Annotated in this window: 65 protein-coding genes, 1 other RNA gene and 1 pseudogene (1 of these 67 running past the window's edge); 40 read left to right on the top strand and 27 right to left on the bottom strand. The window is 46.9% G+C overall.

Annotated features, from left to right (window positions below; translation table 11 throughout):
• Window positions 1-470, top strand: the 3' portion of a protein-coding gene (locus ACQ4M5_RS34710; protein ID WP_430680356.1) for a phosphoribosyltransferase. 52 nt of this gene lie to the left of the window's left edge; 470 of the gene's 522 nt are visible here — the last part of the coding sequence; its start codon lies beyond the left edge, outside the window; it ends in the stop codon at window positions 468-470.
• Window positions 471-505: 35 nt separating this feature from the next.
• Entirely contained in the window at window positions 506-982 is a 477-nt protein-coding gene (locus ACQ4M5_RS34705) for an AAC(3)-I family aminoglycoside N-acetyltransferase (RefSeq protein WP_430680355.1), read from the top strand.
• Between the two features lie 102 nt (window positions 983-1084).
• On the opposite strand, the gene ACQ4M5_RS34700 is transcribed toward ACQ4M5_RS34705, so the two are convergent.
• From ACQ4M5_RS34700 to ACQ4M5_RS34690, 3 genes are all read right to left on the bottom strand, one after another.
• Window positions 1085-1438, bottom strand: coding sequence for a DUF1257 domain-containing protein (locus tag ACQ4M5_RS34700; protein WP_059000258.1), 354 nt, complete (start codon window positions 1436-1438; stop codon window positions 1085-1087).
• Between the two features lie 156 nt (window positions 1439-1594).
• On the bottom strand, window positions 1595-3103 hold the full coding sequence (locus ACQ4M5_RS34695; RefSeq protein ID WP_430680354.1) for a stress-responsive protein Ycf46: 1509 nt from the start codon (window positions 3101-3103) through the stop codon (window positions 1595-1597).
• Between the two features lie 73 nt (window positions 3104-3176).
• The gene (locus tag ACQ4M5_RS34690; protein ID WP_068382504.1) at window positions 3177-3494 is read right to left on the bottom strand and encodes a hypothetical protein; all 318 of its coding nucleotides are present in this window, start codon (window positions 3492-3494) and stop codon (window positions 3177-3179) included.
• 109 nt (window positions 3495-3603) lie between these two features.
• Here ACQ4M5_RS34690 and ACQ4M5_RS34685 point away from each other — a divergent pair, with 109 nt between their 5' ends.
• The 11 genes from ACQ4M5_RS34685 (at window position 3604) to ACQ4M5_RS34635 (ending at window position 10561) form a co-directional block, all read left to right on the top strand.
• Entirely contained in the window at window positions 3604-4089 is a 486-nt protein-coding gene (locus ACQ4M5_RS34685; RefSeq protein ID WP_430680353.1) for a hypothetical protein, read from the top strand.
• Window positions 4090-4865: 776 nt separating this feature from the next.
• Entirely contained in the window at window positions 4866-5237 is a 372-nt protein-coding gene (locus tag ACQ4M5_RS34680) for a type II toxin-antitoxin system RelE/ParE family toxin (protein WP_430680352.1), read from the top strand.
• A 5-nt stretch (window positions 5238-5242) separates the two neighbouring features.
• Window positions 5243-5566: a DNA-binding protein gene (locus ACQ4M5_RS34675; RefSeq protein ID WP_430680351.1), complete on the top strand. Its 324-nt coding sequence runs from the start codon at window positions 5243-5245 to the stop codon at window positions 5564-5566.
• Between the two features lie 99 nt (window positions 5567-5665).
• Window positions 5666-5995, top strand: coding sequence for a hypothetical protein (locus ACQ4M5_RS34670; protein WP_430680350.1), 330 nt, complete (start codon window positions 5666-5668; stop codon window positions 5993-5995).
• A gap of 367 nt (window positions 5996-6362) precedes the next feature.
• Window positions 6363-6866, top strand: a complete 504-nt coding sequence (locus tag ACQ4M5_RS34665) for a cupin domain-containing protein (protein ID WP_430680349.1) — start codon at window positions 6363-6365, stop codon at window positions 6864-6866.
• Window positions 6867-7064: 198 nt separating this feature from the next.
• Complete coding sequence (gene hisF / locus ACQ4M5_RS34660; RefSeq protein ID WP_430680348.1) at window positions 7065-7835, top strand: imidazole glycerol phosphate synthase subunit HisF; 771 nt, start codon at window positions 7065-7067, stop codon at window positions 7833-7835.
• A 137-nt stretch (window positions 7836-7972) separates the two neighbouring features.
• Complete coding sequence (locus tag ACQ4M5_RS34655) at window positions 7973-8293, top strand: hypothetical protein (RefSeq protein ID WP_430680347.1); 321 nt, start codon at window positions 7973-7975, stop codon at window positions 8291-8293.
• A gap of 76 nt (window positions 8294-8369) precedes the next feature.
• Window positions 8370-9647, top strand: a complete 1278-nt coding sequence (locus tag ACQ4M5_RS34650) for an AAA family ATPase (protein WP_430680346.1) — start codon at window positions 8370-8372, stop codon at window positions 9645-9647.
• 136 nt (window positions 9648-9783) lie between these two features.
• Window positions 9784-9954 carry a hypothetical protein gene (locus ACQ4M5_RS34645; protein ID WP_430680345.1) on the top strand — a complete coding sequence of 57 codons (171 nt, stop codon included), beginning with the start codon at window positions 9784-9786 and terminating at the stop codon, window positions 9952-9954.
• A 150-nt stretch (window positions 9955-10104) separates the two neighbouring features.
• Complete coding sequence (locus ACQ4M5_RS34640; RefSeq protein WP_430680344.1) at window positions 10105-10326, top strand: hypothetical protein; 222 nt, start codon at window positions 10105-10107, stop codon at window positions 10324-10326.
• The gene (locus tag ACQ4M5_RS34635; RefSeq protein WP_430680343.1) at window positions 10304-10561 is read left to right on the top strand and encodes a hypothetical protein; all 258 of its coding nucleotides are present in this window, start codon (window positions 10304-10306) and stop codon (window positions 10559-10561) included. Before ACQ4M5_RS34640 ends, ACQ4M5_RS34635 begins: the two co-directional genes overlap by 23 nt.
• Here the strand turns inward: ACQ4M5_RS34635 and ACQ4M5_RS34630 are convergent.
• Window positions 10558-11430: an alpha/beta fold hydrolase gene (locus ACQ4M5_RS34630; RefSeq protein ID WP_430680342.1), complete on the bottom strand. Its 873-nt coding sequence runs from the start codon at window positions 11428-11430 to the stop codon at window positions 10558-10560. The two genes, ACQ4M5_RS34635 and ACQ4M5_RS34630, sit on opposite strands and share 4 nt — an antisense overlap.
• Window positions 11427-11984 (bottom strand): 2'-5' RNA ligase family protein, encoded by a 558-nt coding sequence (locus ACQ4M5_RS34625; RefSeq protein WP_430680341.1) that lies wholly within the window; start codon window positions 11982-11984, stop codon window positions 11427-11429. The genes ACQ4M5_RS34630 and ACQ4M5_RS34625 overlap by 4 nt, the downstream gene beginning before the upstream one ends.
• A gap of 133 nt (window positions 11985-12117) precedes the next feature.
• Between ACQ4M5_RS34625 and ACQ4M5_RS34620 the strand changes: the two genes are divergently transcribed.
• From ACQ4M5_RS34620 to ACQ4M5_RS34610, 3 genes are all read left to right on the top strand, one after another.
• The gene (locus ACQ4M5_RS34620) at window positions 12118-12384 is read left to right on the top strand and encodes a YciI family protein (protein ID WP_430680340.1); all 267 of its coding nucleotides are present in this window, start codon (window positions 12118-12120) and stop codon (window positions 12382-12384) included.
• Window positions 12385-12433: 49 nt separating this feature from the next.
• Window positions 12434-12530, top strand: an RNA gene (ffs, locus tag ACQ4M5_RS34615) — signal recognition particle sRNA small type.
• Window positions 12531-12637: 107 nt separating this feature from the next.
• Window positions 12638-13000, top strand: coding sequence for a phasin family protein (locus tag ACQ4M5_RS34610; RefSeq protein ID WP_430680339.1), 363 nt, complete (start codon window positions 12638-12640; stop codon window positions 12998-13000).
• 37 nt (window positions 13001-13037) lie between these two features.
• On the opposite strand, the gene corA is transcribed toward ACQ4M5_RS34610, so the two are convergent.
• On the bottom strand, window positions 13038-14195 hold the full coding sequence (gene corA, locus ACQ4M5_RS34605; protein WP_430680338.1) for a magnesium/cobalt transporter CorA: 1158 nt from the start codon (window positions 14193-14195) through the stop codon (window positions 13038-13040).
• Window positions 14196-14290: 95 nt separating this feature from the next.
• On the opposite strand from corA, the gene ACQ4M5_RS34600 reads away from it, so the two are divergent.
• Window positions 14291-15094, top strand: a complete 804-nt coding sequence (locus ACQ4M5_RS34600; RefSeq protein WP_430680337.1) for an MlaE family lipid ABC transporter permease subunit — start codon at window positions 14291-14293, stop codon at window positions 15092-15094.
• A 36-nt stretch (window positions 15095-15130) separates the two neighbouring features.
• On the opposite strand, the gene ACQ4M5_RS34595 is transcribed toward ACQ4M5_RS34600, so the two are convergent.
• On the bottom strand, window positions 15131-15277 hold the full coding sequence (locus ACQ4M5_RS34595; RefSeq protein ID WP_430680336.1) for a hypothetical protein: 147 nt from the start codon (window positions 15275-15277) through the stop codon (window positions 15131-15133).
• Window positions 15278-15554: 277 nt separating this feature from the next.
• Between ACQ4M5_RS34595 and ACQ4M5_RS34590 the strand changes: the two genes are divergently transcribed.
• Window positions 15555-15863, top strand: coding sequence for a XisI protein (locus ACQ4M5_RS34590; protein WP_430680335.1), 309 nt, complete (start codon window positions 15555-15557; stop codon window positions 15861-15863).
• Window positions 15864-15922: 59 nt separating this feature from the next.
• Here ACQ4M5_RS34590 and ACQ4M5_RS34585 read toward each other — a convergent pair whose 3' ends face one another.
• A complete protein-coding gene (locus ACQ4M5_RS34585; RefSeq protein WP_430680334.1) occupies window positions 15923-16474 on the bottom strand; it encodes an adenylate kinase in 552 nt (183 codons plus the stop codon).
• The gene (gene secY / locus ACQ4M5_RS34580) at window positions 16474-17778 is read right to left on the bottom strand and encodes a preprotein translocase subunit SecY (protein WP_430680333.1); all 1305 of its coding nucleotides are present in this window, start codon (window positions 17776-17778) and stop codon (window positions 16474-16476) included. Before secY ends, ACQ4M5_RS34585 begins: the two co-directional genes overlap by 1 nt.
• Window positions 17779-17993: 215 nt before the next feature.
• On the opposite strand from secY, the gene ACQ4M5_RS34575 reads away from it, so the two are divergent.
• The 3 genes from ACQ4M5_RS34575 (at window position 17994) to ACQ4M5_RS34565 (ending at window position 19913) form a co-directional block, all read left to right on the top strand.
• Window positions 17994-18266, top strand: coding sequence for a DUF1778 domain-containing protein (locus ACQ4M5_RS34575; protein WP_430680332.1), 273 nt, complete (start codon window positions 17994-17996; stop codon window positions 18264-18266).
• 181 nt (window positions 18267-18447) lie between these two features.
• Window positions 18448-18984, top strand: a complete 537-nt coding sequence (locus ACQ4M5_RS34570) for a hypothetical protein (RefSeq protein ID WP_430680331.1) — start codon at window positions 18448-18450, stop codon at window positions 18982-18984.
• Window positions 18985-19016: 32 nt separating this feature from the next.
• The gene (locus ACQ4M5_RS34565) at window positions 19017-19913 is read left to right on the top strand and encodes an Rpn family recombination-promoting nuclease/putative transposase (RefSeq protein WP_430680330.1); all 897 of its coding nucleotides are present in this window, start codon (window positions 19017-19019) and stop codon (window positions 19911-19913) included.
• A 9-nt stretch (window positions 19914-19922) separates the two neighbouring features.
• Here the strand turns inward: ACQ4M5_RS34565 and ACQ4M5_RS34560 are convergent, their stop codons facing one another.
• The 5 genes from ACQ4M5_RS34560 to ACQ4M5_RS34540 are packed head-to-tail and all read right to left on the bottom strand — an operon-like array spanning window position 19923 to window position 23750.
• The gene (locus tag ACQ4M5_RS34560) at window positions 19923-20171 is read right to left on the bottom strand and encodes a hypothetical protein (protein ID WP_430680329.1); all 249 of its coding nucleotides are present in this window, start codon (window positions 20169-20171) and stop codon (window positions 19923-19925) included.
• The gene (locus ACQ4M5_RS34555; RefSeq protein ID WP_430680328.1) at window positions 20162-20407 is read right to left on the bottom strand and encodes a UPF0175 family protein; all 246 of its coding nucleotides are present in this window, start codon (window positions 20405-20407) and stop codon (window positions 20162-20164) included. Before ACQ4M5_RS34555 ends, ACQ4M5_RS34560 begins: the two co-directional genes overlap by 10 nt.
• 28 nt (window positions 20408-20435) lie before the next feature.
• Entirely contained in the window at window positions 20436-21050 is a 615-nt protein-coding gene (locus ACQ4M5_RS34550) for a flavin prenyltransferase UbiX (RefSeq protein ID WP_430680327.1), read from the bottom strand.
• 46 nt (window positions 21051-21096) lie between these two features.
• On the bottom strand, window positions 21097-23451 hold the full coding sequence (locus ACQ4M5_RS34545; protein WP_430680326.1) for a ribonuclease R family protein: 2355 nt from the start codon (window positions 23449-23451) through the stop codon (window positions 21097-21099).
• Complete coding sequence (locus ACQ4M5_RS34540; RefSeq protein ID WP_430680325.1) at window positions 23412-23750, bottom strand: hypothetical protein; 339 nt, start codon at window positions 23748-23750, stop codon at window positions 23412-23414. The genes ACQ4M5_RS34545 and ACQ4M5_RS34540 overlap by 40 nt, the downstream gene beginning before the upstream one ends.
• A 170-nt stretch (window positions 23751-23920) precedes the next feature.
• Between ACQ4M5_RS34540 and ACQ4M5_RS34535 the strand changes: the two genes are divergently transcribed.
• The 3 genes from ACQ4M5_RS34535 to ACQ4M5_RS34525 all read left to right on the top strand — a co-directional run bounded on the left by ACQ4M5_RS34535 (window position 23921) and on the right by ACQ4M5_RS34525 (window position 25498).
• On the top strand, window positions 23921-24211 hold the full coding sequence (locus tag ACQ4M5_RS34535; RefSeq protein ID WP_430680324.1) for a hypothetical protein: 291 nt from the start codon (window positions 23921-23923) through the stop codon (window positions 24209-24211).
• A gap of 125 nt (window positions 24212-24336) precedes the next feature.
• A complete protein-coding gene (locus ACQ4M5_RS34530; protein ID WP_430680323.1) occupies window positions 24337-25041 on the top strand; it encodes a DsbA family protein in 705 nt (234 codons plus the stop codon).
• A 19-nt stretch (window positions 25042-25060) separates the two neighbouring features.
• Window positions 25061-25498, top strand: coding sequence for a PPC domain-containing protein (locus tag ACQ4M5_RS34525; RefSeq protein ID WP_430680322.1), 438 nt, complete (start codon window positions 25061-25063; stop codon window positions 25496-25498).
• Between the two features lie 261 nt (window positions 25499-25759).
• Here ACQ4M5_RS34525 and ACQ4M5_RS34520 read toward each other — a convergent pair whose 3' ends face one another.
• Window positions 25760-26098, bottom strand: coding sequence for a P-II family nitrogen regulator (locus tag ACQ4M5_RS34520; RefSeq protein ID WP_059000501.1), 339 nt, complete (start codon window positions 26096-26098; stop codon window positions 25760-25762).
• A gap of 200 nt (window positions 26099-26298) precedes the next feature.
• Entirely contained in the window at window positions 26299-26877 is a 579-nt protein-coding gene (locus tag ACQ4M5_RS34515; RefSeq protein ID WP_430680321.1) for a hypothetical protein, read from the bottom strand.
• 223 nt (window positions 26878-27100) lie between these two features.
• Between ACQ4M5_RS34515 and queF the strand changes: the two genes are divergently transcribed.
• Window positions 27101-27499, top strand: a complete 399-nt coding sequence (queF, locus tag ACQ4M5_RS34510; protein ID WP_430680320.1) for a preQ(1) synthase — start codon at window positions 27101-27103, stop codon at window positions 27497-27499.
• Window positions 27500-27659: 160 nt separating this feature from the next.
• On the opposite strand, the gene ACQ4M5_RS34505 is transcribed toward queF, so the two are convergent.
• Genes ACQ4M5_RS34505 through ACQ4M5_RS34470 form a run of 8 tightly spaced genes read right to left on the bottom strand, consistent with a single transcriptional unit; the run spans window position 27660 to window position 34872 of the window.
• On the bottom strand, window positions 27660-28073 hold the full coding sequence (locus ACQ4M5_RS34505) for a DUF2809 domain-containing protein (RefSeq protein ID WP_430680319.1): 414 nt from the start codon (window positions 28071-28073) through the stop codon (window positions 27660-27662).
• A 3-nt stretch (window positions 28074-28076) separates the two neighbouring features.
• Window positions 28077-29450 carry a cytochrome c biogenesis protein gene (locus tag ACQ4M5_RS34500; RefSeq protein WP_430680318.1) on the bottom strand — a complete coding sequence of 458 codons (1374 nt, stop codon included), beginning with the start codon at window positions 29448-29450 and terminating at the stop codon, window positions 28077-28079.
• Window positions 29451-29453: 3 nt separating this feature from the next.
• Window positions 29454-30185, bottom strand: coding sequence for a cytochrome c biogenesis protein CcdA (locus ACQ4M5_RS34495; protein ID WP_430680317.1), 732 nt, complete (start codon window positions 30183-30185; stop codon window positions 29454-29456).
• 53 nt (window positions 30186-30238) lie between these two features.
• Complete coding sequence (locus ACQ4M5_RS34490) at window positions 30239-31444, bottom strand: FtsW/RodA/SpoVE family cell cycle protein (RefSeq protein ID WP_430680316.1); 1206 nt, start codon at window positions 31442-31444, stop codon at window positions 30239-30241.
• Complete coding sequence (locus ACQ4M5_RS34485) at window positions 31441-32019, bottom strand: hypothetical protein (protein WP_430680315.1); 579 nt, start codon at window positions 32017-32019, stop codon at window positions 31441-31443. Before ACQ4M5_RS34485 ends, ACQ4M5_RS34490 begins: the two co-directional genes overlap by 4 nt.
• Before the next feature lie 31 nt (window positions 32020-32050).
• Entirely contained in the window at window positions 32051-33073 is a 1023-nt protein-coding gene (locus tag ACQ4M5_RS34480) for a zinc-dependent alcohol dehydrogenase (protein WP_430680314.1), read from the bottom strand.
• A 21-nt stretch (window positions 33074-33094) separates the two neighbouring features.
• On the bottom strand, window positions 33095-33460 hold the full coding sequence (folB, locus tag ACQ4M5_RS34475) for a dihydroneopterin aldolase (RefSeq protein ID WP_430680313.1): 366 nt from the start codon (window positions 33458-33460) through the stop codon (window positions 33095-33097).
• Complete coding sequence (locus tag ACQ4M5_RS34470) at window positions 33460-34872, bottom strand: ArnT family glycosyltransferase (protein ID WP_430680312.1); 1413 nt, start codon at window positions 34870-34872, stop codon at window positions 33460-33462. The genes folB and ACQ4M5_RS34470 overlap by 1 nt, the downstream gene beginning before the upstream one ends.
• 101 nt (window positions 34873-34973) lie before the next feature.
• Here ACQ4M5_RS34470 and ACQ4M5_RS34465 point away from each other — a divergent pair, with 101 nt between their 5' ends.
• The 4 genes from ACQ4M5_RS34465 to ACQ4M5_RS34450 all read left to right on the top strand — a co-directional run bounded on the left by ACQ4M5_RS34465 (window position 34974) and on the right by ACQ4M5_RS34450 (window position 39735).
• Window positions 34974-36716: an Rqc2 family fibronectin-binding protein gene (locus tag ACQ4M5_RS34465; protein WP_430680311.1), complete on the top strand. Its 1743-nt coding sequence runs from the start codon at window positions 34974-34976 to the stop codon at window positions 36714-36716.
• 433 nt (window positions 36717-37149) lie between these two features.
• Window positions 37150-38166 carry a metal ABC transporter substrate-binding protein gene (locus ACQ4M5_RS34460; protein WP_430680310.1) on the top strand — a complete coding sequence of 339 codons (1017 nt, stop codon included), beginning with the start codon at window positions 37150-37152 and terminating at the stop codon, window positions 38164-38166.
• On the top strand, window positions 38163-38885 hold the full coding sequence (locus ACQ4M5_RS34455) for a metal ABC transporter ATP-binding protein (protein WP_430680309.1): 723 nt from the start codon (window positions 38163-38165) through the stop codon (window positions 38883-38885). The genes ACQ4M5_RS34460 and ACQ4M5_RS34455 overlap by 4 nt, the downstream gene beginning before the upstream one ends.
• Window positions 38848-39735 carry a metal ABC transporter permease gene (locus ACQ4M5_RS34450; protein WP_430680308.1) on the top strand — a complete coding sequence of 296 codons (888 nt, stop codon included), beginning with the start codon at window positions 38848-38850 and terminating at the stop codon, window positions 39733-39735. The genes ACQ4M5_RS34455 and ACQ4M5_RS34450 overlap by 38 nt, the downstream gene beginning before the upstream one ends.
• Here ACQ4M5_RS34450 and ACQ4M5_RS34445 read toward each other — a convergent pair.
• Window positions 39721-40308, bottom strand: coding sequence for a hypothetical protein (locus ACQ4M5_RS34445; RefSeq protein WP_430680307.1), 588 nt, complete (start codon window positions 40306-40308; stop codon window positions 39721-39723). The genes ACQ4M5_RS34450 and ACQ4M5_RS34445 overlap by 15 nt on opposite strands.
• 108 nt (window positions 40309-40416) lie before the next feature.
• Here ACQ4M5_RS34445 and ACQ4M5_RS34440 point away from each other — a divergent pair, with 108 nt between their 5' ends.
• The 5 genes from ACQ4M5_RS34440 (at window position 40417) to ACQ4M5_RS34420 (ending at window position 44786) form a co-directional block, all read left to right on the top strand.
• On the top strand, window positions 40417-41562 hold the full coding sequence (locus ACQ4M5_RS34440) for a glycosyltransferase (RefSeq protein ID WP_430680306.1): 1146 nt from the start codon (window positions 40417-40419) through the stop codon (window positions 41560-41562).
• A gap of 112 nt (window positions 41563-41674) precedes the next feature.
• Window positions 41675-42385: a sugar transferase gene (locus ACQ4M5_RS34435; RefSeq protein WP_430680305.1), complete on the top strand. Its 711-nt coding sequence runs from the start codon at window positions 41675-41677 to the stop codon at window positions 42383-42385.
• A gap of 102 nt (window positions 42386-42487) precedes the next feature.
• Window positions 42488-42739, top strand: coding sequence for a hypothetical protein (locus tag ACQ4M5_RS34430; RefSeq protein ID WP_430680304.1), 252 nt, complete (start codon window positions 42488-42490; stop codon window positions 42737-42739).
• On the top strand, window positions 42736-43812 hold the full coding sequence (gene gmd / locus ACQ4M5_RS34425; protein ID WP_430680303.1) for a GDP-mannose 4,6-dehydratase: 1077 nt from the start codon (window positions 42736-42738) through the stop codon (window positions 43810-43812). The genes ACQ4M5_RS34430 and gmd overlap by 4 nt, the downstream gene beginning before the upstream one ends.
• Window positions 43813-43835: 23 nt before the next feature.
• Window positions 43836-44786 (top strand): GDP-L-fucose synthase family protein, encoded by a 951-nt coding sequence (locus tag ACQ4M5_RS34420; protein WP_430680302.1) that lies wholly within the window; start codon window positions 43836-43838, stop codon window positions 44784-44786.
• A 45-nt stretch (window positions 44787-44831) separates the two neighbouring features.
• Here ACQ4M5_RS34420 and ACQ4M5_RS34415 read toward each other — a convergent pair whose 3' ends face one another.
• A complete protein-coding gene (locus ACQ4M5_RS34415; protein ID WP_430680301.1) occupies window positions 44832-46256 on the bottom strand; it encodes a thioredoxin-like domain-containing protein in 1425 nt (474 codons plus the stop codon).
• A gap of 9 nt (window positions 46257-46265) precedes the next feature.
• Window positions 46266-48584, bottom strand: coding sequence for a hypothetical protein (locus ACQ4M5_RS34410; protein WP_430680300.1), 2319 nt, complete (start codon window positions 48582-48584; stop codon window positions 46266-46268).
• A 27-nt stretch (window positions 48585-48611) separates the two neighbouring features.
• Between ACQ4M5_RS34410 and ACQ4M5_RS34405 the strand changes: the two genes are divergently transcribed.
• The 6 genes and pseudogenes from ACQ4M5_RS34405 to ACQ4M5_RS34380 all read left to right on the top strand — a co-directional run.
• Window positions 48612-49070, top strand: coding sequence for a GNAT family N-acetyltransferase (locus ACQ4M5_RS34405; protein WP_430680299.1), 459 nt, complete (start codon window positions 48612-48614; stop codon window positions 49068-49070).
• A 506-nt stretch (window positions 49071-49576) separates the two neighbouring features.
• Complete coding sequence (psaA, locus tag ACQ4M5_RS34400) at window positions 49577-51832, top strand: photosystem I core protein PsaA (RefSeq protein WP_430680298.1); 2256 nt, start codon at window positions 49577-49579, stop codon at window positions 51830-51832.
• A gap of 20 nt (window positions 51833-51852) precedes the next feature.
• On the top strand, window positions 51853-54054 hold the full coding sequence (gene psaB / locus ACQ4M5_RS34395; RefSeq protein WP_430680297.1) for a photosystem I core protein PsaB: 2202 nt from the start codon (window positions 51853-51855) through the stop codon (window positions 54052-54054).
• Window positions 54055-54167: 113 nt separating this feature from the next.
• Entirely contained in the window at window positions 54168-54392 is a 225-nt protein-coding gene (locus tag ACQ4M5_RS34390) for a hypothetical protein (RefSeq protein ID WP_430680296.1), read from the top strand.
• Window positions 54385-54801, top strand: a complete 417-nt coding sequence (locus ACQ4M5_RS34385) for a hypothetical protein (protein ID WP_430680295.1) — start codon at window positions 54385-54387, stop codon at window positions 54799-54801. Before ACQ4M5_RS34390 ends, ACQ4M5_RS34385 begins: the two co-directional genes overlap by 8 nt.
• Before the next feature lie 40 nt (window positions 54802-54841).
• Window positions 54842-54955: pseudogene (locus ACQ4M5_RS34380) on the top strand (hypothetical protein); the annotation flags it as partial.
• Between the last annotated feature and the right edge of the window lie 349 nt (window positions 54956-55304).

Genomic DNA, 55304 nt, shown 5'->3' with positions numbered 1-55304 from the left:
AACTCATCGAAAAACTCGCAGCCCAAATTTATCGATCGGACTGGCAGTTTAATCAAATCGTCTGTTTAGCAAAGGGCGGCTTGCGGGTCGGTGATGTGCTTGCCCGAATTTACGATGTGCCGCTCGCAATTTTATCGACTTCTTCGTATCGAGGCAGTAGCCAGTCGAGAAGTTCCTTGGTGTTTTCAAAAGATCTGACGATGACTTCGCTCGCTTTGGGAAGTCATATCTTGTTAGTGGATGATCTAGTCGATTCGGGAGTAACTTTGCAAAAAACGATTCCTTGGCTCGATCGACATTACGGTTTCTATATCGAAGAAGTCCGCACCGCCGTTCTCTGGTACAAAGCCTGTTCTGTGATCAAGCCTGATTACTATGTAGATTACCTAGAGCATAATCCCTGGATTCATCAGCCGTTCGAGAAATACGAGAAGATGGAACCTGCGGAACTTCTGAATCTTGCTGAATAAACCAATTCTTCATTGAAATTCATTGGGGTTAGTCCATGTCATCTTCACTTCCATTCAGTATTCACCTGCTTACATCTGAAGACTTAGCGCTGATGGAATCCATGATGACAACCTTCGGTAAAGCGTTTGATGAGATAGAAACCTATACAGCAGCACGTCCAAGTAAAACTTATCTTGAGCGTTTACTCGCCAGTGATTATTTCATCGCCCTTGCAGCGTTGAAGAATGGCATGGTCGTGGGCGGAATCGCCGCATACGAACTTCACAAGTTTGAGCAGGAGCGCAGCGAAATTTATATCTATGATTTGGCTGTCACGGAAGCACACCGACGCGAGGGGATCGCTACGGCATTGATTCAAGAACTCAAGCGGATTGCAGTAATGCGGGCAGCCTATGTCATATTCGTGCAGGCGGACATCGGAGATGCACCTGCGATCGCACTTTATACAAAGTTAGGAGTCCGCGAGGAGGTGCTGCACTTCGACATTACAGTCGATGATAGTAATGAATGACAACCTGCAACTTTATTTGCTGCTCTTAATCAAATATCCGTACACAAAAAAACGGGTTAACTGTGAGAAGTTAACCCGCCAGCTTGGGAACGCGCAGAGAAACTATTTTTGGACAACCAATTTCACGTTTGCATTGTTCAAGCCAGGACGCTTGACTTCAGCCAAGGTCTTGTTGACCGCATACTTTTGGTTGATCGAGTTGATCAGTTCGGTTTGGTTGTGCTTCTTCGCCACACCCCAAAGGTCAGCGATCAAGTCAAACGAACCATCCGCATTGCGCGACCAGCCCAAATCATACTCGCCATCGAGAACTGCAACGATGTCCGAGCGAACCCGCTGTCCGTTGTAGCCACGAACATCAGCTTCAGTCTTAACCGAAATGCCCAGATCGCGGAGCGAGGACTTGAGGATTTCTGCGTCGGTGATCTTGGTACGAAGAGTGCTAAAGTGAGACATGTTGGGTTTCCTCCGTGGAAAAGTTGATAACAACGACAACGTTTAGGTGTTTAAGACGTTTTGAACCCAGAGCGTAACTCAAGCATTCAAAACGATTCAGACTGCTAGCTGATGATGCTAGCCCTTCATCCTGTTGGGAAGACAGGAGAAAGCTTGTTAGAACTCAAGCCGCTGATATTCAGCAACTGAGGCTGCCGCAGGTCGCGCTCGCTGCCTAGCCCAATCCCGAAGGGCTGTGACCTGCTCAGTCATTGTCTTGGACAACGGCATGGTTGCTCTGGAAGCCGCAATGATGTCCAATTGGGTAAACTCTCGATCTTGAGCGAATGCCTCGTACATGGCTGCAACTAATGCTTGCTCAATTTCCGCTCCTGAGAAACCGTCGCAAACGCTTGCGAGTTGGTCGAGGTCGAATCGTTCGATCTCTCGACGGCGTTTCGTCAGGTGGATTCTGAAAATCTCTTTACGCTCTTCAGGAGTGGGGAGATCGACGAAGAAGATTTCATCAAATCGACCTTTTCTAAGGAATTCTCCTGGAAGCCGCTCGACTCGGTTCGCAGTTGCCATCACGAACACTGGAGAGGTTTTCTCCTGCATCCAGGTCAGGAAGGAACCGAAAATCCGGCTCGAAGTTCCACCGTCGGAATCGGCTGATCCGGTTGTTCCAGCGAATGCCTTATCCATTTCATCAATGAACAGGATCGCGGGTGAAATTGATTCTGCGGTCTTCAAAGCGCTCCGAAGATTCGCTTCCGATCGACCAACCATCGAACCGTCATAAACCCGACCCATATCCAATCGTAGGAGTGGCAATCCCCACAGTCGCGAAGTCGTTTTCGCAATCAACGACTTTCCGCAACCCGGAACCCCTAGAATGAGCATTCCTTTCGGTTGGGGCAATCCATACTCTCTTGCACGTTCGGTGAAAGCGTTCGATCGCTGTTTCAACCAGTGCTTCAATTCTTCAAGTCCACCGACCGAATCGATCGTTTCGTCTTCTTCGATGTACTCCAAAATTCCGTTCCGTCGAATCAGTTGCTTCTTCTCAGATAGAACAATGTCAACTTCTTCTTCGGTTAAACGTCCGGCGGTCACTTGCGCCTTTCGATAAACTTTTTCCGCTTCATCGCGGGTTAGACCTAACGCAGCTTTGAGGAGCTTTTCGCGGGTTTCGGTCGTAATCCGGCGAGTGCGAATCTGATCTAATTGAGTAGTAAGAACTTGATTCAACTCGGTCATGTTGGGAAGCGGGAAGTCCATGACGACCACCTCTTTCTCCAACTCGATCGGGATGTTTTGCACCGGAGACATGAGCACAATCGCCTTCTGCGTTCCTTTGAAACTAGCAATTGCATCACGCAACCACCGAGTTACCGCAGGCGAATCAATGAACGGGTGCAAATCCTTGAAAACAAAGATACCCGGTTCCCGCTGACGCATTACCCATTCGATCGCAGCTTCAGGGGAAACTGTGTTGTGCTGAGTCACGCTACGGGGTTGACCATATTCAACGATCCCGTGGGTCACTGTCCACAAATACAACCGCTTGGGGGGCTTTGTTTGAGCAAGAATCGAGATCGCTTGCTCTGCCCGCTCTTCTTCCGATGTCACAAGATAAATTAAAGGATATTGAGCCTGTAACAGGATATTTAGCTCTTCTTGCATAACCGCGACCCACTAAAAACGGTGCAGATGTGTAAAGCGAACCAGGTTGACGAACTCTGAATTGGGGATGACCCTAGCAGGGAACGACGACCTTTTCTTCGATCGAGACGGTCGATAGCTCATCTTGGAGGATGGAGCCTTGCTGACCCAGAGGAGTCAACTCGCCGTTACGTAATACAACCGGAGTGGTACAACTGGGACAGTCGTAGATCCGATGCGTTTGTCCATGAGCTTCTTCTTGCTGCTCAACTACCTCCGGGTAAGTGAGGTAAAAATTGAGCGCCCTCTCTGCGAGGATTGACATCGCCTCGGAACTCATCGCCGCTTGGATTTTTAGCTTGCGGTGCAATTCGGGCGGGAGATACAGCGTAACTTTCTGCTTGTCTTGCATAGAACTTTCAGTCGTTTTACCCGGGTATGCAAATACAATATCTGCCAGATTGGAAGCTGTCAAGACGGTATGCCTGCATGACAGCATTATTGTTACAATCGTTTACATTATGAAGTACGGTTTGAGTTGGGTTTTAGTTGGATTAGTTGGGCTAACAGGCTGTGACAGCTTGCCTTGGGAGCGTTCAGAACCTCAGCAGAATCGCCTTCCTGATCGTTGGCAAACGTATCGGAATCCGCGATTTGGATTCGAGTTTTTGTATCCAGAGGGCTGGGTCGATTCGATTCCACCTGAGAATCAAGACGGCATTGCGTTTAGCGATCCGAGAAATAATGGGCTTGAAATTCGGAGTTGGGCGAAACTGAAGCGACCGGATCAACCGAAACAACCGAAAGCGACTCCGAACTTTACAACGGAGCAGGGAATTTCTGGACGATTGGAGGTGAAAGTCGAGGCGCAGACTAGCACGATGATGTTAACGATCGACCAAAAAGATGTGGAATATCATTGGCGCGGTACGGCTCCCAGTTCACAGTTTGGCAACTATTACCGATTTTTCTCGTTTATTGCGAGTCGATATCGAGTGCCGAAATAGGAGGGTGTCGCCGATCGAGTCGAATCAGTCTTTATATTTAGGGCGGAAAATATTTATTTGGAAGGCTTCAGCGGACGCTCGCTGTAAACTAAGGCAGTTAACTTCCCAACTTCTTCATGAGTGAGACCGTCTACATAGAAACGAGTATTGTTGGTTACTTAACAGCCAGGTGGAACTGTAAACATATTGCAAATGCTCAAATTCAGAAAAAGCTAGTCCAGATTAGTTGTGATGCTGGGTACGAGTTACCCACAATTTGTACACCTTACGAACTAATGGGAGCTCAGAAATGTGGAGAGATGAGATTGTAGAGGAAATTCATAAAATCCGAGAGGAATACGCAAAAGCATTCAATTACGATTTGAAAGCGATTTGTGATGACTTGCGGAAACAGCAAGCAGCAAGTGGTAAAAAAATTATTTCAGAACCTCTTCGTCAACCTCGCCGATTGTGTGACAAGCCGTTGCATCCCCTTGTTTAACGCTTGTTAGGTGCGGAAGATTGGGTGAGTTTGTTCAGCTTACGATCGCTCTTACGCTCCTCGCCAAAGCGCGATCGTAAATGCAGGAAAGTTTCTGCTCATACAACCGTAGGACGTACTATACAGAAAGATTTTCGTATATCATCCCGAAGTGGTGGAATACGCTGAAGGCGTTATGGTACGCCGATTTAGGATGATGTGCAGAAAACTCCAGTGTAATAAGAGCCAGATACACATTCCCCACCCAAGGATTGCTCTTGATGGTCAGTAACGTATAAGTTACCATTAATCTAGTATGAAAGTCCAAGAATATATTAGAGAAGATGGTTCAAATCCTTATCAGGAATGGTTTGATAGTCTGGATGCCATAGCAGCAGCAAAGGTGACGGTTGCTAAGTCTCGTCTAGAGCTAGGTAACACCTCCAGCGTCAAATGGTTCGATGGAATCGGCGAATATAGGATTGATTGGGGTCCAGGGTATCGGATTTACCTGGCTCAGGATGGAAAACAGTTCGTTGTCTTGTTTGGGGGTGGTACTAAGAAAGGTCAGCAGTCAGACGTTAACCAAGCTAAGGAACTGTATCAGGAATATAAGGAACGAAAGAAGAAGGCTATCGAAGCACCCGCACAGGAAGGAAACGAAAAAAAGAAGAGAAAAAAGAGGTAAGAGTCATGGTTTTAACAAGAGACTTCAAAGAAACAGTTAATGCGCGAATCCAGAGAGATCCTGAATTTGCAGTAGCTTTACTTGATGAAGCTGCTTCTCTTTTCCTCAACGGTGAACCGGAAACTGCAAGACTTATATTAAGAGATCTTGTCAATGCAACCGTAGGTTTTGAAGAACTAGCAATTGCAACATCTAAACCAAGCAAGAGCCTTCACCGAATGCTATCTGCAAAAGGTAATCCTACGATGGATAATCTAACTACTATTTTCAATGTCCTTCGTAAAGAACTGCGTGTAGATATCAAGGTTCAGGCTGTCTCTTACGTCTAAGAGGGTGTTTGAGAAGTAATCGTTCATCGCATTCACCCGCCCGGAAATGAATCTCCGGGCTAATCAGGGAAACCCACTAAACTGGGCTAAGAACTCCGAATGATTCTCCCAGCCCGCTTCAGCGGGGTTTCTTCCATTAGCCCGGAGATTCATTTCCGGGCAGACTGGCAACGCAGCAAAACCGCTTTTTATACTTTTCAAACACTCTCTAAGAGCATGTTTGAAAAGTATAGGAAGATGCTTCACTTCGATGCCATTTCGCCCGTGATTGGAAATCACGGTCTATCGGAACAAAGTCCACTGAAGGGGACTGAAAGCCAGTTACAGCAAACTCTTCAGTCTGTTTCAACAGACTTCGTTCCGATAGCCCCGAATTCTATTCGAGGGACGATTGATGCGATGAACGACTACTTTTCAAACACCCTCTAAGACTGATGTTTGTGATGAAGCTCTCAGTATGTGATGACGCAGTACCTAACCAGCACTTGCACAGGACGGTAATACACACTAATGCCAGATTTTATTTGCCGCTTGTGAAGCGCTAGTCGTTAGTTCAGGCTACGATCGCTCTTACGCTCCTCGCCAAAGCGCGATCGTAAATCCAGGAAAGTCTCTGCACATACAGCCATAGGAGCGCACTATGCAGAAGATTTCAGTGTGGTAAGAGTTAGGCATCTTGATACAGCAGCTCTCAATCTAGTGAGATACAGCTTCAAGGCTGAAAGCCTTATTTTGCAGGAATTTGAATGTAATACACTTAACAAGAAGCTGATGGAAGTTAGAAGAAGGTATTATCATGTCTGAGAAAGCAAGTTTGCTGGCTTCTATTCTCATTAGGAACATTCACGAGGTTCCTCTTAAGAAGTTCATTCGCACTCCTCTATACGAATCAGATCGCTTCAGAATCTCGAACGATACGGCAGCAAAGAAATTTGGAGTATGCTTTGATGTACTAGCACCCAGCAAGCGGGTTTGTCCGTACCATCTCCATCACGCGCAGGAAGAGATGTTCGTTGTCATAGAGGGAAATGGAACGCTCCGTGTAGCGGATGAAATGATTCCAATCAAAACTGGCGACGTTATCTTCATTCCCGCAGGTCCAGAGTACCCTCACCAAATAATCAATACCTCTGATGCTCCTTTGAAATATTTGTCTATCAGCACGATGGAAGAGCCTGAGATCTGCGAATATCCGGACTCTGGCAAGTTCATGGCTGAAGGCAGCATGGATCGAGAACAGCCATTCGAGATTATCGGACGGATTGGAGCAAACCTCAGCTACTGGGATGCGGAACCGTGAGGCTGATGCTTAGCATCTCATTGCACACCGACCGTATCAAGACGATTGAGTGATCCAGAAGATCACTAGCGGCAGGTGAACGGGGTCGTTAGCTTAGTTTACGATCGCTCTTCCACTCCCCACCAAATCCCAGCACATCCCTATGGACTCTGTTGCAAGATAGCGGTAGGATGCTTTCCCATCTGAAAATAACTGGCTATGTTGGCAAAACGAATTCTACCTTGCTTGGATGTCAAAGCGGGGCGTGTAGTAAAAGGGATTAACTTCGTGGATTTGCGGGATGCAGGCGATCCGGTGGAACTCGCGCAGGCTTACAACGAGGCGGGGGCGGATGAGCTTGTGTTTTTGGACATTACCGCAACGCATGAAGATCGAGACATTATTTACGATGTGGTGTATCGGACGGCGGAACAAGTGTTTATTCCGTTGACGGTTGGGGGCGGGATTCAGAATTTGGACACGATTAAGAAATTGCTGAGAGCGGGAGCCGATAAGGTCAGTATTAATTCGGCGGCAGTGCGTGATCCGGATTTGATTAATCGAGCCAGCGATCGATTCGGCGTTCAATGTATCGTGGTGGCGATCGATGCTCGCAGACGAGAAGATCCGACGAATCCGGGTTGGGATGTGTATGTGCGGGGCGGTCGGGAAAATACGGGAATGGATGCGATCGCTTGGGCGAAAGAAGTTGCAGAACGCGGAGCCGGGGAATTACTGATTACCAGCATGGATGCGGATGGGACTCAGGCGGGATATGACTTGGATTTGACGAGTACGATCGCGAATCAAGTCGAAATTCCGGTGATTGCCTCTGGCGGAGCAGGAAATTGTGAACATATTTATCAAGCCTTAACGGAAGGTAAAGCGGAAGCGGCGTTGCTTGCGTCTTTGTTACATTACGGTCAGTTAAGCGTCGATCAGATAAAGACATACTTAAGCGATCGACAAATCCCGATCAGACGCACATAGAATGGCGAGACTCGGATAAATCGGACAGTCTCAGCCGATTGATAAGAATTTGATACCACCGAAATTAGAGAATCTATTTCTCGATCGCGCTCTTACCGAGGTCTACTTTTCTGAGCGTCTGTTACAATACGTTAACTATGGTGATAACAATCTTATTTATTATTGTTGCTCTTGTGGCTTGGGCGCTTCACCTCATGCAGGAAGCGATCGAGCAAAAAGAGTTTTCCCTGATGCTGGCTGGCACATTGGTTTCGATGGCAGCGACAGCACTTGTTGGCGTTTACTTTGTGATGGGCAATTACATGGGCTACATCAGTCACATGACCGCTCAAGAAGCAGCAATGAATCAAGAGGCTTATGAATCGGTGGCGCGGTATCTCGAAGAACAAGACCAACTTTATATGAGTGCTTCGTCAAGTCGATCGATTTCTCAAGTCGTGCGAAACATTTCGCCATAAATTCGATTACGATCTTTGATATCAAGTTTTAACAGATGGGGTGAGGTAAACTTGCCCCATTTTTTAGTGAGCCGCAATGAGTTACTACATTTCTCCGCGTTTTCTCGATAAATTAGCTGTCCATATCACCAAGAATTTTCTATCTTTGCCGAACGTGAAAGCGCCGCTGATTCTGGGAGTTCACGGACGGAAAGGGGAAGGGAAATCGTTTCAGTGCGATCTGGTGTTTGAACGGATGGGAATTGAAGCGGTTTATATGTCGGCGGGAGAGTTAGAAAGTCCTGATGCGGGAGATCCGGCGCGATTGATTCGACTGCGGTATCGAGAGGCGGCGGAATTTGTCAAAGTGCGCGGCAAAATGGCGGTTTTGCTGATTAATGATTTTGATGCGGGTGCGGGACGGGTGGATCAGTTCACTCAGTACACCGTGAATACGCAGTTGGTACACGGAACGCTGATGAATATTGCGGATAATCCGACAAATGTTCAGCTTCCAGGAAGTTATGATTCTGAGCCGACGCAGCGGATTCCGATTATTTTGACCGGGAATGATTTCTCGACGTTGTATGCTCCGTTGACTCGTGATGGACGGATGGATAAGTTTTTCTGGGAACCCGATCGAGCAGACCGAATCGGTATCGTTGGCGGAATCTTTGAGATCGATCAGGTTCCAAAGAGCGATGTCGAGAAATTAGTCGAGCAGTTTCCGAATCAAGCGATCGATTTCTTTGGCGCATTGCGATCGCGTCTTTACGATGAGCAAATTCGCCGCTTGATTGATGATGTGGGACTCGATCGTATTTCTCAACGAGTCGTGAACAGTACTGAACGACCACCAGAATTCCGCAGACCCGATTTCAGCTTGTCGCATTTAATCGAAGTCGGAACTGCGATCGAACAAGAGCAGAAACGACTTCAAGAATTGCGATTAGTTGAGGAATATAATCAGACCGTTCGCAACCGTGGGTTGGGCGAAATTAGGATGACACCGCAACCTATTCACAATGGTGCAAGCGTTCAAGAACCAGTTCGATCGCCGATCTCGGTGCAAGTAACAAGCAGCTATAACGGACAGCCTTCAAGCACTCGCTTAACGCCTGAGATTATGAGCGAAGTCAATCAAATCTTGGGACAGGGACAGCGATTAGGAATTGAAGTGGTCGATTCCCGACGCTTTAGAACGAATTCTTGGAACTGTTATGGAATGTTTGAAGGAGATGGAGCGGCGGCAATTTCGGCTTTGGAATCTTGTTTAGATGAGCATCAGAGAGATTACGTGCGGATTGTGGGAATTCGCGATCGACAACGGGTAATTGAATCGATCGTGCATCGCCCGAACCATAACAACGCATAACAGCAATTAAAATGTAGCTGTTCATAATCTCACTATAGAGCGGCGATTTTCGCTGTTATCCTTGACGTTGAAAGGGGCACATTAGCGATGTTCTTAGAGAAGCTCTTAAGAACGTTGTTCTATTACCTTCAAGGATATGAAGATTAACGTTAAACAAGTTCCCATGCTCTTGAGTTGTGTAGTCGCAGTGCTTATTGTCGGAAAGTTGATCTATGACCGTATTGCACCCGCTCCCATGAGCCAAGAGCTTAACGAATCAGCAGACCGAATCAATAGTAAGCTTGATGCAATCAAGAAAGCGAAGTAAGGCTTGTTTGATTGTGTTTGATCATGCAATATGAGATTAAATCGATCAAATAAAATCCACAATACTTTCCACAAGTTTCTTTGTCGCTGCGTAGGGCAGTAGGTTCCGCGAGCGATAATACAATTATGGTTCTTGAAACGAGTGTGTTTTATGAATACTAGATTAGAAGTTGAATCAGCGATCAAGCAATTGCCAGAAAGTGAAGTGCGCGACCTTGCAAGATGGCTACAAGAGTATCTTGATGAGCGATGGGACGAACAAATTGAAGCTGATTTTGCATCAGGAAAATTAGATCGTCTGATCGCTAAAGCAGAGTCAGATATTGCAGCTAAAAATGTGAGAAATTTGGATGAAGTCCTTCGCGACGGCTGACTTTTGGGAAGCTTATGCTGAATTGTCGCCTGAGATGAAGGAGCAAGCACGAAAAGCGTACAAGCTTTGGAAGGAAAACTCACTCCATCCCTCTCTACATTTCAAGAAAGTGGGTAAAAAGCTTTGGTCTGCTCGGATCAGTGGTGGATATCGGGCATTAGCCCTGAAAGAAGGCGACGATTATTATTGGTTCTGGATTGGTGAGCATGACGAGTACGAAAGTCTTTTGAGTTAAGAGTTCGATCGAACAAATTCCCCAATACTTTCCACAAATTCCTTTGTCGATTCGTAAGGCAGTACATTTCGACCCGGAATAATCACACCTTCAGAATTCGGGAATCTTTGCAAGTAATCGTTTAAGCGATCGCTAACCTCTTCCCCTTTCCCCTCGCGGCTAATACTCGAAGCTCGATCGCCAAACACCGCCAAAACAGGCTGATGAATCTTCGCCATTCTTTCGGTGTAATCTTGTCGCCAATAACCTGATAAAAAGGCGAATACCGCGTGACGACTTCCTAAATTCTCTGATCCCTGTTTCAATGTCGATAACCATTCAGAATCAACCTGAGCTCCATTCGCAAAGAGTTGTCGAATCGAAAAATTTCTCAGAAACTCGGTGCGACGAGCATAGCGATAGAATCCGTTCCCAAATGGAGAATCGAAAATATTCCAGGCAATTCGATGCGATCGCTCTGAAGTGTCTCGACTCAACAGCGACATTGCAGGAGAACCGCTGAACACGATCGCTTTAACCAGATTCGGCTCGATGTTAGCAAGCTCGATCGCGATTGGAGATGATGCGCCTTGAGCAATGACGATCGCAGGTGTTTTAATCACCGTTTGCAGAAAGAATTGCAGTTGTCGTGCCCAATCGATCGGAGCATAAGCGATTCGCGGCATATCACATTCACCACAGCCGAGTAAATCGGGGTTGTAAATCGGATTTGGTTGCCAGGAATTGACGAATCGCTGCCAAAATTGACGCGAAAGACCAACCCCGATCGGGTGAATTAACAGTAATGGAACGCCTTGACCTTCGTGAAAGTCATACGCGCACCGATACTGATTCCATTGATAAAACTGAGTTTTGTTTAGTTGCTTCATGATTCCATTTTAAAAGGAAACTCAGCATGAATTTGCCAGCGTTGCCCGTCGTGTTTCAACAACGTTAGGTGAGACGCAACGAACTCGAAATGCAGCGATCGATCCTTGAATTCTTCCCACGCAAGCTTGAAATTCTGCTTGGTCAGATCTCGAAACGCAACTGTCATGTGAGGCGCATAAGGACGAGATTTTTCTTTTGGGTCAATTAGCCCGATCGACTGCTCTAAGTGTTCAATTAAACGCTGGTGGAGTGTTAGAAGTGGCTCTGTGCGATCGACATTGATATAAATCACTCGCGGAGGGAACGCACCGAAACCATCGAGTGTAATCGAGATTGGAGATTGGAACAGTGCGAAAGTTTCGATAGACTTTTTCAGTACCGCAAAGCGATCGTGTTTCCATTGAAACGGCGGCTGTAGCGTGATATGCGGAGGTGATTTGAATGCGTGACGACTGGCATAGTACTGATCAAAATGGGATTTAACTTCGGTAGCATATTGTTGAATTGCTGGAGAGGGAAGCAGCGCGATAAAGAAAAGTGGCTCTGTGTTCATAAGTTGCTTCAGGTACGAAAAAATCGGATTTGCGCCCCTTAAGTCCTGTAAAACTTTACTCCAATGCTGTGGTGATCCGTTTTAAGCTACAGCATGGGTTCCCGTTGATAAAAATGATAGAGGAAATGGGTCAATGCCTTGGTTCGTCAAAATTGAAGAAGGGATCGTAGATAAAGCGACGTTTGATCAATACGTTCCAGCCCATAAAGCATTTGTCAAAGACCTAATCGATAAAGGTTACGAGGCAAAAACTGGATATTGGGGCTGTTTTGGCGGCGGCATGTTGATGTTCAAAGCGCAATCGATGGATGAAGCCGAAAAAATCATCAAGCAAGATCCGCTGGTTCGTAATCACTGTGTGGATTACAAGCTTTACGAATGGAAAGTCGTGGTGGAATGACTTGAGAAATTGTCATCACTCGATCGACAAGAGTGCTATGCTAGAGAGCGACTCGGATCTATGCGATCGTAACGCCCAAACTTTGTCAGGACCGGAAGGTAGCAGCAATACGGGATGCTTATGATAGGCGTAGTCTCCGGGTCACCTTTGTTTTAAAGGTCGGTTTTCCATACCGAATCACGGAGATTTTACACTGGGCAACTCGTAGATTTCTGCATATCTTGGAGGAAACAGTACCAGGAGCGCGATTTTTATGGGTTTGGGAGATTTGGTTCAAAAAGCAATGTATCTGGGGATCGGTGTCGCTTCCTATGCGGGGGAGAAGGCAGGAGAGAAATTGACCGAACTGCGGGCACAGGTGCAGAAGGTTGCAGATGAAATGGTCGATCGGGGCGAGATGAACGCAGAGGAAGCCCGCAAGTTTGTGGACGATATGATGCGGCGGGCACAGCAGGCGAATCCGAATGTGACCGGAACCGAAGAACGCCCGACTGAGCCACGCAAGATCGAGATTTTAGACGAAGAAGAGCCGACCCCGACGCAAACTACTGTTGATCAAATGCGGCAACAGGTGGCAGATTTGCAGGAAGAATTGCGACGATTGAAAAACAATTAATCAAACTAAAGCCTCGACGATCGCAATCCGTCGGGGTTTATTTTTTGATTGTGGTGGAGAAATCTTCAAACCAGCCTTTGCGCTTAAAGAAAAAGATTAGGCTAAGCGCGATCGCAATCATTACTGCCCAACACATCACATATCCCCAATACCAATTCAATTCGGGCATATTCAAAGGGGACGCATCCGGATTAAAGTTCATCCCATAAATTCCAGCCACAAAAGTCAGAGGAATAAAAATGGTTGAAATCACGGTTAGAACCTTCATGATTTCATTCATGCGATTGCTAACAGAAGACAGATACACATCCATCAAACTCGCCGCCAATTCTCGATAAGTCTCCACCATATCCAGAACTTGAACCGTGTGATCGTAACAATCGCGCAGATAGATTCGGACATCATCGTTTACTAGATCTGAGCTACTGTCGCGAACTAAAGAATTGATTGCATCTCGAAGGGGCCAAATCGATCGACGTAACGTTAATAGTTCTCGCTTGATTGCGTGAATCTTCTCTAACGTCTGCCGTGTCGGACTTGCGACCACTTCATCTTCAAGCTCTTCGATGTTTTCACCATAAACTTCGAGAATTGGAAAAAAGCCATCAATAATCGCATCTAACAGCGCATACGCTAGATAATCGGCTCCACGTTTACAGATCGTGCCTTTTGCAGTGCGAATACGATCGCGGACTATCTCAAAACAATCATGTTCCGGTTCTTCTTGTACCGTCAGCAGATAGTGTTTACCCAGAATAAAACTCACCTGCTCTGAGTAAAATCCTGAACCCGATTCTTTCAGCACCACCATCCGAGCAATAATTAAGATCTGATCCCCGTACTCTTCAACTTTCGGGCGTTGGGGCACATTCACGACATCTTCTAAAACGAGTGGATGCAAGCCAAAAACGCGCCCCAACCGGAGTAGGATATCTTCGCTGCCCAAGCCTTTCACATCCACCCAAGACACCGATTCAGTATCGAGATAAGGGGTGCATTCTTCAGGTTCTTCAATTTGCAGGCGAACGGCTTTTCCATTGTTGTAATCGATCAGCACAATCACGGGCGGTTCGGCATCTTTGGGGATTGTGAGAGTGCCAGGAATTGTACCGGGAGCATCGTAGTGATAATCGATCGAAGAATCATCGTTGGGCTGAGCGATGAAACTAGAAGGCTGAAGACGCTTTCCGACCATGAGAAGTCCCCTTACAATTTACGGTGAGTCAGTCACAATTAGTTATAGACGAAATTTGATATGCTCTTATCGAGTTTGAAACAGGTAGTGTCCCTTTGACTGAATCGCCCCAGCCTTCTCCCTCTGCACTCGGAAATTGGAGTCGTCGTTTAATTGCCGCCATTTTGTTAGGAGGGCAAGTCATTGTGCATTTGCTGTCGGGTAGGATTCATCGCCGAAATACGATCGAGCAAATGGCAACCGCAGGACCCGAATCGCTCTTGATTGCCTTAGTCACGGCGATGTTTGTGGGTGCGGTGTTCACGATTCAAGTCTCGCGTGAGTTTATCAATTTGGGGGCAGGAACAGCGGTTGGGGGAGTGTTGGCGATTTCTCTATCGCGTGAATTGGCTCCGGTGCTCACAGCGGTCGTACTGGCAGGACGAGTTGGATCAGCGTTTGCAGCGGAAATTGGGACGATGAAGGTGACAGAGCAGATTGATGCGCTCTATATGTTGCGGACTGATCCGATCGATTTTCTCGTAATTCCGCGTGTCGTCGCTTGCTGTGTGATGTTGCCAATTCTAACGCTGCTTGCACTGGTAACTGGAATGGCAGGCGGAATGGTCGTTGCAGACTTGCTATATGGCATCTCGAATACAGTCTTTCTCAACTCAGCCAAAAACTTTCTCAGCGTTTGGGATCTCTGTAGTTCACCAATCAAAGGATTCGTATTTGGATCAATGATTGCGGTGATCGGATCGAGTTGGGGACTGACGACGACAGGGGGGGCGAAAGGGGTTGGACAATCGACTACGACAGCGGTTGTAACTTCGCTGCTGGCGATTTTTATTGTGAATTTCTTTTTGTCCTGGCTAATGTTCCAGGGTCCAGGAAGCGCTCTGGGTCGGGGACTATAGCAATTTAGAGCGCGATCGCGATGCAAAAGTCGTAATTCAGCCAGGACGAACAATCCGAATTAATTTACCCTGTAAAGATATTTCTTGTGCGATCGCTGCATCAATTCGCTGTGCCAGTGCTTCCCAATCCCGATCGTTAGTGCAGGCGATGATCTCAGCATGATCCGCGTAGAGGCGAGCCATCCGCTTACGGTTCCTCTTCCATGACGGCATTGTTCGCCTGGATTTCTGCTTCGATCTCGCTACGGGCGACGGCAGCATAAGCGCAGGCATGAGCCAGATCAGTGGCAGTAAAATAGATTCATACAAGCGAACTTAATAACGATTACGACGAATGACCTCCCTGAAGCTCTAAGTAATACTGCTAGAACTTCAACGAACTAATAGACCTGCTTTGAAAATAGATTTTCATCCGTAGTTGTGAAATCGCGATCGCGGACTACGATCGTATCTGATCTCCATGAAGCAATCGCCACAACGGAAATCCAGTAACCGTCATTCTGATCCAAACGTTGAGACATTTTTGGTTGTAGATGAGGCGAAAGCTCACTATATTTGGATGAATCTGGGCTGGCAGAATGGCGATCGCATTACGGGCATCACGGTCTATGTTCGGATTCGAGATGGGAAATTTTGGATCGAAGAAGATTGGACAGAAAATGGAATCGCCACAGATCTCGTTCGTGCTGGCGTTCCAAAGGAAGATATTATGCTGGCGTTTCATGCACCTGAAATGAGACAGTACACAGAATTTGCAGCAACATCGTAATAAAAAACTGACCAGACTGAGATTGAGCCTCAAATCTGGTCAGTTCAACAAATTGAAAGTTAAGCGCAAACTTGATTTAATGCCGCTGCGACTTCTTCCATCGATCGATCACCATCGATCGTGACTAACTTCTCACGCGATTCGTAGTAGTGAATCAATGGAGCCGTTTGCTCTCGGTAGACTTCGAGACGGCGGCGAATCGTATCTTCGTTGTCGTCTTTGCGTCCCCGGCTCAACATTCGGACAACCAGCACTTCATCTGGTACATCGAAATTGATCACGCGATCGCAGCCTTGATTGAGTTCATCCAGCAGCACATCGAGGAATTCTGCCTGTGCCACATTGCGCGGGAAGCCATCAAGAATCCAACCCGATTGGGCATCCGATTTCCCTAACCGTTCGCGAATCAAATCAATCACCAGTTGATCGGGCACGAGTTCGCCGCGATCCATGTATCCTTGAGCCTTCACACCGAGCGGCGTTTGAGCAGCCACAGACTCCCGAAGAATGTCTCCGGTGGAGATATGCGGAATATGATGGGAGTCAGCCAAAAACTTGGATTGAGTCCCTTTCCCGGCTCCGGGAGGTCCGACAAAAATCAATCGCGCCACTATTGTTTCACCATTCCTTCGTATCGTTGAGAGATCACATAAGTTTGGATCTGTTTCGCCGTGTCGATCGCAACACCTACCAGAATCAACAAGGATGTTGCTCCGAAGCCTTGGAAGACTTTCACCGGAGTGGCATTCTCGATAATCGACGGCACGATCGCGACGATAGCTAAGAAGATAGCACCTAAGAAGGTCAAACGATTCAAAACGCGCTCAACATACTCGGTGGTCGCCTTTCCAGGACGAATCCCCGGAATGCTCGATCCCATTTTTTTCAAGTTCTTCGACATATCATCGGGCTGCATAATCAGCGACGCATAGAAGAAGCTGAAGAATAGAATCAGCACAAAATAGAGTAAATTGTGCCAGATTGAAGTTGGACCGAGATAGGTACTGATGAAGTTCGCCACGTTTGCATTGTTAAACGTTTGAGCGATGATCACGGGAATCGTTAAGACCGTAGATGCAAAAATGATCGGCATCACACCGCCTTGATTGAGGCGTAGAGGCAGATAGCTACTTCTTTCAAGCATCATCCGTTTTCCAACTTGCCGACGAGCGGAAATGATTGGAATTCGGCGCGTTCCTTCTTGTACGAAGACAATTCCGACGACCATTGCCAAGAAGACAAGCAAGAGAATGACAACGCTGCTCACGACTGCTCGATCGCCTGTTTGCGCCAAGTCAAATGCTTGCCCTAATGTATTCGGCAAAGTCGCCACAATGTTGAGGAAAATCAACAGCGATGCACCGTTACCAACTCCGCGTTCTGTGATCAGTTCTCCTGCCCACATCACGAACATTGATCCAGCAGTGAGGGCAAGAACCGTTTGCACGACAAAGAACGGACTCCAAGATTCAGCAAACGGGCGCAGCAAGCCGATCGTTAACAAAGTACTTTGAACAACCGCCCAACCTGCGGCAGCATAGCGCGTATACTGCGAAATCTTGCGTCTTCCCGCTTCGCCTTCATTCTTCTGCAAATCTTCGAGCTTGGGTATCGCCGCTGTCAGCAGTTGAATAATAATCGAAGCGTTAATAAACGGCAGAATTCCAAGGGCAAATAGACCTAGCGTTCTCAAACCGCCGCCCGCGAATAAGTCTACGAAGCTTAACGCGCTATTGCCTTGAATTGCTTGTGAAAAAGCGGCTCGATCGATGCCCGGAATTGGGATAAAAATCCCTAATCGGACGAAGATCAAAATCCCGATCGTTAAAAGTAATCGTCCCCGCAATCCAGCCGCCTGTGCCATTTGGACAAAGGTTTCCTGAGCGGTGGGCGTTCTATCTCGACTTTCGACCATAGAAGGAATTCCTCGTGAACGCAATGCGGATGTGCGATCGCACAAATCCGATTGAAATAAAGTGGGTTTTAAGCGTTCTTACAGCACAAAATAGAGCCAAAGAACGACGAACATCCTATATTTTAGCGGGTCGTGGGGGAAGGCTGACAGAATTCCACGTCTAGAAATTCTGGTGACATTGCGTATACAATTCACTGATTCAGATTTGAGCAGGAATGATGGAGCAAATTCGCGATGTCACCATTAACATCCACGCCACGCAGAGCCAGGGAGATTTGATTGATTATGCGGCTGCGATTCATGGCAAGAGTGGCTCGGAGTTTATATTGGAAGCGGCATATCAGAAAGCGCAGGATGTTTTATTCGATCGTCGTTTTTTCGCGTTAGATAAACAGAAATTTGAGCAATTTGCAGCCCTTCTAGATTCTCTACCTGCTCCAAACGACAAACTACATGAACTGCTTAAAACAAAAGCTCCGTGGGAATAGATCGCCTTCATTTGTTCAGAAGCAATAATTCATCGATTTGATGATTCGGGTGCAGGATGCGATCGCTTCTCTCAGCTAACCAAGCTTCCCAAAACAAATCATTGAAGTAAAAAATATACATTCTCCGGAATACAGCCTCTCAGTATGAAGAGTTGAAGGTATCAGATAGAACTCAGCCCCGATGAAATTTAGCAAAACTGAAGGACAGAACGATTTTCTGGAAGCGGCAGCCCTACAAAAGCTAATTATTGCCGCTATGAAAGAAGCGACCGCAACGAATCCTCAAGAATTAGCAGCGTTATTAAAACAGATTTCTCAGCGTCATCGTTCTGCGAATTCTTATGTTCGATCTGAAGTAGTGCTATTGATGCAGGAGCTTAAAGAGTTGGTTGGAGATTTCGAGTACTCAACACCGATTCAGCCAGTCGTCAAACCTACCTTAAGTCGCTCAAAGCCCGGAATTAAAAAAGCCGTATTTGCAGGATGTATCGTAGCCGCAATCCTGAGCGCGATCGGATTTGAAACTGTCCGTCGTTCAACCGCGATCGCTCCTTCTTCTAATCAAGTTGAAAATTCAACTTCTGCTTGCACTGAAATCAATCCAGATCGCGTCATGATTGAAGGTTACTATCGTCACGATGGAACTTATGTCAGAGGGCATGAAAGAACTGTGCCAAATCATACCAAGGCGGATAATATCAATTGCCGACGAAGATGATAGTGTTACACAGATCCTTGTGATGGCGAAAAATGCGGCGTGATCCTCTGTTCTACAAATTGTTTCAACAGTCTCCAGCGCTCTTGTTTGATCTGATCAATCAACGACCTGACAACGCAGAGGACTATCGATTTGATTCGGTCGCTGTCAAAGAACCGAAATTCGAGATTGATGGCGTATTTCTGCCGCCTGAATCGGCTGAACCGGGAGTGGTCTATTTCTGCGAAGTGCAATTTCAGAAAGATGAAGAACTTTACGAACGACTGATTAGCGAATCTGCACTGTATTTCTATCGCAATCGTGCCCGCTTCTCAGATTGGCAAGCGGTTGTCGTTTATCCGTTTCGCAGCACTGAACAAAGCGATACTCATCCATTTCGATCGATGCTCAACTGCGATCAATTTCATCGCATCTATCTCGATGAATTGGGAGATCCAGAAACGCTGCCATTGTCGATCGCGGCTGTCGTTTTAACGATCGTAGAACCAGAGGAAGCCCCGGAAGTGGCTCGATCGTTAATATCTCGTGCAGAACAAGAGCTAGTCACACCCAGAGAAAGGCGCGACATAATAGACATCATCACCCCTATTCTGGTGTACAAATTTGCAACCTTAAGCCAAGCGGAGATTAGAGTAATGTTAGGAATCAATTTATCTGAAGAACCTCGTGCCATTCGAGAAGCAAAAGCAGAAGGTAGAGAAGAAGGTAGAGAAGAAGGCAGAGAAGAAGGCAGAGAAGAAGGCAGAGAAGAACAAGCGATCGCGCTGATCACCCGGCAATTAACACGGCGATTTCGACAAGAACTGCCAGAAGAAATACGATCGCAGTTCACCACTCTCCCGCTTTCAGCATTAGAGAAGCTGGGCGAAGATTTGCTCGATTTTGTGAGCGTCAGCGATTTAGAAAATTGGCTTGCTGAATATGAGTAATGTCGATCGCTACAAGTCACTCTGATTCTTTCCAGCGATCGACACCCACACAATCAAATCGATCGCGGATTGAGTTTTGATCCAACTTAAGGTCGGCACAACTTTGGCACTAATATCAGTGTTGCCTGCATTTGTGATTTCGTTAAAAACAGTCGTTGGAATTACGATTTCGTCGTAGAGTTGGCGGAGCAGATCGAGATGACCAATGGTAGATAGGTAAAAGATCGGCGAGGTATCACAGACAACGATCATCGCCAATCATTAGCCTCTAGAGTTTCTAAGTCTTGTCGAAAATCCTCAACACCGTAGTGAATCGGTATCTTACGACTTCCTAAGATTCGCTGAAACTCTAACTGATTCATGCCTGCAAACTGACTGGCTGTACCCAATGTGATTTTCTCTCGCTGAAAAAGCAGAATCGCGATTTCTAGTTTGAGGTCTGCTTCTGAGATATGTGCCGTTTGTAAAAACTCATCAGGAATGACTAAACTCATGGCGCTATGGTTTGGGAATTTAATTAGTTTATTCGGTTTCTTTCCAGCGATCGACACCCACACAATCAATCTCAAACTGATCCAACGCCCGCGCCACGACAAAATCGACTAGATCTTCGATCGTTTTCGGGTTGTGATACCAAGCTGGAATCGCTGGAACAATTCGCGCTCCCGATTCTGCCAAAGTCGTTAGATTGCGTAAGTGAATCAAGCTAAACGGGGTTTCACGGGGCACAATCACTAATTTCCGTCCTTCTTTAAGCTGCACATCTGCCGCCCGTTCGAGCAAATCAGAGCTTAATCCGGCTGCAAGTTTACCGACTGTACTCATGCTGCAAGGAATCACCAGCATTCCTAATGTTCGGAATGATCCGCTGGCAATATTCGCACCGACATCGCCCCAAGGATGACACGTGAGCTTTCCACCGAATTCGACTCCAGCTTGAGAACGCCAAAACTGTTCTTGCTGGACGGGTTCCGGAGGCATTCGGATGTTGAGTTCGGATTGCCAAACCATGTAAGTCGCTTTCGAGGCAACAAGCTCGATCGAGTAATCTGCTGATAAAAGATGCTTCAGTGCGCGAACTGCATAAATCAGACCCGAAGCCCCAGATACCCCAATAATCAAAGGACGTTTAACCACAACAAAACCCTAGATAAAAAATGCGGGTGTTATCCCGCACTTTCTATTATTCCTCACCAAATTCCTCATCGGGAGGTTCAGGCTGGAAGTCCGATCGCTCTTCTTCAAAGTCTTCATCAGTCGCTTCACTGCCACCACCTACGGCAATTAAATCGATTTGTTGGCGGTAGTAATCGACACTCTTGACTTGCACTTCGATACGATCGCCTAATCGATATTGTTTGCGATTCTTCCGACCGACTAGGGTTTGCTGACGCGATCGGAATTCGTACCAGTCATCTTTGAGCGAACTCACGTGAACCAAGCCTTCGACTAAGAGTTCTTCGAGTTCCACAAACAATCCGTAAGACTGAACCCCAGTGATCAGACCGTGGAATACTTCGCCTGTACGCTCTTTCATCAATTCGGCTTTCTTCAAGCCTTCTAAGTCATTCTCAGCGTCTTGAGCAATCTTCTCGCGTTCGGTTAAGTGAACGACGACTGCTTTGAAATGGCTTTCGAGTTCTTGATGCAAATCTGTGGGAAGAACGTTCCAGTTAATTTGACCATGACAAGAACTATGGCGCAAATCAACGCTATCTTTCACTCGTGAAGAACGTCGATCGCGTCCTTCTTCAAATACGGCATGAAGCGCTCGGTGAACGAGCAAGTCTGGATAACGACGAACCGGAGATGTGAAATGGATGTAACCTTCATCCAATGCCAAACCAAAATGCGCCTTCGGTTCAGTGCTGTAGAAAGCAGGCTTCATCGTTGAAAGTAACAGGTAAGTGAGAACTCGTTCTGCATTCGATTCCGCGAACGCATGAGTGAAGTTTTGATAGTCTTGAGGGCGAACTTCTTCCTCCTGTTCAAGCTTCAATTCGATGCCCATGCTGACTGCGAGTTTGACCAGTTCTTGAACTTCTTCGAGATCAGGCGTGGGATGCACTCGATATACGCTTGGGATTCCTAGCGCTTTTAAGTGAGAAGCGACAGTTTGATTCGCAAGTAACATCAACTCAACAATCATCGAGTGGATCGGAAGTGTGGAAGAGACGACCACTGCACCGAGAACACCTTCATCGTCGTAGTGGAATTTGCTGAAGGTGAATTTTCCAGCTTCTTCTGGTGATTCAGAACCGTCTGGACGAGCATAGATTTTCTCAGGCAAGTTCAGTTCAAATGCGCCTCGTTTGCGGCGTTGGTCTTTGATCGCATGACTTAATCGATCGAGTTGTGCCAATAGGTCAAAAATTGGCTCGAATTCTTTCAATTCTTCCGTATGCTGATCGGCTAAGATTGCCTCTGCTTGTTCATAGCTCAGTTTGTAATCGACTTGGATCACCGTGGGTTGAATCTCAAACTCGACTACTTGCCCGGATTCATCCAGCGTGATCAAGACCGAAATCGCGAGTCGATCTTTTCCGGGTTGCAGCGAACAGAGGTTTTGGGTCAATTGCTCTGGCAGCATTGGAATCACTAACTCACCCAAATAAGCTGAAGTTCCGCGTCTTTGAGCTTCTCGATCGAGCGATGATGCCGATTCTACATACCGCGCCACATCTGCGATGTGAATCCCTAAGCGCCAATTTCCTGCCTTCGTTCTCTCCAGCGTAATCGCGTCATCTGCGGTATCTTCACTGCTAGCTTTAATCGTCAATGTCGTTAATCCACGCAGATCAACGCGCATTTTCATTTCCGGCTTCGTCACCTTACTTGGTAACTCTTTTGCCGCTGCGAGAACGTTTTCCGAAAATTCGCGGGGTAAATCATGTTTGCAGCAAACGATATCAATATCTGCCGCATCATCATCTGCGCCTAAGACTTTCGCAACTTTGCCTAAAGGAGCATACTGTCCGATCGGGTAACGTTTGATTTGCACATGCGCTAAATGATCGATCGCTTGATCGAGCGTCAATCCGTTTTCATTCACCTGCAATTCAAACAACAAGCGATCGTCTAACGGAACGGCTCGAAATTCACCAGCCTCATTCCTTTTAATCCGAGCTAGAACCGACGGATTGGCTCGTTCTAAAATCAATCGAACTTCACCTTCAGGACTGCGACGACGACTGCCTTCTTTTGTCACACGGACTAAAACGCGATCGCCATTCCACGCATGATTGAGTTGGCTCTCACGAATATAGATATCTTCAGAGCCTTCCGTATCCTGAATCGCGAAACAGAACCCTTTACTCGAACAGCGTAACTTTCCTTCGACCACACCATCTTCAGTGACTCGGCGGTATTTGCCGCGTTCTTTCACCAAGACCCCGATCTTTTCGAGCGCATCCAACGCAATTTGGAGGCGGCGCAGGCTCGGTTCGTCGTTACACTCCAGCTTTTTCTCTAAAGCTTTGGGAGCGACTAATTTATCGTCTATGAAGTTAGCAAGTAACTCAGCGATCGAGAATTCCATGAAGCGATTTGTCCTCGTGTGTTGAACAGAGTGGTCGGGGGATTCGTCTTGTTGTCGTCGCTCGATCGCGGTGCGTTTGAGGCAGTCCTCTTACTGGCTGATTCACGATCGACCACTGAACAAGCCGATGAGTTTCCCAGTTTTAGCAGATGGGAGAACTGCGAACGGGTGCAGGTGGCTGATAGGAAGAGGGGTGAAGCTCCGAAGTTGACCAAAATCAACGGTTTCGGAAGTTCTGTTTCCGCATAAGAACACGCTGCCGTGAGAATGCCGAATGTTGCCAAGTTGTGATTCACCACTGCGATTGGGATGAAGTCACTTCTTTCTGCGCGATAGCCATGCGCTACACAACAAACGCGATCCCCTTTCTATTCTTACTCAGGTTGGGCGTGTTGAAACATCGATATTGTGAGAGTGACAAGATTGCAAGCTGCGATCGTAGCGTTATGACGGTGAAATTCTGTCGATCGTGTTTGATTTCGCGCTTATCAGTATTAGAAAAGCTGTTGTCAGATCAGTATTCGCTCAAGCAAAAGTTATATTTGAAGCAAGAAAAGTTGATTTCGCGCTAACGATTACTGATTTCGCTCTAACGATTGCTGATTTCGCGCTAACGATTGCTGATTTTGCATCAACAGAAACTGCAATTGCTTTAACAAAATCGATATTTGCTCGTACAGTTGCAGTTTTTGTTACGACAGAAATTGATCTGGTTGCAAGAATTCTAGAATTTGCGGTTGTGAATTCGGATTTTCGCTAGAGAATCATCGAGATCGAACTCCTGTTTTCTACTCATTCCTCGATCATAATCTTGAGCTATAGTGCGAGGACAGATTGAGAAATTGGAACGCAATGAGAAGGTTTAAACAATTCTTAGGCTGGATTATGGTCAGCCTGATTCTATTTAGTTGTTCTGCACCCGTACAAGCAGACTCGAATATCGACCCGAAGTTTGAAGCGCAAGTTTTAGAAGTGATTAAGAAGAATCCACAAGCCATTATGGATTCGGTGCAGGCTTACCAACGCGCTCAACAAGATGAACAGCGCAAAGCACAACAATCATTTATTCAGGAATTGCAGCAGAACCCTAAAGCGGTGATTGGACAGTCCCCGACCAAAGGCAAAGGAAGTACAGTCTTAGTTGAATTCTCTGATTTTCAATGCCCGTATTGTCAAGCGGCAGCAGGAACCGTTCGCCAATTCGTGACAAAGAACAGCGATCGAGTCACAGTAGTTTATAAGCATTTACCGCTCACGAGCATTCACGCTCAAGCCCTTCCAGCAGCGAAGGCAGCTTGGGCAGCCGGACAGCAAGGAAAATTCTGGGAATTTCACGATGGCTTGTTCGCGCAGCAGAAAGAAATCGGAGAGCCATTGTTTGCGAGTTTGGCGAAAAGCTTGAAATTGAATGTGGCGAAGTTCGATCGCGATCGCAATTCCAAAGCCGCAGAAGCCGCCGTCAATCAAGACATTCAACTCGCGGATAAACTCGGCATTAATGGAACACCATTTTTTGTCATGAATGGTCGTGTATTCTCTGGAGATGTTGAACTCGCTGCATTAGAGCAAGTTCTGAATCAAGCGCAGTAGATGGAAGTGAGAAGTGAACATGAAACGATGGATGTCTTGGCTTTGTGCAGTTCCCGTTGTGGTTTCGGTTTCAACGAGTGCGATGGCACAAACGCCAAATCGAGCGTATGCTCCAATTCCGCTGACACCAGGAAGAGAAGTGAACGATCGCTTATCCGATGCGGATATTCCCACGGGGCAAGGCAATTTTGCGCGAGATTATATTGTGCAATTGCAGGCAGGGGATCAAATCGCGATCGACTTATCTTCAGATAATTTCGATACGATCGTGATGCTGATGACCACGAATGGTTCAACGGTGGCAGAAAACGATGATGGACCCGACGGGACTACAAATTCGTTACTGTTTACTCGGATTACTCGAACTGGGAACTACATTGTTCGGGTGAGAGCATTCGGAGAAACCGCAGGCGGACCATTCAAACTCAGACTGACGCGATTAAGACCTGTGCAGTAGAGTTTGTCGATCGAGGTTTTCGCTACGTTGCGATCGGCTTGTGCCCCCTAAATCCCCCAAATTTGGGGGACTTTGAGCAAGAGAAATTTTCCGAATTCCAAAAATCTTTCACCCTTCAAAGTCCCCCAGAATGGGGGATTTAGGGGGCGACACCCGATCAAGCTGTCATACAAACAATTGATCAAACCCAAAACAAACAAAAAGAGGCAATCCAATTACGGATCGCCTCTCATCGTTTAAACCAATTAAAAAATAGTGTCGCTAAACTGCTTCAAAGTTCTTCTCACCCGTCCGAATCCGAACCACTTGATCCACCGGAGTAATGAAGATCTTACCGTCTCCAATTTCCCCAGTCCGAGCAGCAACGATGATTTTATCAACCACCATATCCACCTGATCATCCTCGACCACGATTTCAATCTTGAGCTTCTGTAAAAACTCAACCGTGTATTCAGACCCCCGATACCGTTCGGTTTGACCCTTCTGCCGTCCAAATCCTCGGACTTCAGAAACCGTCATTCCCACGATTCCGGCGTTGACTAATGCAATTTTGACTTCATCGAGTTTAAATGGGCGAACAATCGCTTCTACCTTTTTCAAGCGCCTACACTCCTTAATCCTAATTTCTATCGTTCGGGCATGACACTATCTATCATTGTTCACAAAATGAATTTTGTAACAACGAATACGATCGATAGTGAGTTTACCTGATCGTAGTGCTGTTTCCGAGTTTCGCACGAGCGATTAAAAATCGGAATTCCTAGTAGCAATTCGTAATTTGAGTGTTACGAATCAAGACGTTACTTAGAAGAAGGAGTTAACAACGGACGCACCAGCAAGAAGCCTGCACCAAAAGCACTAACAACGATTAAGCCAATGACGACTGCCAGCATCCAGCCGTTGAGTTCAATGTAGGAATCTTTCTCTGGCTTGATCTTGCGACGCGGCTTGCTGTCTTGCTCGATGATTAGCTTTTCTTCGATCGGCTCCAATGGCTTCAGTTCCAAATGGGGCGGAATCGGTTCAATCACAGGTTCCGCAGACATCCGAGGCGGCATCACGGGAATTTGAAAGGTCGGCTCTTCTAGAGTGAGATCAACACGAGGAGATGGGGTCGTCGAAGGCTGAATCGCATTCGAGAATTTGCGAAGCTGAAGGGCAGCCTGTACAGTCTTTTCAATTTCCTGACGCAATTGTTGATTTTGTTGAGCCAACTTTTGATTCTCGGTCTTGATTGACTCCATCGCGGTCTTAGTTGCTTGAAGCTCGGCAACGACTTCGCGATACACTGAGATTGGCACAGCAGGAGCGTGTCCAACCGACGATGTTGGGGGCAAGTTAACCGATCGAGATGGCGTTTTCTGCGTCATGGGGTTCATAGCGGTAAAGTAATCTGAAAAAGCGGAAATTGGTAATGCCCTCAGAATAGCTGCAATTGAAGCAATCAATGAACTTTTAGTCAAGTTTTTCGCAGAAAAATTTTCATTTCAGAATCGATTTCGGGGATTGCTGAGAGAATCGCTAAAAAATTACGAAAAGCGATCGCGCATCCGTGCAAATTCGATTGCTAAGATCGATCAGGTTATTTTCTCTAAATCCACCATGACACAAGCGCAAGAACACCCGGAAGTGAAATACGGTGAACGCCTGATCGAAGAAGGCAAGCTGATTACTTTTCCGAATCCAAGACCGGGACGACGCTACACGATTTCAATTACGCTGCCTGAGTTCACTTGCAAATGTCCGTTTTCTGGCTATCCCGATTTCGGTACGATCTATGTGAACTACGTGCCGGATCAGCGCGTGGTGGAATTGAAAGCAATCAAGCTGTATATCAATAGTTATCGCGATCGCTATATTTCTCACGAGGAAGCGGCGAACCAAATTCTCGATGATATTGTCGAAGCTTGCGATCCGCTAGAAGTTACTGTGAAAGCGGATTATACGCCGCGTGGTAATGTTCACACGGTTGTAGAAGTTACCCACGTGAAAGCTTTTTAAGAGGATGTTTGAGAAGGATAAAAAGCGGCTTTGCTACGTTGCCAGTCCGCCCGGAAATGAATCTCCGGGCTAATGGAGGAAACCCCGCTGAAGCGGGCTAAGAGAGTAATACGGAGTTCTTAGCCCAGTTTAGTGGGCTTCCCACGATTAGCCCGGAGATTCATTTCCGGGCGGGTGAATGCGATGAACGATTGCTTTTCAAGCACCCTTTAAGACTCCGCATCAAAAGCCATCCAGCAAAGTTTCCAACTGCATACGGCGGAAAGTCTGACCATAGGAACGTATTTCCAAGAACTAATCGCCCAGGAAGCGTTGCGCGGATGGCTTGAAGAAACGGAGGCTTCCAAAGTTGAAGAAACTCGATCGCACAAGAAAACAGAAAAACACCGATCGCAGTTTTAACGATCGACCCTTTCGGAAAGCAGAACTGAACCAGTGCAATAAAAAAAATCTGGTAAGCAATGCTGCCAAAGACATCGCTAAACCAGTCTGGGAAAATTGGTGAGAATCGGACAAAGTAACCAAGCGGGACAGTTAGTACGATCGTCAAAAGTAAAGCAACGCGATAAGGCATGAATTAGGTTTGGGCAAGTTGGCTAGTCGGAGTAGACTCAGCTTCATTCTGGTCGATCGCATCCAAAATGCCCAGAAATTCCCGCTCAAATGTGACCTGAGCGCGATTCGTTCTACCGCCAATGTAGATTGCTCCATCTTGCTCTAAGCCCCAAATCTGGGAGTGAGAGATATAGCTAAGAATCACACCCAACATCAGCAAACCGAAGCCGAGATAGACGATCGGGATTCCTGGATCAGCTTTGATTTGCAGACCAGTGCTACCGATTAGGTCAACGATCGACAATCGCACCCCTTTCACTTCAACCGCCATTCCCTTTCGCACTGTTGCAATTAGCTTTCCGTCCATGTCGTAGATTAACAGCAAGCCTTGTAAGTCTTTGGCAACCAAAGAAACACCATCGCTTAGATCTGGTTTCAAAGGAAGCCAAGTACCCCAGACTCGACCACCTACAGCATTCAGCTTCGCCATCGGGGATTGAAGTACCGGACTGTTATTGAGTCGGACTTGAATTGCAGCGATCGACCAATCCGCCTGATACATGGTTACGCCGTTATGTTTCATCGGCTCGTTCACGTGAATGGTTTTACGATCGACTTCTTTTCCGTCTTTATCCAACACCGACAAATCCGAATAGAACTGATCAATCTCACCTGTGGGTAAGTAATCAATCCAAAACCGATTTACCTTGACCGACCAATCTTTCGGAACCTGTGGAGCCGCCCAAATTCCTGCATCCACAACATTATCAATCTTGAACGTGCCGCCACTCGGAACCATTTGTTGAGCAATAAAGCCCGTTGTCGCACCAACCACACCACCAACCAACACCAAAATCATTGCAGCATGAACAATGATCGGACCAATTCGCCCGACTAATCCCTTATGTGCATAGAGCTTTTCACCTTCTCGGAAAATCTTGTATTTGCGTTGTTCGAGTAAGGTTGCAAGCTGATCTAAGTCACCTTTCGGAAACTCTGCACTAAGAGCAAACTTACGAAATTGGCGCGGCTGACTGTAGAAGTTCCAAGTGCGGGAAAACCAGCGCAGTGCAGGGAGTTGGCGCGTAAAGGTACAAGCTGTGAGACTAGCACCAAATAGAATCAATAAGGATAGATACCACCAAGTGCGATAGACATGATCAAGCCCTGCGGTTAGTAGAACTTTCCAAGTTAAAAAGCCAAATAGTGCAGGATGTTCGGGATAGTTCGCTTGATAGAATGTGATCGATTGCCCTTGCTCAATCACAGTCCCCGCAATACTAAAAACTGCGATCGCGAGTAGAAGCACGATCGCTAATTTCAAATCTGCTAAAACGGGGAGTAATTCTTTCTTAAAATACCGTTTTGGAACATTCACTAATTCTGTAAAAGTCATAGTCTAAAACGCAAATCGCGACATTAATGAAAACACACCAAATCCAACCAACAAAGCACCACTCGCAGGCGTAATCCAAGCCGACCAGCGACGTAACTCCAATAGTTTCTTAATTGCTGCCGTGAACGTTCCCGCTAATATCAACGGAGCAACATAGCCAGCGGTGTAACACAGCAACAATGAACCTCCTAAAATTGGATCTCCTGTCGATGCAATCCAAGCCAGAATCGTTGCTAAAACTGGAGTGCTACAGGGCGAAGCGACCAATCCAAATGTGACACCCAAAAGATACGATCGCACTCCCGCAGGCAGTTCTTTAGAAATCCATTCCGTTCCTCCAATTGAAGGTATCGCAAACGGTAACGCTTCTAATAAATTCAATCCCATCAAAATCGCGACAACGCTAACGACGATCGGTAAACCTACCCCGACCTGTCCGTAAACCTTTCCAAGCAATGTCGCTCCAATTCCCAATCCTGCCAAAGTCGTCGCCAATCCGAGCGAAAACCAGGTCGATTGTGCCGCCGCTTGCCAGCGAGATTTCGCCTCATAGCCGCCAATATATCCGATCGTAATCGGCAACATCGACAAAGTACAGGGCGTTAAACTCGTGAGCAATCCTGCCGCGAAAATAATACCAATGCTTATCGGTGTGATGTGCGCGAGTTGGGTAGAAACTAAGCGATCGGCAAATTGCGAAAGCTCATACAGTTGGGTTTGAAGCGTCTCGAACATAGGACTAACTCTGGAATATTAAGCGATTTGAAGCGCTTCTAATATTCTAAGAGTTAGCGGGACGGTCTGGGCTTCATTCGACGAGTTCGGGCTTCCGCAAACGAGATTACTTTGGGATTTTCTGCGATCGACATGACCTGCGCTTCACTACTTTCCCGCGCCACTCGAATCAACAACGCCGCACAGACCAGGCTCGAAATCATCGAACTTCCGCCATAGCTAAATAATGGGAGTGGTAATCCAGTTGTCGGTAAAGCTCCAGTTGCAACACCAATGTTTAGAAGCGATTGACCAACCATAATGACCATTACGCCGATCGCGACTAATCGATGAATTGGATTCTTTGCCTGCCGAGAAACAATCAGTGCCAAAGTCGCATAAGCAACCAACATCGACATGAATAGTACACAGCCAATTAAACCGAATTCTTCAGCAAACACCGCAAAGATAAAATCGGTGTACTGAATTGGTAGATAAAAGAGCTTTTGCTGCGATAAACCGAATCCAACTCCAGTAAAGCCACCTGACCCAATCGCTAACAAACTCTGAATCAACTGATAGCCATCTTGCAGCGGATCAGACCAAGGATTGAGAAACGACATGATTCGCCGTCGCTGATATTCTCGAATGCTGATACTTAGGGCTGCGAGAAATAGACCTCCGATCGCAGTTCCACCCAAATAGATATAAGGTAATCCTGCTGCGAGCGCCACCAACCATAAGGTCATACCGCAAAGCGCCGTCGTACTTAAATTTGGCTGAAGCAGAATTCCAACGAGCATTAAGAAAAATAGCCCAATCCAAGTCAATCGAACGCGCCATGTCAGCCGTTCCCACTGTCCGAAGATTCGGGCACTTTGCAGAACTAAGAACGGCTTAATCAACTCCGAAGGCTGAATCAAAAAGGGACCTGCTTCAAACCAGCGTTGTCCCCCGTTTACTTCTCGTCCGATGATTGTTGTGAGAAAGATGCCGCCGAGGAGTCCAATGAATGCAAAACTCGAAATTCCTTGGATGTACCGTAAGGGGGCATGAATCACCACATTGAATAAAATCATGCCGAGCGCGATCGCAATCAGTTGCCGCTTAAAGTAATACAACCCATCCCCGATCGCGTCTCCGACTGGGAACGAGGCACTATACATGACCGCCAATCCGACAAACAACCAGACAAAAGTAAGCCAGCGCAATAATCGGGGAGTCGCTGCCCAATCCATCGCGGTTGTGTCAAAAAACGGAATGAAGTGCCGCCAGTTCATCGATTTGCTAACTCCGATCGCAATTTTTCCAAGTCATCAAGTAGAAACACCGTCAATTGCCCCGAATAAGCTCTACCATTTTCGGTTTGAGCGACTTCGAGCCAGTAAGCAAACCGCTCTCCTCGGCGCAATTCCCCTTGCTGAGAAGCGATTTGAGCATTTTGTTTAGTCACTGCTTCTTGAATTCGGGCATCCGTTGGGTAGGATTTGACCATTTCCGCTTGCTCAAAATCTTGTGCGATTTCTAATCCATAGATCAGGCGCACCGATTCGCGCAGTCGATTTAATGTCACCCCATTTCGCATATCAAACAGAGACAGCGTTTCACTGCGGATCATACGCGCTCCGGGTGCAAGTCGAACCATTTTTCCAGGCGGCATGGTCGAGGCGTGAAACGTCAGTTGTTGAGCGGCGGTATTCACCCGTCGGACTAAAAATTTCTCATTTGGACTGGGGCGAACGGCGGAATTTGACTGCATCCAGACCGCAGCTTCATCAAGAGTTTGTCCGGGGATCGCTTGGGCAGGAGTCGCCATCAGCATCAATCCACCCATCATCAAGCCAATCTTTTTCATGGTTCTACTCCAAAGAAGACAGGCTTATCATTCACGGCTCAATTGCGACTTTGATCACTTTGCGCTGTTTCATATCCTGGAAGACTTGCTCTAGGTTTTGCAACGGTTGTCGATCGCTAATTAATAACTCAAATGGAATGGTTCCACTCGCGAGAAGTTGAAGTGCCGATCGCACAAACTCCGGCGTATTATGAAACACTCCTTTGAGAGTCAGTTCATTGTAATGGAGTTGCTCGGTGTTGACGGAAATTCTTGTTTCGCGTGGACAACCTCCAAATAAATTGACGGTTGCACCCGGACGAGCACAGTCGATCGCGGTTTCCCAAGCGCTCGGAACTCCGGTCGCTTCGATCACAATATCTGCGCCCCATCCATCCGTAAGATCTTTGACGAATTCTGGAATGTTAGCGATTTGCCGATAGTTGAACGTGTTTGCGGCTCCGAATTTTTTGGCAATTTCTAAGCGATCGTCATTTCCACCAAAGACATAGAATTCAGTTTGTGGAGCCATGACCGCGACGAACATTAAACCGATCGCGCCATCACCGAGTAGAACAACTCGATCGCCTGGTTTGTAGTTCGATCGAGCAATTCCATGTAAGACACACGCAAGAGGTTCCGTCATTGCAGCGATCGCATCAGGAACATGATCGGGAATCGGCAAAAGATTCTGTTGAACGATCGCGCTTGGAATCTTCAAATACTGGGCGAATGTTCCATTGTTGAAGCTCAGATCCGTACAGAGTGAAAATTCTTTGCGCTGGCAGAAGAAGCAAGACAAACAGGGAGCAGAATTATTCGCAACGACTCGATCGCCAATTTTCCAGTTTGTGATGGAGTTGTCGATCGCCACAATTCGCCCTGCTGCCTCATGTCCAAACAAAGTTGGAGGCTTTAACATTTTCGCGTGTCCGCCTCGTCGCCACACTTTAAGATCCGTTCCGCAAGTCGTCGCGGCTCCCACCTCGATCACGACTTCTCCGATTCTCGGTGTCGGATCATCTACCGTTTCCAATCGCAGATCTTCTTTTCCGTAGAGTAATGCGGCTAACACAGCAATTTTTCAACCTCAGAATCAAGCCTCTAATTTCTTTCTCACAATGTCGATCGCTATTTTTCCGCCAAAATCCGGGATCGGTGCAGCAGGTTTCGTGAGCTTTACTTGCACTTGAGCGACTTGATCGAATTGCAGAATCGATTGCGCGATCGACGTTGCCAATTTCTCTAATAAATCAAACTTCGATGTTTTGATCAATTTCTGCGTGAGTTCAATCACATCACAGTAATTGAGAGTGTCAGATAAGCGATCGCTGTCTCCTGCTTTTGCCAGATCAATCCAAAGCGTCAAATCCACTTCAAACCATTGACCTAATACCTTTTCTTCTGGCAATGCGCCTGTATATCCGTAGCCGCGAATCTGAGTTAAATGTATGCAGTCCATTACGGTTTGAAGTTATAGCCTTTACGAACGTAGTAGTTTTTGATCCAAACTCCAAAGCGTTTTACTGAAACGGTAATTGGCTCAGAAGTTCGATCGAATTTCGAGAGTACCATCAATTCTGCCGGATACCAATCATCTGAGAGAATCACAGCGTCTTTACCCTGTAGCGGTTTCGGATCGCGATACCAGAAATCGAATTGATCAATCCGATCGCTGACTGCAATTACATCTCGATCGTTTAATTGATACGCCAATGCTGAAGCAGAACGATAATCAGATGTGACTAGCAATGGATTGTTTAGCGTTTTGGATTCGGATTGTACGATCGCTGCAACTTCTTTCCAACCAAACAACATTCGAGAATCCGGATCAGCGTCTTTGCTAAACAATGCTGCTAATGGAAATACAGTGTAGTAAAAAACTAATATCGCTGAAATAATCAAACCATAAATTGCAGTAGCTCTCGGTTTCTTCAACACAAACGGAAGCAAGGGAAATAGTAATAAGTAAGCTGTAATATTCCAGTAATATACTGCTGCTGAGATCAAAGAGATGATTGTCAGTAGAGTAGAAGAGATTGCAAAAATCCAAAATGCAACAATTGGATAAATAGAATGAATTGGTAATCGAATTTTGATCAGACGGTGGAAACTAATCCAGCAAAATGGAGAAACTACGAGAAATGAAACTAGAGTGAATCCGAGGAATGAGCCGATTTTGATTCCTGGATTGACAGGCTGAACACTTCGATCGACATAATATCGAAACGATTGAAAATCATTAGAAATATTCCAAATCAAAATTGGAATTAGACAAGTGAGCGCGATCGCAATTCCAAAATAAAGTCGTCGATCGCGAAACAAAGGACGCAATCGAGCATTCGTAATCAGTGTGGCAAAAAATCCAAGTGCAACAAAAACGGCATTGTACTTCGAGAGGAATGCTAGAGAAAGCGCGATCGCACTTCCATACAATCGCCAAGTTTCTCCCCGCCCGTCCACGAGATAACTATCCAGAAATCGAATAAATAGATAGGCAGAAATCAGCGAAAAGGTAATTAATAGATGATCATGCCAAGCAAGCGCGAGAAATATAAAATAGAGTGGTGCGGACAATACCAGCAGCGCAACAACTCGAACGTTTAGATCTTTGTTCAGGTAGCTTACAATGCGATAGTACGTGTAGAAAAAAGCGATATTACTAAAGAGATTCGGCAATCTGAGCGTAAACGTCGATCGACCAAAAACTGCCGTAAAAACTCCCTGAATCCAAGCCTGTAATGGCGGATGATCATAATAAGACCAATCGAGATGCTGTCCCCAGAGCCAGTAATAAGCTTCATCCGAATTGGGAAATGCTGCAAACCAGAAAATCGATCGCAGCAGTAAGAACGCCAAAAAGAAAAAAATCATTCGATAGCCAGTGGAGCAACCACAGACGGTTTTGCATGATGATCGACTATACTACCGTTCGGTTTGAGCCGCGCTAATTGCAACAACAGACGAGGTGAACAATGCAGCCAGTAGATTACACAACGCTGATGGCGATTTGTGCGGAATTACGATCGCAGTGGCTTCCCGCTAAATTTGAGCAAGCTTACCAACGCGATCGATTCACTGTTCTTTTAGCGCTCCGAACCTTGAAAAAACGCGGTTGGTTAACCCTTTCATGGCATCCGCAAGCGGCTCGAATTCACTCCAGTGATCCGCCTCCACGTGATCCCGATACGTTTACTTTCAGCCAACAATTGCGACATCAATTAGGCGGACTGGCACTCGTTGGAATCGAGCCTGTGTCACCGTGGGAAAGAGCGATCGATTTACAATTCGCGCATCGTCCAGGTGAGCCTGCTTTGTGGCATCTCTATCTCGAAGTGATGGGACAGTACAGCAACGCGATTTTGGTGAATCAAGACAATGCGATCGTTACCGCAGCCCATCAAGTCAGTTCAAATCAATCGAGTGTTCGTCCAATCCAAACAGGTCAGCCGTATGAATTGCCGCCTGCCCGACTTGATCCAGCCCCAAACTTACAAGAAAGTATAGAAAAATGGCGATCGCGGATCAGTCTCGTTCCCGGTGCGATTCGCAAAAATCTCGTGAAATCCTATCGGGGTCTGAGTTCTGCTCTCGTTCTATCCATGTTGGAAAAATCAGGATTAGATCCCGATCAATCCACGGAGACGCTAACAGATTCAGAATGGCAACGATTATTTGAATGTTGGCAATTTTGGTTAAGTGCGATCGACAAAGAACAATTTCATCCCGGATTCACCCAGCAAGGACATACCGTAATTTGGGGAGACGATTCGATCAGCGTTCAGAAAATGATCGATCGATATTATCGCGATCAACTGAATCAGCAAGAATTCACCCAACTAAGACACCAAATCAGCCAGAAGCTCAATAACATTTTAGGAAAACTGCGATCGAAAGCCGCAGAATTTGAGAGCCGACTGGATCGATCTGATCGGGCGGATCAAGCGAAATATCAAGCTGATTTATTAATGGCGAACCTCCACGAATGGAAACCGGGCATGAAATCGATCGAGCTTGCCGATTTTGAAACGGGTGAACCTGTGAAAATTCCGCTTGATCCTGAGAAAAATGCAGTTTTAAGCGCTCAAGCTTTTTACAAGCAACATCAGAAATTGAAACGGACTCGTGCAGCGATCGAGCCTTTACTCGCGGATGTCCAAACCGACATTAGTTATTTAGAAGAAATTGAAACCGCGATCGCTCAATTCGAGAAATACGAAACGCCGGACGATTTGAAAGGACTCGAAGAGATTCGGGATGAACTCGTGCAGGAAGGTTATCTAGAAGGCTCGGAATATCGAAAGGCTGTCACTCAACAAGATTCCGCAATTCAGCCCTATCGATACAAAACGCCAAACGGTTTCGAGCTTCTGATCGGACGCAACAATCGCCAGAATGATCAACTCACATTCCGAACGGCGACCGAATATGATCTGTGGTTTCACACTCAAGAAATTCCGGGCAGTCATGTCCTGCTGAGATTGGAACCAGGCGCGATCGCAGACGAAAAAGATCTGCAATTTACAGCAAATTTAGCGGCTTATCACAGTCGCGCCCGTCAAAGCGAACAAGTTCCCGTCATTTATACAGAGCCGAAGCACGTTTACAAACCCAAAGGCGCAAAGCCTGGAACCGTGATCTACAAACAAGAGCGGGTCATTTGGGGGCAACCGCAGCGAGGAAGAGAAATCGCGATCGAGACTAAATCTATCAGCTAAACTTCTCGGCGGCTGAATCTACCATTAGTCAGAAATATGTCTTGAAACCATGAAGTTTCGTGACAAAAGATTTGTGTTTGTTGTTACAATGTTCAGCAGATAGGGATTATTACCTTATGAAGCCCGCTGCAAGTTGGGAAACGCGCAGAAGGGTTTTCTCCAATGTGAAACGACAACAGGTTGATCCAGAGCCAGCTTTGCAGAAAGGTTGGCTCTTTTATTTTATATCAGTACAGATTGAGACTAATTGTAACCCACGCAACATTAAGAGATTCGCTTTCTCAATCACTCACAGCATTGAACAATCCAATATCAGTAATAGAAGTAAGCAATAATACGATTTACTCTGATCTTAAAACATCATAAATCGCAGAAATGAGACTCATTCTCAATGTAGGATGGAAAATGTCTTTTCATTCGGCGCGTTTTCCACATGAGAAGGAATTCAAATCGCTCTTCGATCGTCAAATTCTTCGCCGCCTCACTGTTTCTCTCTGGAACTGCTTCTGGCGCACTTTTAGCAAGCTGCGGACAGTCCACTCCAACCCAGGCGAACCTTCAATCCTCTCCTGCTAGTTCGCCTGCTGTCAGTCCTTCCCCCGCTGCAAATACCGAAAATCGCTTACGTGTGGTTGCCACTTTTCTCCCAATTTACCTCTTTACAAAAGCAGTCGCGGGAGATGCTGCTCAAGTTGATATTCTGATCAAGCCAGGAACCGAGGTGCATGATTATCAATCCACGCCTGCCGATGTCAAAGCTTTATCCGAGACTGATGTTTTGGTCAAAAACGGTTTAGGAATGGAAGAGTTTCTAGACAGCACGATTAAGACCACGCAAAATGCAAAGCTCAAAGTTGTGGATGCAAGCCAGGGAATTAAGCCTGTGGGTGAACTTTCCCAGGTCGTTAGCAGCGGAAAAGAAGGGCATAGCCATGATCATGCTGAAGGCAATCCACACGTTTGGCTTGATCCAGTTTTGGCAAAGCAACAAGTTGAAAATATTCGAGACGGTTTGATCGCGGCTGATCCAAACAATAAAGCGAAATATGAAGCGAATGCTGCGGCTTACCTCCAACAGTTAGCGGATTTGAACAAAGAATTTGAGCAACGATTAGGGCAATTTCGCGATCGCACGTTCATCACGTTCCACGATGCTTTTCCCTACCTCGCTCAACGCTACAACCTCAAGCAAGTAGCAGTCGTCGAAATCCCCGAAGATCAACTCTCTCCGGCAGACGTAAAAGAAACGATCGACACTGTAAAACAATTTCAGGCAAAAGCCCTTTTCAGCGAACCTGGAGTCGATAACAAACTGCTCCAAGGTCTTTCCAAAGATCTCAATGTGAAACTGCGATCGCTCGATTCTTTAGAAGCCGGAGAAACCGATCCAAACCACTATTTCACAGCGATGCGAGCAAACTTACAAACCTTGGAAGAAGCGTTCAAGTGATTCACCCGATTGTCAAAGTTGAAGGCTTGACTGTCCTGCGAGGACGATACGCCGCGCTCGAAAATGTGTCGTTTGAGATTCCGACTGGCAGTTCCGCCGCGATCGTCGGTCCAAACGGTTCTGGAAAAAGTACGCTCGTTCAAGCGATTCTAGATCTGATTCCAAAGGCATCTGGGACGATCGAGATTTTCGGTCGTCCGACTCGTCGCTTGGGAAATTTGCGATCGCAAATCGGTTATATGCCGCAGAATTTTATCTTCGATCGCAGTTTCCCGATCTCGGTTGCTGAACTTGTCGCTCTGGGTCAGAGTGGCGGACATAAGAAAGCTGCGATCGCTCAAGCGTTACGGCGAGTGAATGCCTATCATTTGTGGGATCAAGCGATCGGAACTCTCAGCGGTGGCGAACTTAAGCGAGTCTTGTTGGCGTATTGCCTTGTAACACCTCGGAAATTACTCGTCTTAGATGAGGCTTTTGCTGAAGTGGATGTCCAAGGTGAAGCGGAATTTTTTGATTTGCTCAACGAACTTCGACAGGAAGAGGATTGGACAGTCTTGCAGGTTTCGCATGATCTTGATATGGTCAATCGGCACTGTGATTTTGTTTTGTGTTTGAATCGATCGCTGATTTGCACAGGCGAACCGGAAATTGCTCTATCCCGTGATAACTTGCTTCAAACTTATGGATCTGGTTTTAGCCGTTACCGACATCAACACTGATTTAGTAGATTTGCTCCAGTATCCCTTTATGCAAAGAGCGATCGTCGCTGGGATTCTGATGGGGTTGCTGTGCGGCTTTTTGGGCAGTTTCGTAGCACTGCGGCAATTGTCGTTCTTTTCTCATGCGGTCGGACACGCGGCGTTAGTCGGAGTAGCGATCGGCGTTCTAATTCAAGTTGAACCGACTTGGACGCTCTTACCGTTCACTTTATTATTTGGCGTTTCGGTTCTTTATTTAATCGACCAAACCGATTTGTGGAGCGATAGCGTTCTGAATATTGTGCTTTCGGGCGCATTAGCGATCGGCGTAATCTTGACGACTTTTATCAAAGGCTATCGCGGTAATTTAATTAATATTTTGTTCGGTGATATTCTTGCGGTGACTTGGACAGATATTTCACTGACTGCGGTGCTTTTAGTTATTAGTGTTACGGTTCTACTCGCAACTTTACGCCAACAAATTCTTCTCACTCTGAATCAAGCGGTCGCGAAAGTTCAAGGGGTTTCAATTCAGTTTCATCGCTATTTATTTGTAGTATTACTATCGCTAACTGTAGCAGTAGCGATTAAAGCGATCGGCATTCTTCTGGTCAATGCCTTTCTCGTGATCCCTGCTGCAACTGCAAAACTATTAAGTCATCAATTCAAACCGTATTTAGGTTGGTCAGTTGCGATCGGAGGTTTGAGCAGTATTGCTGGAATGATCGTCTCCGGAGCGCTCAATTTTCCGTCAGGTCCTAGTATTGTTCTCGTTCAATTCTGTCTATTTCTGATCGTATTCATCGTAGCGAAATTGATTTCGAGAACAAAGATTGTTGAGCCGAGAAAGCAATCACTACAGCAAGAATAAGAGCGTGATGGCAAAAAAGAGCAGCGGAAATCCGAAGGTAAGCACTAGAAATACGATTCCAAGTGTCGATCGGGGTTCTTGACTAGGCGTGCCTTGAGGAGAAAGAAGCCGCGCCAAAATATAGCGAAACTTGCAATAATAAATAGCTCCCCAAGCTGGCGTTTTTTGAATCAGAAAGGCAGCATTCCCCTCTAAATCCAAGGCAGCAGGAACGTAAAACTCAGCAAACCCTAACTTGCCTTGTCGTTCACATAATTTTTGGGCATCCGGTTCGACTCGATCGGCAACGTAAACGACGAGAATCGCGTTCCCAGATTGCAGCCCACGCGGAATTGAAGACTGATTAAGCTGTTTCGATTCTGGAATTAAGCGATCGCGATCGTTCAAAATCATTTCTGCCGATAGCGACCTCACACGCTGTACGAAAACGGTGTAATTGACGAACGTAAGAAGACATTCCCAATAGAACGATCGACGACTTGCGATAATTCTGTCTTGATCCGCCTGCAAAATTTGAAAATCTAACCGCTCTAATTCCGCTTGTTGGGCAATGAGAGAAGAATCAAGTGTCATCAGATTTAGCTCCAAATTATTGTTGGCTATGATACACCCTGAAACTTATTACTCGAACGAACGACGTTCAACGATAGAATTTGTGCGTGATATCAGAAGAATTTTGCTGTGAATTTGAAGTACGCATTAGTGCATGAGTGGCTGACTCCCGAAGCAACAGGCGGATCAGAACTCGTCGTGCAAGAAATTTTGAAACATATTGATGCCGATTTGTATGCCCTAATCGACTTTGAATCAACGAATCCGAAAAGTTACTTATATCAGCGAAAGATTGGTACAACATTTCTTCAGAATTTCCCATTTGCGCGGAATGGAGTTCAGAAATATTTACCATTTTTACCGATCGCGATCGAACAACTCGATCTGCATGAATATGACATTATTTTGTCTTCGTATCATGCGGTTGCGAAAGGTGTCCTCACATCGCCAAATCAACTTCATATTTGTTATTGTCATGCCCCCATGCGCTATGTATGGGATATGACCTTTGAATATCTCCGTAATAGTCGTGCAGGTCTTGGAATTCCCGGTATTTTCACCCGATACTTGTTGCATCAATTACGACAATGGGACGTAATTGCATCGAATCGGGTCGATTATTTCATTGCCAATTCACAGCATACAGCCCGAAGAATTTGGCGTTGTTATCGACGACCCGCAGAGGTGATTTATCCGCCTGTAAACGTCGATCGCTTTCCATTTGAAGCCCAAAAACAAGACTTTTATCTTACCGTTTCTCGGCTGGTTGGCTATAAGAAAATTCCGCTAATTGTTCAAGCATTCAATCAGTTAAATCTCCCATTAGTTGTGATTGGAAATGGCGCAGAATTAAAGCAAATTCAAAAGATCGCAAAACCGAATATTCAAATTTTAGGATGGCAACCTGATCACGTTGTAGAGCAGTATATGAAGCAAGCAAAAGCCTTCATTTATGCTGCCTATGAAGATTTTGGGATCGCACCTGTGGAAGCTCAAGCCTGCGGAACTCCAGTGATTGCCTACGGTGCAGGCGGAACAGCAGAAACCGTGAGAGACTTACGAACATCAGGGAATGGTACGGGAATTCTGTTTACAACCCAAACTAAAAGTGCGATCGTCGAAGCGGTTCATGCCTTTGAGCAACATCGATCAACTTTTCATCCCGAAAATGCTCGAACTCATGCGCTCAAATTTCATCCAGATTTGTTTAAACAGCGGTATCTTGATTTTATCGATCGAGCCTATCAAGAATTCCAAACCCGGTTACATTCTTAAAAACGACCCAATTCGCTAAAAATACTTCCCGATTGGGGAGCAAATTTAACGCTAAAAGAGTCTATGGCTTTATGATCAGGACTGTGTGTGGTGTGGAACAGTAAGGAGTAAGATGACTGCCGATAGCCAATTTGTCCCCGGCAAGCGGATTCGGTCGATCTTCAAGCGTGGAAAACCGGTTATTCTCAATACTTGGGATGCGCTTGATGGCGATTTTGCCAAACGTCTATTCGATATTGCGTTTTCGCTCTCCGTTCTTATTCTTTTTTCTCCCGTCTATCTAATTTTGGCGTTATTAATTGCCCTGAGTTCTCCAGGTCCAATTTTTTACGTGCAAGAACGGGTTGGAAAAGATTTCAAACGCTTTGGTTGCATCAAATTTAGAACGATGGTGCGGAATGCAGACGAGTTGTTACTCGATCTGATGAATTCCTCGCCTCAAATGCGTCATGAATTTGAAACAAATTTCAAGCTGAAATACGATCCCCGAATTACCTGGATCGGTCGCTTTCTGCGAATTACTAGCCTAGACGAGTTTCCCCAGTTCTGGAACGTCCTGGTAGGCGATATGAGCGTTGTTGGACCTCGCCCGCTCGTGGTTGAAGAACTGCCCAAATACGGAAGCCATATCGAAACCGTTCTCACGATTCGTCCCGGAATCACAGGCTTATGGCAAGTGTCAGGACGAAATGACATTCCTTATCCACAACGCATCCGCATTGATGTGTACTACGCCAGCTTTCGCAATTTCTGGCTCGATTTGTGGATTGTCTTTAAAACGATCGGAGTCGTGATCTTCCCAAAAAACAACGGAGCCTACTAAACCGAAACTTTAAATTCGTGCAGTGATCCGGATACCCTCGATCGCGGTCGTAATGGTTAGCAGCTTAGACAGATTGCTTCTCAATCTCAGCAATCCTGTCACTTGTCAAAAGCTGTCACAGCCGTATGGAAAGAAAGTCGCAAGTCTGAACTTCAGCAAAACTTTTTCTCGAATCCACGGTTTCTTAACACACAAGCCATGCCTTTCACGGTAGGGTTGGTGTTATTTGTGCTGCGCTTAGGGTTAACTAGGAACAGCTTATTTCATGTGTTCAGATTCAGACCGCATGGAATGACTCGGCATCGACAATCTCTAACCGTCTCTGTAATTGCAGGTGAGGAAAGCAAAGAATGACGCAACGTAAACGCGCACTGTTAACGGGTATCACGGGTCAAGATGGCTCTTACTTAGGGGAATTGCTACTCGAACAAGGCTACGAAGTGCATGGCATTATTCGCCGCACCTCCACCTTTAACACCGATCGGATTGACCACATCTACGAAGACCCGCACGTTGAAGGAGCGCGGCTCTTTTTACACTACGGCGATCTCACAGACGGCACGACTTTACGCCGCATCCTGGAAGAAGTCCAGCCGCAAGAAATCTATAATTTAGGCGCACAATCGCACGTTCGCGTCAGCTTCGATGCTCCTGAATACACCGCTGATGCAGTCGGAATGGGCGCACTCAGAATTCTCGAAGCAGCACGTGACTACCAGCAACGTACCGGAGCAGAAGTTCGCTACTATCAAGCGGGTTCTTCGGAAATGTACGGAAAAGTGCAAGCGGTTCCCCAAACTGAAGAAACACCGTTCTACCCTCGTAGTCCTTACGCCTGTGCCAAAGTGTTCGCACACTGGCAAACCGTGAACTACCGCGAATCCTACAATATGTTCGCGTGTAACGGAATTCTGTTCAATCACGAATCTCCGCGTCGTGGCGAAACTTTTGTGACCCGCAAAATTACTCGTGCAGTGGCTCGTATCGTTGCTGGACACCAGAAAAAGCTCTACATGGGCAACCTGGATGCAAAACGCGACTGGGGATATGCCAAAGATTATGTTCGAGCAATGTGGTTAATGTTGCAACAAGAGCAGCCTGATGACTACGTGGTTGCAACGGGTGAAACCCACTCGGTCCATGAATTTCTCGACATTGCCTTTGGACGGGTGAATCTCGACTGGCATGACTATGTTGAATTCGACGATCGCTATTTGCGTCCGGCAGAAGTTGATTTGCTCATCGGTGATCCGGCGAAAGCGAAGAAGCTTCTGAACTGGGAACCTTCCGTAACGTTTGAAGAGTTAGTGCATCTGATGGTGGATGCTGACCTGCAAGCGGTGGGAATTAACACGAATGGCAATGGGGAGTCGAAAGTCGAAGACTACGCAACGATTCGCCAAAGTTTGATTGGGGTGTCCTTCTAGGAAAACTTACGGAAACAAGCGCCATGACCTCAACAACTTTAAATCTGCAAAACAAGCGCATTCTGGTTACAGGTGGAGCAGGCTTTCTCGGTCGTCAAGTCGTGGATCAACTCTGCGCGGCAGGGGCTGATCCACAAAAGATCACCGTACCGCGATCGCAAGATCTCGATCTCCGCAAGATGGAAAACTGCCAACGTGCGGTAGATCAGCAAGACGTTGTGATTCACTTAGCGGCTCACGTTGGGGGCATCGGACTGAATCGCGAAAAGCCTGCTGAGTTGTTCTACGACAACTTGATGATGGGAACGCAACTCATTCATGCTGCTTACGAGGCAGGTGTACAGAAATTTGTCTGTGCTGGAACGATTTGCGCGTATCCCAAATTCACGCCTGTTCCGTTCAAGGAAGATGACATCTGGAACGGCTACCCAGAAGAAACCAATGCACCGTATGGAATCGCTAAAAAGGCGCTTTTGGTGCAGCTTCAGTCTTATCGCCAGCAATACGGATTCGATGGCATTTACTTGTTGCCTGTGAATTTGTATGGTCCTGGAGATAACTTCGATCCGCGTAGCTCTCATGTGATTCCGGCATTGGTTCGGAAAGTGTATGAGGCACAACAACAAGGATTAACTGAGCTTCCGGTTTGGGGCGATGGCAGTCCGACCCGCGAATTCCTCTACGTCGATGATGCGGCACGAGGAATTATAGTGGCGACTCAGAAATATAGCGATCCTGATCCCGTGAATTTGGGAACAGGTGAGGAAATTTCGATTCGTGACTTGATCGTGTTGCTGTGCGATTTGATGGAGTTCAAAGGCGAGATTGTTTGGGAAACGGATAAACCAAATGGTCAACCGCGTCGTTGTTTGGATACCGATCGAGCAAAAGAGCGCTTTGGTTTTACGGCTGAAGTTGGCTTTGAGCAAGGGTTGAAAAATACGATCGACTGGTATCGCCAGAACGCTCAATAAAGTGTTCTCCCGATAAGTGAGAGGGCGTTCTTCGGAGCGCCTTTTTTAATGTGGAAAACAGATGTTTGGAGCACAGAGATTTGGAAAGTCGATCGTAGAAATCTCCAATGTGACCAAATCTAATTTCCGAATCACATAATTATTCGTATCAGCGATGAATAAATGCGTTTCCGTAGCGCTGATTCCAGAAGGTTCATTTAGAGAATTTTGAGCGATCGTAGAACAAAATCCATCTGCATCAATTCGCTTAATTTTGTGATTGTAACTGTCTGCGATCCAAAGATTTTCCTTAAATTCAACTCCTAAACAATGCTGCAATCGTGCAGTTTCCCCAATTCCATCAACATCGCCAAAGGTATACAAATCTCCACCGCCGCAGATGGTTTTAACTTGATTGGTTTCTAGATTTATCGATCGAATCGAACTCGTTTCACTATCAGCAATAAACAATTCTTTCCCATTCGTCGAAACTCCACTCGGTTGAGCAAATGCCGCCTCTTGAATTGCTCCATCGAAACTCGCTTCGGCTCCTGTTCCTGCAAAGGTTTGGATCGTATTTCCTTGCAATTCCCAAATTTGATGTGCGCCTGCCATTGCAATGAATAGTCGATCGCCAATTTTCTCCAAATCCCAAGGCGAATTCAAATCCACTTCTAACGCTTTGCCACCATGTGGATAAATGATTCGGCTTTGAGTTCCAGTTCCAGCGATCGTACAAACCGTTTTTGACTTCAAATCGATACATCGAATCGCATGATTTCCCGTATCTGCGACATAAAGCTGTTGAGTTTCACGATCGAATACCATTCCCTGCGGTGCTGAAAATTCCGCTTGCTCGAATGCTCCATCAACGAATCCTGAATTTCCATTGCCGACGATTTCGAGGATTTCACCGTCGATCGAACTCATCACAATCCGATGATGTCCCGTGTCAGCAATAAATAAATGCTCATTGACGAGAACTTTTCCAGGAAACGCCAAAGGAGAAACAGGAACTTTCTCAAGTGCGAATTGAAGCGATCGTGGTTCGATCTCATTCTTCTCAATCAATTCTTGAATCAATTGATCTAAAAGATTCCGTCTTCCTTCACCTGCAATCGACGTGACAATATAGCCTTTTGGATCGATTAAAACAAACGTCGGATAAGCGCGAACCGCGTAAGATTCCCAAACTTTGAAATCTCGATCGACTAAAACCGGATGTTCAATTTCGTATCGAAGAATCGCTTGGCGAATATTGTCGATCGAGTTCTCATTCTGGAATTTTGCTGAATGAATGCTGAGGATGGTTAAGCGATCGCGATATTTCTGCTCCAAATATTTCAAATCTGGCAAGCTGTGGATGCAATTAATACAGCCATACGTCCAGAAATCGAGCAAAACAATTCGCCCTCTAAACTCTTTGAGAGATAGAGAGCGATCGACATTCAACCACGCTAAATCCTTCGGAAACTCTGGAGCGCGAACCATGAGATCTCACTATTCGGCACTCTCTGAGGATAGCGCAGGCTCCGGAGTCAAGACAGGCTGGGAGATACGGGGCTTCAGCGGTATTCCCAATCGGCGTTCGAGTTCAGTTTGAGGCTCAAACTCAGAAGGTGCAGCTTCGGAAGCAGGTTCCTCAACAACAGGCGGCTTCTCTTCTTGAACTGGCGCTTCGACAGGTTTTGGTGTCGCTGAACGTAGATTCTCAAACGGATTCGGCTTCAGTTCAGGTTTTACTTCTGGTTCAGCGGGGCTTCCGATCGGTGCTTCGATCTCCGGAGTCGTCGAATTGTCAGGAGTCGGAGGAACGATCGGGGGTTTCGATTCGGGGCGTTTAAATCGATCGAAGAACCCCGCTTTTGGTGTTTCCTTCACCTCCGGAGCAGGTTTAATCTCAACAGGTTCGGCGGGTTCGACCTCAACAGGTTCAGCCGTTTCAACTTCTGGAGCCGTTAGATCAGCGGGAATTGGAGTCGAGGATGGTAGAACAATGGGTGGTTTTGATTCGGGGCGTTTAAATCGATCGAAGATATTCGCTTTCGGTGTTTCCTTCACTTCTGCGGCAGGTTTAACCTCTACGGGTTCGATCTCAACAGGTTCAGCCGTTTCGACCTCCGGAGCCGTCAAGTCGTCGGGAATCGGAGTTGGTGAAGGAAGGACGATCGGCGGTTTCGACTCCGATCGCTTAAATCGGTCAAAGATATTCGTCTTCGGTGCTTCTTTCACCTCTGGCGCAGGCTGAATCGGTTCTGGTGCTTTCTCTTCTTCGGGTTGAGCTTCCTTCACTGGAGCGGGAGGCTCGTTCTCAATGTCCGATCGCACTTCATCCGGGATCGGAGGCACAACAGGCACAACACTCGGACGCTTGAATCGATTAAAGAATCCTCCTGGTGCTTTAGCTGCCGGAACTTCAGGCACAACGGCTTCAGACTGTTCTGGTTCTTCTGGTGCTTCAATGATTTCCGGTTCAGGACTGGGTTCGACTACAGGCGGAGCGCTTGGACGCTTAAATCGATCGAACATCCCATCCTGCGGCTTTTCGACTTCTGTTTCTGGTTCAGGCGCGATCGTGGCTGGAGGCGCAATCTCTTTTTCCGGTTCAGGCATCGGCTCTGGAGTCGGTTCGATTATCGATTTCGGCTCAGACCGTTTAAATCGATTGAAGAAACCGCCTTGAGGTTTCGGAGCTTCAGCAGGTTTCGGAGCTTCTTTTACTTCCGGTTCGGTCGGCTTCTCTTCAACAGGTGGCGCGACTGGAATGGGAGTTGGTTCTGGAGCAGGCTTGTAATTTGGATCAACGATCGATACCGCTTGATCAAACGAAATCTCACCCCGAACGAGCTTCGACAGCGTATCCTGTCCGTTTGGCTCGTAGTTGAAAACTCTTGCGGTGTTGTTGTAAACGTTTTGAACTGGATTGCCTTTCTCGTCAACGTATTCGAGTTGAATCCAGTTCTTACCGGGTTTGAAGCCTTTTAGATAAATTGGCTGCCAGCGATCGATCGTAAAACTATCACCGTTCACTGTTACTTTTACGCGCCAATCCGCCACATCATCTTTATCATCTTCCTGGGCGACAATGTGCAGCGGTGCATTCGTCAAATAGAAATCCAATAAAATCGGTTCCGCCCCATACGTAGCTTGTGGACGGCTATAAGTCAATAACGGCAGTTTCGGATCAGGATTGTTGTTCGGCGTTTTCGTAAATACGTGAAAAGTCACTTGAGCGAATGCGCCATCATTCTTAAAGCTTTCGTGCCAAGGGCGACCCGCAAACGCTCGGATTGTATGAGTTCCCGCTGCTAAATCTTTGAATACGACTGGCTGACTGACATCGTAAACCGCTTGATACGGTTGATCATCCAGGAATACATGAAGGTGCGATCCCAAGCCTAATTTCTGATCTTTATATAGAGACAGATCTTTAACGTTGAATTTGACCGAAACGGTATTATCGTCCAGTACCTCATTTGGGCGAGGAGACACGATCGACACTTGCGGCTGATACTTGTCTAACAGCGGCTTCAATTGCTGAATCACCTCTGGCGGCGATGCTTCTGAAATCTTCCCTGCTTTTTTCGGGGCTGCCCAACTCGGAGCAACCGCACTCAGATTAAGCAGCATTGCCAAGACTAATGAGACTGAAAGAGTTCTAGCCGTCCCGCGCCAGCGCATGATCCCAAACACTAGATATGTCTCCCCATCAAACACACTTTCAACAGCAAATCGCTGTCCCTTCGGCACTATAGCGGAAAAACCAGGACAGAGGAGCGCGATCGCAATAAATCCCCGCACTTCTTGAATATCGGTCAAGATAGGATCAAAAGCGTAGTTAGATCGATGAACGCATCGCAGATTACTAGACTTGACGATCCAGATGCTGCTTTAGAAGTAGCGAAGCAAGTTGTAGAGCAGCTCGTTCTGCCTACCTTGTCTGAAGAGGGAAAGGAGACATTTCCCCTCACTCTCGCTGAAAACATGCCAGCGATGTTCTCAGATACGAATGTGGATGTCTTTGGTATGCAAACAGACCAAGGTCTAGCTGGATATATTGCAGTTGGTAGAAAATCTCATATTCATCACCTCTTTGTGAGGGCTGATCAGCAGCAGAAAGGCATTGGTCGGATGCTACTTGATTTCGTGGAACAGCGATCGAGAGAAGCTGGAATCCCGCGATTAACGGTGAGAGCCTCATTGAATTCAGTCTCTTTCTATGAGAAGTGCGGCTTTGAGAGCACGACCGAGCCACAAGAAATCAACGGAGTCAGATGTCAGCCGATGCAGAAGCCCCTTGCTTGACGAAATCCCCAACCAGACAAGCTAAAACGCGCTCCTCTGCTAAAAATCTGGGGATCATGGCTCAATCTCTGACACTAAGCGACTTTTGCAACAAATCATTAACAGCAAGATCAAAAAATATCAATTATGCTCAATCGATTTGATAGTAATTTCCAATCCTTGAGGAATGTAAAGTTAATCAACAATCTCTTGACTTTTTATGCGAGTGTAAACGCTGAGACCCAAGCAGAGTCAAGAAATCCTGAACTTTGAATTATTGTTAATAACCTTCAGAAACGTTTTCATGAAAGACCTATAATGACCCATTGAGAACCCACGAAGGCAACCTTCCGAATCACGGGAGCCAACTGGAACCTCAGACCAAGCCCATAGCTGCATCATTCGCGGTAACGCAACTAGGTCTAATCCCTTAGTCATCCGTTGCAGCAAAGCTTAACAGAAGGGTTTGAGACCAGCGCCGGATAGGGGGAATACCTCGTTCCTTGTCTAGAGAGAGGAGAGTCTCAATGACAATTAGCCCACCGGAGCGCGAGGCGAAGGCACGGGTCGTCGTTGATAAAGATCCCGTTCCTACTTCCTTTGAGAAGTGGGGGCAGCCGGGACACTTCGATCGAACCCTGTCAAAAGGACCCAAAACCACCACTTGGATTTGGAACCTTCACGCCAACGCTCACGATTTCGATAGCCATACAAGCGACTTAGAAGACGTTTCTCGCAAAATTTTTAGCGCACACTTCGGTCACTTAGCCGTTGTGTTCATTTGGTTGAGTGGAATGTACTTCCACGGCGCTAAGTTTTCAAATTATGAAGCATGGCTCGCCAACCCCACTGGAGTCAAACCCAGCGCGCAGGTTGTGTGGGACATCTTCGGTCAAGAAATTCTTAACGCGGATGTTGGCGGCGGCTTCCACGGAATTCAGATCACCTCTGGATTCTTCCAACTGTGGAGAGCATCCGGCTTTACAAACACCTTCCAGCTTTATTGCACCGCGATCGGCGGCTTAGTCATGGCTGGCTTAATGCTGTTTGCAGGCTGGTTCCACTACCACAAACGCGCTCCCAAACTGGAATGGTTCCAGAATGTGGAGTCGATGTTGAATCACCACCTGTCTGGTCTGTTCGGACTCGGTTCATTGGGATGGGCTGGACACCAAATCCACGTCTCTTTGCCGATCAACGAACTGCTTGATCGTGGTGTACCTGCGGACAAGATTCCTCTGCCTCACGAGTTCATCCTGAACCCGCAATTGATGGCGGACATCTATCCCAGCTTCGCAAAAGGTCTTATTCCTTTCTTCACCCTGAACTGGGGTGAGTATTCCGACTTCCTCACCTTCAAAGGTGGATTGAACCCCGTCACGGGCGGACTCTGGCTGACTGATACCGCGCATCACCACTTGGCGATCGCTGTATTGTTCATCATCGCTGGACACATGTACCGCACCAACTGGGGTATTGGTCACAGCATCAAGGAAATCCTTGAAGCTCACAAAGGACCGTTTACCGGAGAAGGTCACAAAGGTCTCTATGAGAACCTGACCACCTCCTGGCACGCGCAACTGGCAATTAACCTGGCAATGGTTGGCTCTTTGAGCATCATCGTTGCTCAGCACATGTATGCGATGCCTCCTTACCCCTACTTGGCAACCGACTACGCAACTCAGTTGTCAATCTTTACGCACCACATGTGGATCGGTGGATTCTTCATCGTCGGTGGTGCGGCTCACGCGGCAATCTTCATGGTGCGCGACTACGATCCAGTTGTGAACCAAAACAACCTGCTCGATCGCGTTCTGCGTCACCGGGATGCCATCATTTCCCACTTGAACTGGGTTTGTATCTTCTTGGGCTTCCACAGCTTCGGTTTGTACGTGCATAACGACACGATGCGAGCTTTAGGTCGTCCTCAAGATATGTTCTCGGATACCGCAATTCAACTTCAGCCCGTGTTCGCGCAGTGGATTCAAAACCTCCACACGCTGGCTCCGGGTGGAACCGCTCCGAACGCACTGGCTCCGGCTAGTTATGCTTTCGGTGGTGGAACGATCGCAGTCGGTGGCAAGGTTGCCATGATGCCGATCGCACTGGGTACGGCGGACTTCATGGTTCACCACATCCACGCTTTCACCATTCACGTGACAGTTCTCATCTTGCTCAAAGGTGTGCTGTTTGCACGTAGCTCACGCTTGATTCCTGATAAAGCCAACCTTGGTTTCCGCTTCCCGTGCGATGGTCCGGGTCGTGGCGGTACTTGCCAAGTGTCTGGATGGGATCACGTGTTCCTCGGTCTGTTCTGGATGTACAACTCCTTATCGATCGCAATCTTCCACTTCTCGTGGAAAATGCAGTCCGATGTCTGGGGTACAGTTGCACCGGATGGAACGGTTGATCACGTGACGGGCGGTAACTTCGCTCAAAGTGCGATCACCATCAACGGTTGGTTGCGCGACTTCCTGTGGGCACAAGCAGCACAGGTGATTGGATCTTACGGTTCGGCACTGTCAGCTTACGGACTTCTGTTCTTGGGCGCTCACTTTGTTTGGGCATTCAGCTTGATGTTCCTGTTTAGCGGACGTGGCTACTGGCAAGAACTGATCGAATCGATCGTTTGGGCGCACAACAAGCTCAAAGTTGCACCGTCGATCCAACCACGGGCACTGAGCATTATTCAAGGACGGGCTGTGGGCGTAGCTCACTACCTCTTAGGCGGAATTGTCACCACATGGGCATTCTTCCTAGCTCGATCAATTTCAATCGGATGAGCGAGGATTAATAAACAGCTATGGCAACTAAGTTCCCAAAATTTAGTCAAGACCTTGCCCAAGATCCTACTACTCGTCGGATTTGGTACGGGATTGCCACCGCTCACGACTTTGAAAGCCACGACGGAATGACAGAAGAGAAGCTTTACCAAAAGCTTTTCGCAACGCACTTCGGTCACTTGGCAATCATCTTCTTGTGGGCATCCGGTAGTCTGTTCCACGTTGCTTGGCAAGGCAACTTCGAGCAATGGATCAAAGATCCGCTCAACATTCGCCCGATCGCTCACGCGATTTGGGACCCTCAGTTTGGTAAGCCCGCTGTAGAAGCGTTTACTCAAGGCGGCGCAAACTATCCTGTCGATATCTCTTACTCTGGTGTTTACCACTGGTGGTACACGATCGGCATGAGAACGAACGGCGACCTGTATCAAGGTTCGATCTTCTTGCTGCTCTTGTCTGCTGTCCTCCTGTTCGCAGGTTGGTTGCACCTCCAGCCGAAATTCCGTCCGAGCTTGGCTTGGTTTAAGAACGCTGAATCGCGCCTGAACCACCACTTGGCTGGTTTGTTCGGAGTCAGTTCACTGGCTTGGGCAGGTCACTTGATCCACGTTGCAATCCCTGAATCTCGTGGACAGCATGTGGGTTGGGATAACTTCCTGTCCACCATGCCGCACCCAGCAGGTTTAGCACCGTTCTTTACTGGAAACTGGAGCGTCTATTCGGCAGATCCGGATACCGCGAACCATATCTTCGGAACGGCTCAAGGATCGGGAACGGCTATCTTGACTTTCCTCGGTGGATTCCATCCGCAAACAGAATCGCTGTGGCTGACCGACATGGCTCACCACCACTTAGCGATCGCGGTGATCTTCATCGTGGCAGGTCACATGTACCGCACCAATTTTGGTATTGGTCACAGCATTCGAGACATTCTGAACGCGCACAAGCCGCCTGCGGGTGGTTTGGGTTCAGGTCACACTGGGCTGTATGACACCGTAAACAACTCCTTGCACTTCCAATTGGGTCTTGCCCTGGGTGCATTGGGAACGGTGACATCCCTGGTGGCACAGCACATGTACTCGATGCCTCCTTATGCGTTCATGGCGAAGGACTTCACCACTCAAGCAGCACTGTACACCCATCACCAGTACATTGCAGGCTTCCTGATGGTTGGAGCATTTGCACACGGCGCAATCTTCTGGGTTCGTGACTACGATCCAGACCAAAACAAAAACAACGTGCTTGCACGGATTTTGGGACACAAGGAAGCCATCATCTCGCACTTAAGCTGGGTATCGCTGTTCTTGGGCTTCCATACCCTCGGTCTGTACGTTCACAATGACGTAGTGGTTGCTTTCGGAACTCCTGAAAAGCAAATCCTGATCGAGCCTGTGTTTGCTCAGTTCGTTCAAGCTGCTCACGGTAAAGCACTGTATGGCTTCAACGCTCTGTTGTCGAACGCGGACAGCATCGCCTCTAATTCTGGTGCAGCTTATCTGCCCGGTTGGTTAGATGGCATCAACAGTGGTACTAACTCGCTGTTTTTGACGATCGGACCTGGTGACTTCTTGGTTCACCATGCGATCGCGCTTGGTCTGCACACCACCACCTTGATCTTGGTTAAGGGCGCGTTGGATGCTCGTGGATCGAAACTGATGCCTGACAAGAAAGACTTCGGCTACGCATTCCCTTGCGATGGTCCGGGTCGTGGCGGTACCTGCGATATCTCCGCATGGGACTCCTTCTATCTGGCAATGTTCTGGATGTTGAATACGATCGGTTGGGTTACGTTCTACTGGCACTGGAAGCATCTGGCGATCTGGTCTGGTAACGTGTCTCAGTTCAACGAAAGCTCGACCTACTTAATGGGTTGGCTGCGTGACTACCTCTGGCAGTATTCCGCTCCGCTGATCAACGGCTACAACCCCTACGGCATGAATAATCTGGCGGTTTGGGCTTGGATGTTCCTCTTGGGACACTTGGTCTGGGCAACTGGATTCATGTTCTTGATCTCGTGGCGTGGCTACTGGCAAGAATTGATCGAAACGCTGGTGTGGGCACATGAGCGCACTCCGCTGGCGAACTTGATTCGCTGGAAGGACAAGCCAGTTGCTCTATCGATCGTTCAAGCTCGGTTGGTCGGTCTGGTTCACTTCACGGCAGGTTATGTACTGACGTATGCAGCCTTCGTGATTGCCGCAACTGCTGGTAAGTTCGGTTAATTGGACTGAATGTGTTAGGTAAGTAAAAGAAATCCCTCGCCTTCGGGTGGGGGATTTTTGCTATTTGGTTATGGGTTTCATCTTCTAGAATAGGAGCAGAATGGAGGCGACTTATGAGTTCTGAACAACAGTTAGTCGATAAATGGAGAAGTCTCACACCTGCGAAGCAACAACGGGTAATAGATTTTGTTGAGCATTTAGAATCTGAAGATTCGGATCAGGCGAATGAGGAGATGTTATCGTCTGAGCCTGAGATTTGGTCGCCCTACGGAACTCCTGCGGTTGCTCAAGCACTTTTGAAGCTTCTTGAAGAAGATCCGGGAGAAGAGCTTGACTAACCCGACCGGATTTTCTTACTGCCCTGCTAATGCAACTGAACGAGAAAGAAATGGTTTACCTTACGTTCCAATTGTTCTGATATATCAAGCTCGATCGATCGCTGTCAATGGACTTTTGGACACGGGAGCAGCGATTAATGTACTTCCCTACTCACTAGGTCAACAACTCGGTTTAATTTGGGAAGAGCAACCTCTTCTTGAAAAACTTTCAGGGAATCTCGCCTCATTTGAAAGTCGGGGCGCTCGATTAGCTGGGATGGTTGAGCCTTTTTCTCCAGTTCCTCTTGTCTTTGCTTGGACAAAGAGTAATTCCATACCTCTGATTCTTGGTCAAGCTAATTTCTTTCAAACTTTCCAAGTCTGCTTCGATGGGTCGGATCAGATTTTTACGACCGTGCCCAAGTGCTGAGTGCGATCGTGTTGAGTAGAAGAAACACGATCGCTTGTGAGTGGCATTGTCGATCGTTCAAGCTCGGTTGGTTGGTCTGGTTCACTTCACGGCAGGTTATGTACTGACGTATGCAGCCTTCGTGATTGCCGCAACTGCTGGTAAGTTCGGTTAATCGGACTGAATGTGTTAGGTAAATGAAGAAATCCCTCGCCTTCGGGTGGGGGATTTTTAATGAACTTAGAAATTGGGGAATCATATTGAGAGGTACCACTCAGCGATATGCCACACACCACTGAAGCAGCTTTCGATTACAGTAGACGTAGATATACCTGCCACATGTTTGCGGGTTTTCAACGAGAATTAAGAATCTATAATGCTGAAGGCGATACTCTAACTATTAACCCAAGTTGCGGGTTAGGCAAGCCAGAGAAACTTTGTATCGATGAGCGCAAAGAAACCAGCGCAGCGATTGCTGCGCGTCTGGTGTAGAGCATTGCGCTTTACGTGCGAGCATTGCGCTT

The sequence above is a fragment of the Leptolyngbya sp. AN10 genome, assembly GCF_050565645.1.
Classification (GTDB): Bacteria; Cyanobacteriota; Cyanobacteriia; order Leptolyngbyales; family Leptolyngbyaceae; genus Leptolyngbya.
Note: the sequence above shows the minus strand (reverse complement) of the source record. Positions and strands in the feature narration are given on the sequence as shown.

Coding starts and splice junctions, on each gene's coding strand:
- ACQ4M5_RS34705 (WP_430680355.1), top strand. CDS start 506: ATGTCATCTTCACTTCCATTCAGTATTCACCTGCTTACATCTGAAGAC.
- ACQ4M5_RS34700 (WP_059000258.1), bottom strand. CDS start 1,438: ATGTCTCACTTTAGCACTCTTCGTACCAAGATCACCGACGCAGAAATC.
- ACQ4M5_RS34695 (WP_430680354.1), bottom strand. CDS start 3,103: ATGCAAGAAGAGCTAAATATCCTGTTACAGGCTCAATATCCTTTAATT.
- ACQ4M5_RS34690 (WP_068382504.1), bottom strand. CDS start 3,494: ATGCAAGACAAGCAGAAAGTTACGCTGTATCTCCCGCCCGAATTGCAC.
- ACQ4M5_RS34685 (WP_430680353.1), top strand. CDS start 3,604: ATGAAGTACGGTTTGAGTTGGGTTTTAGTTGGATTAGTTGGGCTAACA.
- ACQ4M5_RS34680 (WP_430680352.1), top strand. CDS start 4,866: ATGAAAGTCCAAGAATATATTAGAGAAGATGGTTCAAATCCTTATCAG.
- ACQ4M5_RS34675 (WP_430680351.1), top strand. CDS start 5,243: ATGGTTTTAACAAGAGACTTCAAAGAAACAGTTAATGCGCGAATCCAG.
- ACQ4M5_RS34670 (WP_430680350.1), top strand. CDS start 5,666: ATGATTCTCCCAGCCCGCTTCAGCGGGGTTTCTTCCATTAGCCCGGAG.
- ACQ4M5_RS34665 (WP_430680349.1), top strand. CDS start 6,363: ATGTCTGAGAAAGCAAGTTTGCTGGCTTCTATTCTCATTAGGAACATT.
- hisF (WP_430680348.1), top strand. CDS start 7,065: ATGTTGGCAAAACGAATTCTACCTTGCTTGGATGTCAAAGCGGGGCGT.
- ACQ4M5_RS34655 (WP_430680347.1), top strand. CDS start 7,973: ATGGTGATAACAATCTTATTTATTATTGTTGCTCTTGTGGCTTGGGCG.
- ACQ4M5_RS34650 (WP_430680346.1), top strand. CDS start 8,370: ATGAGTTACTACATTTCTCCGCGTTTTCTCGATAAATTAGCTGTCCAT.
- ACQ4M5_RS34645 (WP_430680345.1), top strand. CDS start 9,784: ATGAAGATTAACGTTAAACAAGTTCCCATGCTCTTGAGTTGTGTAGTC.
- ACQ4M5_RS34640 (WP_430680344.1), top strand. CDS start 10,105: ATGAATACTAGATTAGAAGTTGAATCAGCGATCAAGCAATTGCCAGAA.
- ACQ4M5_RS34635 (WP_430680343.1), top strand. CDS start 10,304: ATGAAGTCCTTCGCGACGGCTGACTTTTGGGAAGCTTATGCTGAATTG.
- ACQ4M5_RS34630 (WP_430680342.1), bottom strand. CDS start 11,430: ATGAAGCAACTAAACAAAACTCAGTTTTATCAATGGAATCAGTATCGG.
- ACQ4M5_RS34625 (WP_430680341.1), bottom strand. CDS start 11,984: ATGAACACAGAGCCACTTTTCTTTATCGCGCTGCTTCCCTCTCCAGCA.
- ACQ4M5_RS34620 (WP_430680340.1), top strand. CDS start 12,118: ATGCCTTGGTTCGTCAAAATTGAAGAAGGGATCGTAGATAAAGCGACG.
- ACQ4M5_RS34610 (WP_430680339.1), top strand. CDS start 12,638: ATGGGTTTGGGAGATTTGGTTCAAAAAGCAATGTATCTGGGGATCGGT.
- corA (WP_430680338.1), bottom strand. CDS start 14,195: ATGGTCGGAAAGCGTCTTCAGCCTTCTAGTTTCATCGCTCAGCCCAAC.
- ACQ4M5_RS34595 (WP_430680336.1), bottom strand. CDS start 15,277: ATGGCTCGCCTCTACGCGGATCATGCTGAGATCATCGCCTGCACTAAC.
- ACQ4M5_RS34590 (WP_430680335.1), top strand. CDS start 15,555: ATGAAGCAATCGCCACAACGGAAATCCAGTAACCGTCATTCTGATCCA.
- secY (WP_430680333.1), bottom strand. CDS start 17,778: ATGGTCGAAAGTCGAGATAGAACGCCCACCGCTCAGGAAACCTTTGTC.
- ACQ4M5_RS34575 (WP_430680332.1), top strand. CDS start 17,994: ATGATGGAGCAAATTCGCGATGTCACCATTAACATCCACGCCACGCAG.
- ACQ4M5_RS34570 (WP_430680331.1), top strand. CDS start 18,448: ATGAAATTTAGCAAAACTGAAGGACAGAACGATTTTCTGGAAGCGGCA.
- ACQ4M5_RS34565 (WP_430680330.1), top strand. CDS start 19,017: ATGCGGCGTGATCCTCTGTTCTACAAATTGTTTCAACAGTCTCCAGCG.
- ACQ4M5_RS34555 (WP_430680328.1), bottom strand. CDS start 20,407: ATGAGTTTAGTCATTCCTGATGAGTTTTTACAAACGGCACATATCTCA.
- ACQ4M5_RS34545 (WP_430680326.1), bottom strand. CDS start 23,451: ATGGAATTCTCGATCGCTGAGTTACTTGCTAACTTCATAGACGATAAA.
- ACQ4M5_RS34530 (WP_430680323.1), top strand. CDS start 24,337: ATGGTCAGCCTGATTCTATTTAGTTGTTCTGCACCCGTACAAGCAGAC.
- ACQ4M5_RS34525 (WP_430680322.1), top strand. CDS start 25,061: ATGAAACGATGGATGTCTTGGCTTTGTGCAGTTCCCGTTGTGGTTTCG.
- ACQ4M5_RS34515 (WP_430680321.1), bottom strand. CDS start 26,877: ATGAACCCCATGACGCAGAAAACGCCATCTCGATCGGTTAACTTGCCC.
- queF (WP_430680320.1), top strand. CDS start 27,101: ATGACACAAGCGCAAGAACACCCGGAAGTGAAATACGGTGAACGCCTG.
- ACQ4M5_RS34505 (WP_430680319.1), bottom strand. CDS start 28,073: ATGCCTTATCGCGTTGCTTTACTTTTGACGATCGTACTAACTGTCCCG.
- ACQ4M5_RS34500 (WP_430680318.1), bottom strand. CDS start 29,450: ATGACTTTTACAGAATTAGTGAATGTTCCAAAACGGTATTTTAAGAAA.
- ACQ4M5_RS34495 (WP_430680317.1), bottom strand. CDS start 30,185: ATGTTCGAGACGCTTCAAACCCAACTGTATGAGCTTTCGCAATTTGCC.
- ACQ4M5_RS34490 (WP_430680316.1), bottom strand. CDS start 31,444: ATGAACTGGCGGCACTTCATTCCGTTTTTTGACACAACCGCGATGGAT.
- ACQ4M5_RS34485 (WP_430680315.1), bottom strand. CDS start 32,019: ATGAAAAAGATTGGCTTGATGATGGGTGGATTGATGCTGATGGCGACT.
- folB (WP_430680313.1), bottom strand. CDS start 33,460: ATGGACTGCATACATTTAACTCAGATTCGCGGCTACGGATATACAGGC.
- ACQ4M5_RS34470 (WP_430680312.1), bottom strand. CDS start 34,872: ATGATTTTTTTCTTTTTGGCGTTCTTACTGCTGCGATCGATTTTCTGG.
- ACQ4M5_RS34465 (WP_430680311.1), top strand. CDS start 34,974: ATGCAGCCAGTAGATTACACAACGCTGATGGCGATTTGTGCGGAATTA.
- ACQ4M5_RS34460 (WP_430680310.1), top strand. CDS start 37,150: ATGAGAAGGAATTCAAATCGCTCTTCGATCGTCAAATTCTTCGCCGCC.
- ACQ4M5_RS34450 (WP_430680308.1), top strand. CDS start 38,848: ATGGATCTGGTTTTAGCCGTTACCGACATCAACACTGATTTAGTAGAT.
- ACQ4M5_RS34445 (WP_430680307.1), bottom strand. CDS start 40,308: ATGACACTTGATTCTTCTCTCATTGCCCAACAAGCGGAATTAGAGCGG.
- ACQ4M5_RS34435 (WP_430680305.1), top strand. CDS start 41,675: ATGACTGCCGATAGCCAATTTGTCCCCGGCAAGCGGATTCGGTCGATC.
- gmd (WP_430680303.1), top strand. CDS start 42,736: ATGACGCAACGTAAACGCGCACTGTTAACGGGTATCACGGGTCAAGAT.
- ACQ4M5_RS34420 (WP_430680302.1), top strand. CDS start 43,836: ATGACCTCAACAACTTTAAATCTGCAAAACAAGCGCATTCTGGTTACA.
- ACQ4M5_RS34415 (WP_430680301.1), bottom strand. CDS start 46,256: ATGGTTCGCGCTCCAGAGTTTCCGAAGGATTTAGCGTGGTTGAATGTC.
- ACQ4M5_RS34405 (WP_430680299.1), top strand. CDS start 48,612: ATGAACGCATCGCAGATTACTAGACTTGACGATCCAGATGCTGCTTTA.
- psaA (WP_430680298.1), top strand. CDS start 49,577: ATGACAATTAGCCCACCGGAGCGCGAGGCGAAGGCACGGGTCGTCGTT.
- psaB (WP_430680297.1), top strand. CDS start 51,853: ATGGCAACTAAGTTCCCAAAATTTAGTCAAGACCTTGCCCAAGATCCT.
- ACQ4M5_RS34390 (WP_430680296.1), top strand. CDS start 54,168: ATGAGTTCTGAACAACAGTTAGTCGATAAATGGAGAAGTCTCACACCT.